Annotated in this window: 26 protein-coding genes and 2 tRNA genes (2 of these 28 cut by a window edge); 14 read left to right on the top strand and 14 right to left on the bottom strand. The window is 69.1% G+C overall.

Annotation, left to right across the window (positions count from 1 at the left end; genetic code table 11):
- The 6 genes from BKM74_RS18425 to BKM74_RS03510 all read left to right on the top strand — a co-directional run.
- On the top strand, positions 1–12572 hold the 3' portion of the coding sequence (locus BKM74_RS18425) for an SDR family NAD(P)-dependent oxidoreductase (RefSeq protein WP_099045569.1). It extends 7588 nt beyond the left edge of the window; 12572 of the gene's 20160 nt are visible here — the last part of the coding sequence; its start codon lies beyond the left edge, outside the window; its stop codon occupies positions 12570–12572.
- Complete coding sequence (locus BKM74_RS03405) at positions 12569–13906, top strand: flavin-containing monooxygenase (protein WP_086464306.1); 1338 nt, start codon at positions 12569–12571, stop codon at positions 13904–13906. The genes BKM74_RS18425 and BKM74_RS03405 overlap by 4 nt, the downstream gene beginning before the upstream one ends.
- Positions 13903–33372, top strand: coding sequence for a non-ribosomal peptide synthetase (locus BKM74_RS18430; protein WP_099045570.1), 19470 nt, complete (start codon positions 13903–13905; stop codon positions 33370–33372). The genes BKM74_RS03405 and BKM74_RS18430 overlap by 4 nt, the downstream gene beginning before the upstream one ends.
- Positions 33373–33466: 94 nt before the next feature.
- Positions 33467–34324 (top strand): prohibitin family protein, encoded by an 858-nt coding sequence (locus BKM74_RS03500; protein WP_086464307.1) that lies wholly within the window; start codon positions 33467–33469, stop codon positions 34322–34324.
- Positions 34325–34359: 35 nt separating this feature from the next.
- The gene (locus BKM74_RS03505) at positions 34360–35658 is read left to right on the top strand and encodes an ABC transporter substrate-binding protein (RefSeq protein ID WP_217895435.1); all 1299 of its coding nucleotides are present in this window, start codon (positions 34360–34362) and stop codon (positions 35656–35658) included.
- Entirely contained in the window at positions 35655–35849 is a 195-nt protein-coding gene (locus BKM74_RS03510; RefSeq protein ID WP_086464309.1) for a hypothetical protein, read from the top strand. Before BKM74_RS03505 ends, BKM74_RS03510 begins: the two co-directional genes overlap by 4 nt.
- Positions 35850–35987: 138 nt before the next feature.
- On the opposite strand, the gene BKM74_RS03515 is transcribed toward BKM74_RS03510, so the two are convergent.
- Positions 35988–36566 carry a YcjF family protein gene (locus BKM74_RS03515; RefSeq protein WP_176342379.1) on the bottom strand — a complete coding sequence of 193 codons (579 nt, stop codon included), beginning with the start codon at positions 36564–36566 and terminating at the stop codon, positions 35988–35990.
- Between the two features lie 381 nt (positions 36567–36947).
- Here BKM74_RS03515 and BKM74_RS03520 point away from each other — a divergent pair, with 381 nt between their 5' ends.
- Complete coding sequence (locus BKM74_RS03520) at positions 36948–37925, top strand: acyltransferase domain-containing protein (protein WP_176342380.1); 978 nt, start codon at positions 36948–36950, stop codon at positions 37923–37925.
- Between the two features lie 64 nt (positions 37926–37989).
- Here the strand turns inward: BKM74_RS03520 and BKM74_RS03525 are convergent.
- Positions 37990–38064 (bottom strand) — tRNA-Val (locus BKM74_RS03525).
- 206 nt (positions 38065–38270) lie between these two features.
- Between BKM74_RS03525 and BKM74_RS03530 the strand changes: the two genes are divergently transcribed.
- The 3 genes from BKM74_RS03530 to BKM74_RS03540 all read left to right on the top strand — a co-directional run bounded on the left by BKM74_RS03530 (position 38271) and on the right by BKM74_RS03540 (position 41492).
- Complete coding sequence (locus BKM74_RS03530; RefSeq protein ID WP_086464312.1) at positions 38271–39233, top strand: N-formylglutamate amidohydrolase; 963 nt, start codon at positions 38271–38273, stop codon at positions 39231–39233.
- Complete coding sequence (locus tag BKM74_RS03535) at positions 39230–39769, top strand: GNAT family N-acetyltransferase (protein WP_086464313.1); 540 nt, start codon at positions 39230–39232, stop codon at positions 39767–39769. The genes BKM74_RS03530 and BKM74_RS03535 overlap by 4 nt, the downstream gene beginning before the upstream one ends.
- A 544-nt stretch (positions 39770–40313) precedes the next feature.
- Positions 40314–41492: a PAS domain-containing sensor histidine kinase gene (locus BKM74_RS03540; RefSeq protein WP_176342381.1), complete on the top strand. Its 1179-nt coding sequence runs from the start codon at positions 40314–40316 to the stop codon at positions 41490–41492.
- A 7-nt stretch (positions 41493–41499) separates the two neighbouring features.
- On the opposite strand, the gene BKM74_RS03545 is transcribed toward BKM74_RS03540, so the two are convergent.
- The 8 genes from BKM74_RS03545 to BKM74_RS03580 all read right to left on the bottom strand — a co-directional run bounded on the left by BKM74_RS03545 (position 41500) and on the right by BKM74_RS03580 (position 51223).
- Positions 41500–42354: an FAS1-like dehydratase domain-containing protein gene (locus tag BKM74_RS03545; protein WP_086464315.1), complete on the bottom strand. Its 855-nt coding sequence runs from the start codon at positions 42352–42354 to the stop codon at positions 41500–41502.
- Positions 42351–43469 carry a CaiB/BaiF CoA transferase family protein gene (locus BKM74_RS03550; protein ID WP_086464316.1) on the bottom strand — a complete coding sequence of 373 codons (1119 nt, stop codon included), beginning with the start codon at positions 43467–43469 and terminating at the stop codon, positions 42351–42353. Before BKM74_RS03550 ends, BKM74_RS03545 begins: the two co-directional genes overlap by 4 nt.
- An 11-nt stretch (positions 43470–43480) precedes the next feature.
- Positions 43481–44662 (bottom strand): acyl-CoA dehydrogenase family protein, encoded by a 1182-nt coding sequence (locus BKM74_RS03555; RefSeq protein ID WP_086464317.1) that lies wholly within the window; start codon positions 44660–44662, stop codon positions 43481–43483.
- A gap of 265 nt (positions 44663–44927) precedes the next feature.
- On the bottom strand, positions 44928–45512 hold the full coding sequence (locus BKM74_RS03560) for a DUF924 family protein (RefSeq protein WP_245825777.1): 585 nt from the start codon (positions 45510–45512) through the stop codon (positions 44928–44930).
- Positions 45500–47218, bottom strand: coding sequence for an O-linked N-acetylglucosamine transferase family protein (locus BKM74_RS03565; RefSeq protein ID WP_086464318.1), 1719 nt, complete (start codon positions 47216–47218; stop codon positions 45500–45502). Before BKM74_RS03565 ends, BKM74_RS03560 begins: the two co-directional genes overlap by 13 nt.
- Positions 47215–47994 (bottom strand): sulfotransferase, encoded by a 780-nt coding sequence (locus tag BKM74_RS03570; protein ID WP_086464319.1) that lies wholly within the window; start codon positions 47992–47994, stop codon positions 47215–47217. Before BKM74_RS03570 ends, BKM74_RS03565 begins: the two co-directional genes overlap by 4 nt.
- Positions 47991–50489 (bottom strand): O-linked N-acetylglucosamine transferase family protein, encoded by a 2499-nt coding sequence (locus tag BKM74_RS03575; RefSeq protein ID WP_086464320.1) that lies wholly within the window; start codon positions 50487–50489, stop codon positions 47991–47993. The genes BKM74_RS03570 and BKM74_RS03575 overlap by 4 nt, the downstream gene beginning before the upstream one ends.
- A complete protein-coding gene (locus BKM74_RS03580) occupies positions 50486–51223 on the bottom strand; it encodes a glycosyltransferase family 2 protein (RefSeq protein WP_086464321.1) in 738 nt (245 codons plus the stop codon). The genes BKM74_RS03575 and BKM74_RS03580 overlap by 4 nt, the downstream gene beginning before the upstream one ends.
- A gap of 47 nt (positions 51224–51270) precedes the next feature.
- Here BKM74_RS03580 and BKM74_RS03585 point away from each other — a divergent pair, with 47 nt between their 5' ends.
- Positions 51271–52185 carry a glycosyltransferase gene (locus BKM74_RS03585; protein WP_086464322.1) on the top strand — a complete coding sequence of 305 codons (915 nt, stop codon included), beginning with the start codon at positions 51271–51273 and terminating at the stop codon, positions 52183–52185.
- Here BKM74_RS03585 and BKM74_RS03590 read toward each other — a convergent pair.
- The 4 genes from BKM74_RS03590 to BKM74_RS03605 form a co-directional block, all read right to left on the bottom strand.
- Positions 52149–54014 carry a glycosyltransferase family 4 protein gene (locus BKM74_RS03590; RefSeq protein ID WP_086464323.1) on the bottom strand — a complete coding sequence of 622 codons (1866 nt, stop codon included), beginning with the start codon at positions 54012–54014 and terminating at the stop codon, positions 52149–52151. The genes BKM74_RS03585 and BKM74_RS03590 overlap by 37 nt on opposite strands.
- Positions 54011–54850: a calcium-binding protein gene (locus BKM74_RS03595; RefSeq protein ID WP_176342382.1), complete on the bottom strand. Its 840-nt coding sequence runs from the start codon at positions 54848–54850 to the stop codon at positions 54011–54013. Before BKM74_RS03595 ends, BKM74_RS03590 begins: the two co-directional genes overlap by 4 nt.
- Before the next feature lie 172 nt (positions 54851–55022).
- Positions 55023–55772 carry a tRNA1(Val) (adenine(37)-N6)-methyltransferase gene (locus tag BKM74_RS03600; protein WP_086464325.1) on the bottom strand — a complete coding sequence of 250 codons (750 nt, stop codon included), beginning with the start codon at positions 55770–55772 and terminating at the stop codon, positions 55023–55025.
- On the bottom strand, positions 55762–55980 hold the full coding sequence (locus BKM74_RS03605) for a putative signal transducing protein (protein ID WP_086464326.1): 219 nt from the start codon (positions 55978–55980) through the stop codon (positions 55762–55764). Before BKM74_RS03605 ends, BKM74_RS03600 begins: the two co-directional genes overlap by 11 nt.
- A gap of 162 nt (positions 55981–56142) precedes the next feature.
- Between BKM74_RS03605 and BKM74_RS03610 the strand changes: the two genes are divergently transcribed.
- The 3 genes from BKM74_RS03610 to BKM74_RS19205 form a co-directional block, all read left to right on the top strand.
- Positions 56143–57165 carry a polyprenyl synthetase family protein gene (locus BKM74_RS03610; protein WP_086464327.1) on the top strand — a complete coding sequence of 341 codons (1023 nt, stop codon included), beginning with the start codon at positions 56143–56145 and terminating at the stop codon, positions 57163–57165.
- A 67-nt stretch (positions 57166–57232) separates the two neighbouring features.
- Positions 57233–57309, top strand: a tRNA-Pro gene (locus BKM74_RS03615).
- A gap of 239 nt (positions 57310–57548) precedes the next feature.
- Positions 57549–57671 carry the 5' portion of a type II toxin-antitoxin system RelE/ParE family toxin gene (locus tag BKM74_RS19205; protein WP_322096614.1) on the top strand. 24 nt of this gene lie beyond the right edge of the window, so 123 of the gene's 147 nt are visible here — the first part of the coding sequence; the start codon lies at positions 57549–57551; the stop codon falls past the right edge of the window.

The raw sequence follows: 57671 nt of genomic DNA on the forward strand, positions 1-57671 counted from the left end.
CGGAGGAACTGCCGCGCGACACCGGCGTGTTCGTCGGGGTAACGGCGCAGGATTATGCCGCCCTGCTGCGCGACCATGGCGTGGCCAGCGACGGCTATGTCGCCACCGGCAATTCGCTGGCGATGGTGGCGAACCGGCTGTCGCATTTCTTCGATCTGAACGGGCCGAGCGAGGCGGTGGACACCGCCTGTTCCAGTTCGCTGGTGGCGCTGCTGCGCGCGGCGGATGCGGTGCGCAGCGGGCGCTGTGGCGCGGCGCTGGTCGGCGGGGTCAATCTGACGCTGGCGCTGGACGGCTTCGCGGGGCCGCATCAGGCCGGCATGCTGAGCCCGGAGGGGCGCTGCAAGAGCTTCGGCGCCGGGGCCGATGGCTATGCGCGCGGCGAGGGCGTGGTGGCGCTGCTGCTGAAGCCGCTGGCCGAAGCCGAGCGCGACGGCGACCGCATTCTCGGCCTGCTGATCGGCGGCGCGGAGAATCACGGCGGCCGTGCCGGCTCGCTGACCGCGCCGAACGCCAAGGCGCAGGCCGATCTGGTGGTCCGCGCCATGCGGGGTATTGATCCGGTGAGCATCGGCTATATCGAGGCGCACGGCACCGGCACGGCGCTGGGCGACCCGGTGGAGGCGAACGGGCTGCGGCTGGCCTATGACACGCTGACCGGGGGCAAGGCCACCAGCCTGCCGCCGATCCTGCTGGGGTCGGTGAAATCCAATATCGGCCATCTGGAGGCTGCCGCCGGTCTGGCCGGTGTCGTGAAGGTACTGCTGGCGATGCGCCAGGGCCGGCTGCCGGCCTCGCTGCATTGTGCCGAGGCCAATCCGCATCTGGATTTCGCCGGTTCGCCCTTCCGGCTGGCGACGCAGACGCAGGACTGGCCGCTGCGCCAGGACGCACAGGGCAACGCGCTGCCGCGTCGGGCCGGCGTCAGCTCCTTCGGGTTCGGCGGCAGCAACGCGCATGTCGTGCTGGAAGCCTATGAGCCGGTTTCCGAACCGCGCCGCCAGCCCCATCGCCAACCGCTGCCGCCGCACCGCTTCGCCGACACGCGCTACTGGATTCCGGGGGTGAAGCCGGAAGAGGTGACGGCGCTGGTGCCGCACTGGATCGAGGTGCCGCTGATACAGGCCGGCACCGCGCCCGCGCGGCATATCGTGCTGGCGGGCGGTCTCGATGTCGCGACAGTGCCGGGCGTCGAGTCGTTGGCCCCGTCCCTGCCGCCGGAGATTGGTGCCGCCTATGGCGCGCTGGCGGAAGCGCTGCTGCGCACGGTACAACAAGTGCTGAAACAGCCGGGCGAGGGCCGGGTGCTGGTGCAGCTTGCCGTGCCGGATGCGGGCGAATTGGCACTGCTCGCCGGTCTTGGCGCGATGCTGGACAGCATCGCCGCCGAACATCCGCGCCTGCTCGGCCAGACCGTTATTCTGCCTGCTGGGATTACACCTGCCGAGGCGGCGCGGCTGCTGGCGGCGGAGGCCACCGGCCCGGGCGACCGCCATGTCCGCTTCATCTCAGGTAAGCGCCATGTGCGACGCTGGCGTGATGCGGCGCTGCCCGCCGGGGGCGTGTCCTGGCAGGCCGGCGCCGTCACGCTGATTGCCGGCGGTATGGGCGGACTCGGCCGGCGGCTGGCCCGCGACATCGCCGAAGCCGCGCCCGGGAGCGTGCTGGTGCTGACCGGGCGCGCAGCGCTGGATGCGGAGCGCGAGGCGTTCCTTGCGGAACTGCGGCGGCTGGGGGCCAGCGCCGAATATCGGCAGATCGATATCACCGATGAGGGAGCCGTCGCCGCCCTGCTGCGCGACATCCTGACGGCGCATGGGCGTCTCGACCGGGTGGTGCAGGCCGCCGGCGTGCTGCGCGACGGCTATGCGCTGCGTAAATCGCCGGCTGACCTGGCCGCCGTGCTGGCGCCGAAGCTCAAGGGCACGCTGGCGCTGCTGCGCGCCTGTCGCGACCTGCCGGTAAAGCCGTCTTTCGTGCTGTTCTCCTCGCTGGCCGGGGCGGTCGGCAATCCGGGTCAGGCGGATTACGCCGCCGCCAACGGCTTTATGGGTGCGCTGGCCGAACGCGAGGGGGCGGAACGTGAAGGCGCGCCGCTGCTCGCCATCGACTGGCCGCTGTGGCGCGAGGGCGGCATGCGCGTCGATGAATCGGTCGAGCAGGAGTTGTTCTGCCGCATGGGCCAGCGCCCGCTGGAAACGGCGGACGGGCTTGCCCTGCTGCGCCGCGCGCTGGCATCCGGCCTGCCCCGCCTTGCTGTCATCGCTGGCGAGGGGCAGCGCATCCGCGCCTTCTTCGCCGGTGCCGACCGTCCGGAACTGCCGCAGGTCGTGGCCACCACTTCATCCGATACGGCGCTTCGCGACCGGGTGACAGATCGGCTGCGCCAGATCTTCGCGGAGGCCAGCGGCCTGCCGGCGGATGGCATCGATCCGTCCCGCCCGCTGGAGGAGTACGGCATCGACTCGCTGATGGTCACCCGGCTGAACGCCGCGCTGGAAGTGCCGTTTGGCGCGCTGCCGAAGACGCTGCTGTTCGAGCACCGCACACTGGCCGCGCTGGCCGGGCATCTGGCGGTGGCGCAGGGCGAGGCCTGCCGGCGCTGGACCGGGCTGGGCGCGGCTGCGACCATCGCATCTGTGCCGGCTGCCGCGCAGCCGGTGGCGCGCGCGACCGCCGCGCCGCTGTCTCAGGACGAGCCCATCGCCATCATCGGCCTCAGCGGGCGCTATCCGGGTGCGCCCGATCTCGATTCCTTCTGGGCCAATCTGGCGGCGGGCTGCGATGCCATCACCGAGATTCCGCCTGAGCGCTGGGACATGGACGGCTTCTTCCATGCGGACGCCGACGAGGCGGTGGCGAACGGGCGCAGCTACGCCAAATGGGGCGGCTTCCTTGATGGTTTCGCCGATTTCGATCCGTTCTTCTTCCGCATCTCGCCGCGCGACGCGGCGGCGATGGACCCGCAGGAGCGGCTGTTCCTGATGACCGCCTGGGCGGCGTTCGAGGATGCCGGCTATGGCCCCACAAGGCTGGCGCGCCAGCATGGCGGCCGGGTCGGCGTGTTCGCTGGCGTGACCAAGACCGGCTATGCGCTGCACGGGCCGTTCCGCAGCGAGGGCGGGGCGATGGTGCGGCCCAGCACCTCCTTCGCCTCGGTCGCCAACCGGGTGTCGCACGCGCTGGATTTGACCGGCCCCAGCCTGCCGGTCGATACCATGTGCTCCTCCTCGCTGACGGCGATCCATGAGGCCTGCGCCCATCTGCGCGCGGGCAGTTGCGAAATGGCGCTGGCCGGCGGCGTGAACCTCTATCTGCACCCCGCCAATTTCGTGGAGCTGAGTGCCGCCCGGATGCTGAGCGCCGAGGGCCGCTGCCGCAGCTTCGGCGAGGGCGGCGACGGCTTCGTGCCGGGCGAGGGCGTGGGCTGCGTCATCCTGAAGCCGCTGTCGCGCGCACTGGCCGATGGCGACCATATCCATGCGCTGATCCGCGCCACGGCGATCAATCATGGCGGCCACGCCAATGGCTATACCGTGCCCAGCCCGGCGGCGCAGCGTGACGTGATCCGCGCGGCGCTGGAGAAGGCCGGCCTGTCCGCCGATGAAGTCACCTGCATCGAGGCGCATGGCACCGGCACGGCGCTGGGCGACCCGATCGAGCTGGACGGGCTGAGCCAGGCCTTCCGTACGGAAACGGACGCGCGCGGCTACTGCGCGCTGGGCTCGGTGAAGTCCAATATCGGCCATCTGGAGGCGGCGGCGGGCATTGCCGGCCTGACCAAGATCGTTCTGCAGATGCGCCACGGCCAGCTGGCGCCGACGCTGCACGCCAATGTGCCGAATCCGAACCTGGCGCTGGCGGACTCGCCCTTCCGCCTGCAGCAGGAACGCGCACCGTGGCCGGGCCGTCCTCGCATTGCCGGCCTGTCCTCCTTCGGGGCCGGCGGGGCGAACGCCCATGCGATTATCGAGGAGTGGCCGACGCCCTCCTTCCCTGTTGCGGAACCGCGCGCGGCAGCGGCGGGCGGTACGCCGCTGCCTATCCTGCTGTCGGCGCGCGATCCCGAGCGGCTGCGCGAGATGGCCGAACGGCTTTTGGCCTGTATTGAGGGTGGGCCTGTCGAGGGGACCGGCGACGCTCTTCCCGTCTGGCGTTCGAGGCTGGCGGAATTGCTGGCGGTGGCCGAAGCCGAGATCGACGCGGATGACCCGCTCGACTCCTATGGCGTCGAACCGGCGCAGCTGCTGGCGCTGAAAGGCTGGGCCGAAGACCGCTTCGGACGGATTCTGGACGCGGCCCGCTTCACCCCGGCGGCGACGCTGCGCCTTCTTGCCGGCCCGATTGCGGCGGCGGGCGGTGGCGCTGCTCTGGCACTGGCCGATATTTCCCACACGCTGCAGATCGGCCGCGAGGCGCTGGACTGCCGCCTCGCCATCGAGGCCGGATCGCTGGCGGTGTTGGCCGCAGGGTTGCGCGCCTGGCTGGACGGGCGCAAGACACATCCCGGCCTGCATGAAGGCAATGCGAAGGCGGACCGTGCCGCACTGGCCGGGCTGCTGGATGCAACGGAGGCGCGGGAACTGGCGGCGCGCTGGCTGGCCGAGGGACGGATCGGCAAGGCGCTTGCGCTCTGGGCCAAGGGGCAGGATATCGACTGGCCGGGCGTGCCGGGCGGGCGCATCGTCTCGCTGCCGACCTATCCCTTCGCGCGCCAGCGCTTCTGGATACCCCGTCCGGCCCAGACGGTAGAGGCATCCGTCGCGGCGGCGCTGGCCGGCAGCCCGGCGGGCCGCGCAGCGCTGGAAAGCGGCAATGATCTGCTGGAACGGCAGATCGCGCCGGTGCTGCGGGAGGTGCTCGACCGGCTGCCGGAAACGGAAATGGTGCCGGAGCTGCGGCGCTGGCGACAGGCCGCCGCGGCGCTGCTGGCTTCGACTCCGGCGGGCGAGGCTGCGGACTGGGACAGCTTCGCGGCGGCACATCGGGAGGACAAGGCGCTGGCCGCCCGCATCGATCTGGCCGGGGCGACGCTGCGCGCCCTGCCGGACATTCTGGCCGGGCGGGTGAAGCCGACCGCCGTGATGTTCCCGGATGGCGGGATGGGGCTGGTCGAGGGCGTCTATAAGGATAATCCGGTGGCCGCACGCTTCAGCGACGGGCTGGCCGGGGCGGCGGCGGCCTTCGTCGCGGCGCGGCTGGCGGCGGCGCCGGATCGCCGCCTGCGCATTCTGGAAATTGGCGCCGGCACCGGCGGCACCAGCGTGTGCGTGTTCCGGGCGCTGGCCCCGCACCGCGCCGGCATCGCCGAATATCTCTATACCGATGTGTCGCGCGCCTTCCTGATCCATGCTGAGCGCTCTTACGCCGACAGCGCGCCCAATCTGGCGACCGCTTTGTTCGATGTCGAAAAGCCGCTGGCCGGGCAGGGGGTGACGCCGCATGGCTATGATCTGGTGATCGCCGCCAATGTGCTGCACGCGACAGCAGACATGCGCCGTACGCTGGCGACGGTGTGTGAGACGCTGGCGCCAGGCGGGCTGCTGCTGGCGAACGAGACCAGTGCGGCGACCCTGTTCACCCATGTCACCTTCGGCCTGCTGGAGGGCTGGTGGCGCTTCACCGACCCGGATGTGCGGATTCCGGGCACGCCCAGCCTGACGCCGGCTTCCTGGCGGAAGCTGCTGGAACAGTCCGGGCTGACCTGGGTCGCCGGCTCGCCGGAAGATGAGCTGGCGCTCGGTCAGCAGCTGGTCGCCGCGCGGATGCCGGAGGATGCCGTGGTGGCGCCGGCGGCGCCGGTTGCCGCCACGCTGAAAGCGCCGGAAAAGCCCGTCTCGGTGCAGCCCGCCGGCAGCCTGCGCGATGTGCTGCTGCGGCTGCTGGCGGAGACGCTGAACGTGACGCCGGGCAGCATCGACGTGACCCAGTCCTTCGCCGATTACGGGCTGGATTCGATCCTCGGCATGGAGTTGGTGCACCGGCTGCGGCGGGCGCTGGATATCGATTTCGAGCAGACACGGCTGTTCGACTTCGCCAGCGTGGCGCAGCTGGAGGGCTTCATTGCGGCGGACTATCCGGCGGCGGTCGCTGCCCTCGGCGCGGCCCCGAAGCCGGCATCCAGGGCGGCACCGGTTGCCGCCGCAAGCCCGGCGGTGCGGCGGGATTCCAAGCAGGAAAAGGGCCGCCAGCCCATCGCCATTATCGGCGCCAGCGGCCGCTTCGCGAAATCGCCGGACATGGACGCGCTGTGGGGCCATCTGCTGACCGGCCGCGATCTGGTGGAGCCGGTCAGCCGCTTCGACCTCGACAGCCTGTACAAGGACGCCGCGCCCGGAACCTATGGCCGGCATGGCAGCTTCATCGACGGGATCGACCAGTTCGACCCGGTGTTCTTCGGCATTTCCGGGCTGGAAGCCACCTATATGGACCCGCAGCAGCGGCTGTTCCTGGAGGAGGCGTGGAACACGCTGGAGAATGCCGGCCATGCCGGGGCGGATATCGCCGGGCGGCGCGTCGGCGTGTTCGTCGGCTGCAGCGCCGGCGACTATCATGACCTGTTCAAGGGCGATGAGGCGCCTGGCCAGGCATTCTGGGGCAACACCATCTCGCTGATTCCCGCGCGCATCGCCTATCTGCTGGATCTGAAGGGGCCGGCCATCGCCGTCGATACCGCCTGCTCCAGCGCGCTGGTGGCGCTGCATCTCGCCTGCCAGAGCCTGTGGAACGGCGAGGCGGAGATGGCGCTGGCCGGCGGCGTGTTCGTGCATGCGACGGCGCGCTTCTACCGCTCGGCCAACCAGGCAAAGATGCTGTCGCCGAGCGGACGCTGTGCCGCCTTCGGCGCCGGTGCCGATGGTATCGTGCCGGGCGAGGCGGTGGGTGCTGTGCTGCTGCGCCCGCTGTCCGACGCGATGGCCGATGGCGACACGATCCTGGGCGTCATCGCCGCCAGCGGCACCAATCAGGATGGGGCGACCAACGGCATCACCGCCCCCAGCGCCGCCTCGCAGGAACGGCTGATCCGCCAAGTCTATGACGGCTTCGGCATCGACCCCGAAAGCATCGGCATGGTGGAGGCGCACGGCACCGGCACGGTGCTGGGCGACCCCATCGAACATGCGGCGCTGACCCGCGCCTTCCGCCACTATACCGGCCGCACGGGCTTCTGCGCGCTGGGCTCGGTGAAGTCGAACATCGGCCATGCCACAACGGCGGCGGGCATCGCCGGGCTGGCGAAGCTGCTGCTGGCGCTGCGTCACCGCACCATCCCGCCGACCATCCATATCGGCAGCGGGAATCCGGCGATCCGCATGGCGGAGAGCCCGTTCTTCGCCAGCGAGACGCCGCTGGACTGGGCAGCACCGCAACCGGGCGCGCCGCGCCGGGCGGCGATCAGCTCCTTCGGCTTCAGCGGCACCAACGCGCATGCGGTGGTGGAGGAAGCGCCCACCCTGCCGCCGCGCGCCGGCTTGCCGAAGGGCGGGCTTATCGTGCTGTCGGCGCGCACGACCGAACAGCTGCGCCGGCAGGCGGAAAAGCTGCTGGACCATCTCGACACCCAGCCGGAACAGGAACTGGCCGATATCGGCTTCACCCTGCTGGCCGGCCGCCGGCATTTGCATCACCGGCTGGTGCTGGTCGCTACTGACCGGGCGGACCTCGCAGCACGGCTGCGCCTCTGGCTGGACGGATCGCCAGACTGCGGTGTCGAAACGGCGGAACTGGATGAAAAGGACCGCCGCGCCGATCCCGCCCGGCAGGCGGAGGGCGAGGCGTTGATTGCCGCGATCCGCGCCGCCGCCGACCCGATGGCGCTGCTGCCCGCACTGGCCCGGCATTATCTGGCCGGCGACGAACTGGAGTATGGCGCGGCATGCCCGGCCGGCGCGCGCCGGGTGCCGCTGCCGACCTATCCGTTCGAGCGCAAACGCTATTGGGTGAAGGCTGCGGAACAGCCGAAGCCGGCGCTGGTCGCAACTGCCGCATCGCAGCCCGTCGTTGTCTTGCCCAAGCCGGCAGCGATGCCGCAACCCGTATCTTCATCCGCCACGCCGCCGAAGATCCGGCTGGCACCGCTGACTGCCGCCCTGACTGCCGCCGCACCGGCGGCGGTATCGGCTGCGCCGGATGGCGCGCTGCGCCGCCTGCCGGATGCGGACGGGGTGCGCCGGCTGGAACTCTCCGGAAGCTGGAGCGATGCGCAGCAGGCGCGGCTGGCCGGCGAACTGGCGGCGGCCTCCAGCGACGACTCGGTGCGTGCGGTGCTGGTGATTGGCGATTGGGACGGCACCGCAACGACCGGTGCGGGGCTGAACGCCGCGCTCGATTGTGCCGTGCCGGTGGTGGCGGCGCTGGCTGCTTCGGCGCAAGGGGCCGGGCTGCTGGCGGCCCTGCAGGCGGATTTCCTGCTGCTGGCGGCGGATGGCGCCTATGCCGGCCAGCCGGGACTTGCGCCGCAAAGTGCACTCATGGATCAGCGGCTGGGCCGCGAAGCCGCCCGTCTGATGCTGGCCGAGGGCCGTGCGCTGACCGGTGCCGAGCTGAGGGCGCGCGGCGTCGGCCTGCAGGTGCTGCCTTCGGCTGATATCGCCCGAACCGCCTCGGCGCTGGCGGTGCAGATCGCCAAGGCGCCGCGCCTCAGCCTCGTTGAGCTGAAGCGCCATATGCGCCGAGCGCTGCCGCCGCGTGCCGACCTGCCGGCTGGCGATCATCCGCTGCTGGCCGCTGCCGGGGACGGTGCGGCGGCACCCACTGGCAATCCGCGCCGGGTGGCGCTGGCCAGCCCGGTGGTCGAGCTGGAGATCTGGCCCGATGGCGTGGCGCTGCTGCGGCTGTGCGAACGGCAGCACAAGAACACCTTCACCCCGGCCTTCATGGACGGCATCCAGGAGGCGTTCACGGCGATTGCCGGCCTGGCGGAGGCGAAGGTGGTGGTGCTGACCGGGCATGACGGCTATTTCGCCTGCGGCGGCACGCGCGACGGGCTGACCGAGCTGCAGAGCGGCGCCACCCGCTTCACCGACCTGAAGATCTACAGCCTGCCACTGGACTGCGAATTGCCGGTGATCACCGCGATGCAGGGCCACGGTATCGGGGCGGGCTGGTCGCTCGGCATGTATTGCGATCTGGCGCTGTTCGGGGCGGAGAGCGTCTATCACAGCAATTATCTCTGGTTCGGCTTCACGCCGGGTGCTGGCGCGACGCTGATCTTCCCGGAACGGCTGGGCGACGATCTGGGCCGCGAGGTCTTGTTCACCGCCCGCGAATACAAGGGCCGCGAGCTGGCCACCCGCCGCCCTGGCCTGATGGCGCTGCCGGCGGCCGAGGTGCTGCCGCGCGCGCTGTCCATGGCGCATGCGCTGGCCGCCCGCCCGCGTGGCTGGCTGGTGGAGGCGAAGGCCGCGCTGGCGAAACCGCTGACCGACCGGCTGGGGGATGTGCTGGCCCGCGAGGTGGCGATGCATGAGACGACCTTCATCGGCAATGCCCGCGTGGCCGAACGCATCGCCGAGGCCTTCCCGCAGGCGCCAGCCGCCGAAGCCCCGGAACCGGCGAAGCCTGCCGCTGCCGATGGTGCGGCAAGGCTGGCGCGGGCGCGCGGCGAGATCGTCGCCACCCTGGCCGAGGAGCTGATGATCGAGGCCTCGGACATCCGCGATTCCTCCGGTTTCCTCGATCTCGGCCTCGATTCGATCCTCGCCGTCACCTGGCTGCGCCGGCTGAACGGGCTGTTCGGCATCGATCTGCCGGCAACCAGCGTCTATGCCCATCCGACGGTCGGTGATCTGGCCGCGCATGTCGCGAAGCTGCTGCCGGAGGACGCGCTGGCCCAGCCGGAATCCCCGGCGCAACCCGAGCCGGCACCCGTTGCGGCAGCACCTGTTGTGGCGGCCCCTGTCATCGCGGAACCTGTGGTCGCCGCGCCGGCAATCCGGCCAACCCCGGAACCGCGCCAGACCCCAGAGGCTCGGGGCGCGGTGGCGGTGATCGGCGCGTCCGGGCAGTTCCCCAAGGCCGATGATCTGGAAGCCTTCTGGGAGAATATCCGCAGCGGGCGCGACTGCATTGAGGAGGTGCCGGCCGACCGCTGGGACATCGCGCGGCATTACCATCCCGATCCCCACCATCCCGACGCGACCTATTGCAAATGGATGGGCGCGCTGTCGGATATCGACCGCTTTGATGCCGGCTTCTTCACCATGACGCCGCGCGAGGCGGAGCTGACGGACCCGCAGCAGCGGCTGTTCCTGCAGCATGCCTGGCACGCCATCGAGGATGCGGCACTCGACCCGCTGAAGCTGGGCGGGGCGCAGTGCGGCGTGTTCGTCAGTTCCGGCCCCAGCGGCTATGCCGATCTGATCGCAGAACGCAACGCCTACAGCCTGCTCGGCAGTTCCGGCTCCATCCTGGCGGCGCGTATCGCCCATCTGCTGGATCTGCGCGGCCCCAGCCTGTCGATCGATACCGCCTGTTCCAGCTCGCTGGTGGCGATTGCCGAGGCCTGCAACAGCCTGCTGCTGGGCGACAGCGACCTGGCGCTGGCCGGGGGCGCCTGCGTGCTGATCGGCCCGTCCATGTTCATCGACACCGCCAAGGTGGGCATGCTGTCGAAGGACGGGCGCTGCTTCACCTTCGATGCGCGCGCCAACGGTTTCGTGCCGGGCGAGGGCGTCGGCGTGCTGCTGCTGAAGCGGCTGGAAGATGCGCTGGCCGATGGCGACCCTGTGCGCGCGGTGATCCGCGGCTGGGGCACCAATCAGGACGGAAGGACCAACGGCATCACCGCGCCGAACCCGCAGGCGCAGACAAGGCTGATGCAGTCCGTCCACCGCAAATTCGGCATCGACCCGGCGAGCATCGGGCTGATCGAATGCCACGGCACCGGCACGGCGCTGGGCGACCCCATCGAGATCGAGGGGCTGTGCGACGCCTTCGCCGGCAGCGGCCTGAAGGAAGGGGCCTGCGTCATCGGTTCGGTGAAGTCGAATGTTGGGCATCTGCTGGCCGCCGCCGGTGTGGCCGGCGCGATGAAGGCGATGCTGGCGCTGGAACATGCCGAGCTGCCGCCAGCCGTGAATTTCCAGACTCTGAACCCGCATATCCGCCTCACCGGCGCACCGTTCCGGGTGAACAATGCGCTGCGCAACTGGCAGCCCGGCACCGGCCCGCGCCGCGTGGCCGTCAGCTCCTATGGCTTCAGCGGCACCAACGCGCATCTGGTGATGGAAGAAGCCCCGCCGGCTGAAGCGGGAACGGGCGCGCCCGGCCCCCATCTGTTCGTGCTGTCGGCACGCGACCGCGAGCGGCTGACCGACTATGCCGCCGTGATGGAGCGCTTCATCGCCGCTGATCCGGCGCTCGATCTCGGCGGTCTGGCGCACACGCTGCGGGTCGCGCGCAGCGCCTTCGCCACCCGGCTGGCCTTCACCTTCCGTGACCGGGCGGAGCTGCTGCGGGCACTGTCCTCCATCGCTGCCGGTCAGCCGGCGGAGGGTGTCTGGTTCGACCGCCGCGATGCCGATACGGCGGATGCCGGCACGCTCGACGGTCTGGCACGGCTATGGGTCGCCGGCCGCGATGTCGATTTCTCAGGATTGCCGCAGGGCCGCCTGCCGGAGGGCCGCCGCATCCGGCTGCCGGGCTATCCCTTCGCACGCGACCGGCACTGGGTTGCCCCGGCAAAGCTCGTGGCTCCCGCTGTGGCTCCCGCCGGGCATCCGCTGCTGGAGGAGGTGATTGTGACGGCCGAGGGGCTGCGCGCCGGCCTTACGCTGCGCGCGGAGGAGCCCTGGCTGACCCACCACGCGACCGGCGAGACGCGGCTGTCGCTCGGCCTGTTCCTGCCGGAACTGGCGCGTGCCTCGCTTGCGCGGCAGACCGGCGGACCTGTGGCCGGGCTGCGCCATCTGGTCTGGGGCCGTCCGGTCGCGGTGAACGGGCATCCGCGCCGTGTGCGCCTTGCCGTCCGGCAGGATTCGGCCGGGCTGTTCTATCAGGTCACGGCGGACGGGGAGGAAGCGGCCCCCTGCCATCTGGGCGAGTTGCTGCCACAGGATGCCGAAGCGTTCCGCGCGCCGACCCTCGATGCCGCCACATTCGCTGCCGGCGCGGATGTGCTGTCCGCCTTCCGGACCTTCGCCGCGCGCTGCGCCGCCCATTCCGGCCCGCCGGCACCGGAGGCCGCCAATGTACAGGAGGTGCGCCGTGACGCGGGCGGGCTGACCGCCCGTCTGACGCGGCCCGCCGGTGCGGTGCATGGCATGGTCATCGATCCGCTCTATCTCGATGCCGTCTGGCGGGTGCTGGCTTTTGCTGAGGGCGGGGAGTCGGGCACCGGCTCGGGCGCGCTGCCCTTCCCCTATGCGATGGAAAGCGTCACGCTGGAACCGGTGGCGCAGGCCGGCCTGCCCGAGGCGCTGTGGCTGCGGCTGTGGCGGCGTGCGGACGATACCGGCTGGACGCTGTCGCTGCACGATGCCGGGGGGCAGACGCTGCTGACGCTGGATGGCGTGCTGACCGCGCCGCACGATGCGCTGGCGGAAATCCGGTTCGAGGAGGAAGCCCTATGACGGCGGTGACGAGAAACGCCAAGGTTGCGATCATCGGCGGCGGGCCAACCGGAATCGGCGTGGCGCGCGAGCTGGTGGCCGGCGGCGTGGAGGTCGAACTCTACGAGGCGGAATCGGATTTCGGCGGTGTGTGGAATGCCGAAGCGGCGTGCGGCCGCGCCTATGACTCGCTGCATCTGATCTCGCCGAAATTCAACACCCAGGCGCCCGACTTCCCGATGCCGGAGGACTACCCGCCCTATCCGAACCACCGGCTGATGCTGCGCTACATCCGCGATTTCGCGCGCGCCTCCGGCCTGTATGAACGCACCCGCTTCGAAGCGCCGGTCTCGCGGCTGGAGCCGGTCGGCGACCAGTGGCGGCTGGTGACGGCGGCGGGGCATGACGCGCTCTATCCGCTGGTCATCGTGTGCAACGGGCTGCAGCGCGTGCCGCACCTGCCGGACCCGGCCTATCCCGGCCGCTTCGGGGGCGAGGTGCTGCACACCATGGACTACAAGTCCGGGCGGCAGCTGGCCGGCAAGCGGGTGCTGGTGATCGGCGGCGGCAATTCCGGCTGCGATGTCGCGGTGGATGCGGTGCATCACGCCGCCTCGGTGCATCACAGCACGCGGCGCGGCTATTACTACCAGCCGAAATTCATCGACGGGAAGCCGACCCCGCAATGGATGATGGAGCTGGGCAACCGCTTCCCGCGCAAGGAGGACACGCTGGCCTATATCGCGGAAGTGTTCCGCATGGCCGGCTATGACGGCGCGGCCTACGGGCTGCCGGCGCCGGATTATCCGCTGGATGCCGCGCATCCGGTGATGAATTCGCAGATCCTCTATCATATCGGCCATGGCGATGTGGTGCCGAAGGGCGATGTCGCGGCGTTCGAGGGGCGCACTGTGCGCTTTGCCGATGGCAGCACGGCGGAATTCGACGTGATCCTCTACGCCACCGGCTATGAGCGCGATTTCCCGTTCCTCGACAAGGGGCTGCTGGAATGGAAGTCGGGCATCCCCGACCTGTTCCTGCATTCGACGCCGCGCAACCACGACAATCTGCTGTTCATGGGCTTCATCAACGCCGCCGGCGGGCTGGGCGACGGGCTGAAGACTCAAGGCCTGTACGCGCTGACCTATGCCCGCGCGCTGTTCGGCCGGACGCCGGGGCTGGAAGCCTTCCTGAAGGCGAAACAGACCGACAATCCCGATATCGGCCAGGGCTATTTCGTGCCGTCCTACCGGCATCTGTGGGAAGCCGATCTGTGGAAGCTGCTGGCGCAGATGCGGCGCTACCGCGACATGCTGGCCGGTGAGGGTGCCACGCGGGAGGCGCTGGCGTCATGACCGACCGCCCCGACATGCGCAAACAGCTGGAAGAGGAGCTGATGCGCCGCGCCGGCATCGCGCCCGTCACGCATGAGGCTGCGCCGGAAGCGGCGGCGTCTGGCGGTGGCCTCGGCCGGCTGGCCGGTGACGTGCTGGCCATCGCGGCGGCGGCGCTGCGCATTCCGGAAGAGAAGCTGGACCCGACCGAAAACCTGGCCAATTACGGCATCGATTCCATCGCCATCACCGAGGTGATGGTGCAGATCTCGCGGCGCTTCGGCATCTCGGTGGCGCCGACCACCTTCTTCGAGGCGAAGAACCTCAACGATCTCGCGCGCATCCTGGCGGAGCGCAACGGCAAGGCCATCGCCGCGCATTACGCGCCGAAGGCCGGGCCCGTGGTGACGCCCGTGCCAGCACCCGCGCCTGTATCCGCGCCGTCACCGGAAACGAAGCCAGCGGTGCCAGAGGCGAAGCCAGCGGTGAAAGTGGCCGGCTGGATGGCGCGGCACCGCGCGGTGGCGAAGGCGCCCCTCTCCACGTCGGCACCCGCCGCCATTCCCGCCCAGCCAAAACCGGCGGTGCCGGATGCCGCCGCGCCCATCGCCATCATCTCGATGGAGGGCATGTTCCCGAAGAGCCCGGACCTCGACCGTTTCGCGGATCATCTGCGCCGCGGCGAGGATTGCATCGAGGAAGTGCCGGCCGACCGCTGGGACTGGCGCGCCGTCCATGGCGACCCGCGCAAGGGGCCGTTCACCGACGTGAAATATGGCGGCTTCGTCCCGGGGCACGATCTGTTCGATGCCGGTTTCTTCAGCATCTCGCCGAAAGAAGCCGAGCTGATGGACCCGCAGCACCGGCTGTTCATGGAATGCGTGTGGAAGCTGATCGAGGGTGCCGGCCATGCCCCCGGATCGCTGGCCGGGCGCAAGGTGGGGCTGTTCCTCGGCATCAATTTGCTGGACTACACCGAGATGGCGAACCGCGCCGGGGTGATGGAGGCGCAGCAGCTCACCGGCCTCGGCCATGCCTTCTGTCCGAACCGGCTGTCCTTCCTGCTGGACATTCACGGCCCGAGCCAGGTGATCGACACCGCCTGTTCCAGCTCGCTGGTGGCGGTGCATCGCGCGGTCATGAGCATCCGCCATGAAGGCTGCGAGATGGCGATTGCCGGCGGCTCTAACCTGATGCTGTCGCCGATGCAGCACATCATGTTCTCGCAGGTCGGGATGATCTGCCAAGACGGTCGCTGCAAGAGCTTCTCCGCCGCCGCCAATGGCTATGCCCGCGCCGATGGCGTGGGCGCGGTGCTGCTGAAGCGGCTGGACGCGGCGGAGCGCGACGGCGACCCGATCCTCGGCGTGATCCTGGCCTCGGCGGAACATCATGGCGGCGGGGCGACCTCGCTGACCGCGCCGAACCCGCAAGCGCAGGCAAGGCTGATCGTGGAGACGCACCGCGCCGCCGGCATCGATCCGCGCAGCGTCGGCCTGATCGAATGCCACGGCACCGGCACCAAGCTGGGCGACCCGATTGAGATCGAGGGGCTGAAGCTGGCCTTCGCCGAACTGTACCGCGACCACGACCTGCCGATGCCAGCGCTGCCGCATTGTGGCCTCGGCTCGGTGAAATCCAATATCGGCCATGCCGAGACGGCGGCGGGCGTCGCCGGCCTCATCAAGCTCTTGCTGGCGCTGCGCGACGGCACGCGCTACCGCAGCCTGCATTGCGAAACACCGAATCCGCTGATCGACCTCACCGGCACGCCGTTCCACCTGCTGGACAAGGAAAGCCCGTGGCAGCGCGCCGTGATCGACGGGGTGGAGCAGCCGCGCCGTGCCGGTCTCAGCTCCTTCGGGGCGGGTGGCGCCAACGCGCATCTGGTGATCGAGGAATATATCCCCGCCGTTTCGCCGGCCCGTGAGGAGAGGGCGGGTCCGTTCCTGCTGCCGGTCTCGGCCAGGACGGCGAGTGCGTTGCGGGTGGCGGTGGAGCGGCTGCGCCCGTTCGTCGAGAGCGCCGATCTTGCCGATCTCGTCTATACGCTGCAAATCGGCCGCGATTCGATGCGCGAGCGGGTGGCCTTCGTCGCGACCGACCGCGCGGAGCTGCTGCGCCAGATCGATGGGTTTCTGACGGACGGGCAGGTGGCCCATCGTGGGACCGCGCCGCGCGCTGGCAAGGGAGAAGCACTCGATCCTGCAGGGCTGTCGCTGCAAGAGATCGCGGCGCGCTGGGCGGCAGGGGCGACCATCGGCTGGGCGGCGCTGCATGAGGGCCAAGGGGGAGGCCAGCGGCAGCGGCTCGCGCTGCCGACCTACCCGTTCGAGCGCAAGCGCTACTGGCTGCCAGTCGCGGAGGCAAAACCGGCAGAGGCGGGTTTCGCGCTGACCGAGGCCGGGCCGGACCGTTTCACCGTGCGCTTCACCGGCGCGGAATTCTTCCTCGCCGATCATCGGGTGCAGGGCAGTCCGGTGCTGCCCGGCGTCGCCTATCTGGAACTGGCGCGGGCTGCCGCCGAAAAGGCCGGCCTGCCCGCCGCGCGGTTGCGCAAGATCGTTTGGCTGAAGCCGCTGATCGTCACCGAACCGGTCACGGTGGAAGTGACGGTAAAGCGCGAGGCGGGCGGCACCCGCATCGAGATCGCCAGCCTGGGGGCGGATGGCACGCGCGACCTGCACGCACAGATGCTGCTGGCGGAGAATGAAGGCGGCGTTGCACAGCCTGCCGATCTGGCGTCGCTGCGGGCGGCGCATCCGCACAGCTATGACGCGCAGCGCATCTATGAAGCTTTCGCGGCGCTGGGGCTGGACTATGGGCCAGGGCACCGGGCGCTGGTCTCGCTGGCCACGGGCGAAGCGGGCGTGCTGGCGCGGCTCCGCCTGCCGGACTCGCTGGCGGGGGCCGGCTTCGCGCTGCATCCCAGCCTGCTGGACGGCGCCTTCCAGGCGGCCATCGGCATGGCGCTGAATCCCGACGGTACGCCTACCGAAGGCGGCGCGGCGCTGCCCTTCGCGTTGGAGTCGGTGGAGTTGCTGCGCCCGCTGCCTGCCGAGTGCTGGGTCGCCATCCGCCCCGCCGCCGTAGGACAGGGCGAGCGCGTGCGCACCCTCGATCTCGATCTGCTGGATGAAGACGGCGCGGTCTGCGTGCGGCTGCGCGGCTTCGCCACGCGGCTGTTGCAGGTCGCACAATCCAATGCCGTGCTGCATTTCGCGCCGGACTGGCTGACGTTGCCGGCGGACTCCGTCGATCCCGCCGGCTTCGCCGCGCGCCATGCGCTGCTGATCGGCCTCGATGCGCCTTCACTGCCGGGCTGGGAGTGCCAGACACTCTCCGGTGACGGTCTGTCGGCGTACAGCCGGCAGCTTCTCGGCTTCCTGCAATCGCTGCTGCCGGTGAAATCCCCGGTGCTGGTGCAGATCGCGCTGCCCGACGGGCCGGACGCGCCGATGCTGGCCGCGCTGTCCGGCATGCTGCGCAGCGCGCATCTGGAACATGGCAATCTCTGGGGGCAGATCGTCCGCGTCGAGCCGGGGCTGAGCCCATCGGCTCTGGCGGAGCGGCTGGCGCAGGCCGCGCACACGCCGCAGCATGCGTTGCTGCGCTTCCAGGATGGCGTGCCCTCCGTGCAGGGCTGGCGCGAGACCGCCGCGGCTGAGGCACCGGCGCCGTGGCGCGATGAGGGCGTCTATCTGATCGCTGGCGGCGCTGGCGCGCTGGGCCGGCTGCTGGCCGACGACATCCGCGCGCATGCGCCATCCGCCCGCATCGTGCTGGCGGGCCGGCGTGCGCCCGGCGCGGCTTTGCCGGAGAATGTCACCTTCCGGCCGGTCGATCTGACCGATGCAGCGTCGGTGGAGGCGCTGGTCGCCGCCATCCGCCACGAACATGGCCGACTGGATGGGGTGATCCAGGCTGCCGGGCTGCTGCGCGACAAGGCCCTGACCGGCAAGACGCCGGGGGATCTGGCCGAGGTGCTGGCGCCGAAGCTGGCGGGCACGCTGAATCTCGACCGCGCCATCGGCACGGAACCGCTCGATTTCTTCCTGCTGTTCTCCTCCCTGTCCGGCGCGCTCGGCAATCCGGGGCAGGCCGATTACGCCACCGCCAACGCCTTCCTCGACGGGTTCGCGGAGGCGCGCGAGGCGCGCCGCGCCGCCGGGGCCTGCCAGGGCCGCACCATCGCCGTCGCCTGGCCGCTCTGGCGCGCGGGCGGCATGCAGATGGACGCGGCCAGCGAACGGCTGATGACCCGCACCACCGGGCTGGTGCCGTTGGAAACGGCGGACGGGCTGGCGGCAATCCATGCCGCGCTGGCCGGGAATGAGGCGCGGCTGCTGGTGGCGCCCGGCGATTTGGCGCGGCTGCGCCGCCGCCTGCTGGACGCACCGGAGGCGCCCGTCTTCCAGAAGCCGGCAGCGGCGTCGGTCGATAGTGGCGCCCTGCGCGCGGCGGTGCTGGACGCGCTGATGCGGATGGTCTCAGTTCAGTTGAAGGTCGGGCTGGACGATCTCGCCCCGGATATCGAGCTGACGGAATATGGCTTCGATTCGATCAGCTTCACCCAGTTCGCCAATGCGCTGAACGACCGCTTCGCGCTGGAGCTGACGCCGACCCTGTTCTTCGAGCATCCGACGCTGGACGGGCTGGCCGGGCATCTGGCGGCGGCCGAATCGGCCGGCATGGCGGCGGCGCTGGGCGTGGCCGCGACTGTGGCAGAACCGCCCGCCGCGAAACCCGCGCCGCAACCCGCTCCCCAACCCATGGCGAAACCGGCGATGGCGTCCGACACGCCGCGCGACGCCATCGCCATCATCGGCATGAGCGGCGTGCTGCCGGGCGCCGGCGATGTCGATGAATTCTGGCGCAACCTCGTGGAAGGGCGTGACTGCATCGGCGAAATCCCGCCGGAGCGCTGGGACTGGCGCACGCTCTGGGGCGATCCGGTGAAGGAGCCGGGCCGCACCAATGTGAAATGGGGCGGCTTCATCGACGGTATCGGTGCGTTCGACGCCGGCTTCTTCGGCCTGTCGGCGCCGGAGGCGCGGGCGATGGACCCGCAGCAGCGGCTGCTGCTGACCCAGGCCTGGCGCGTCATCGAGGATGCGGGCTATGCCCCGCGCAGCCTGTCGGGCAGCCGCACCGGCGTGTTCGTCGGCATCGCCGACACCGGCTATGGCAGGCTGGCGGCGGCCTCCGGCGCGGCGGTCGAGGGTTATGCGATGACCGGGCTGGCGCCGTCGCTGGGGCCGAACCGCATCAGCTATTTCCTGAACCTGCACGGGCCGAGCGTGGCGGTGGAAACCGCCTGTTCCAGCGCGCTGGTGGCGATCCACCGCGCCGTCGAGGCGATCCGTTCCGGCGGCTGCGATACCGCCATCGCCGGCGGGGTGAATACGCTGCTGCTGCCGGATTCCTTCATCGGCTTCAGCCGCGCCGGCATGCTGTCGCCGGACGGGCGCTCCAAGCCGTTCTCGGACGCGGCCAATGGCTATGCGCGCGGCGAGGGGCTGGGGCTTGTGTTCCTGAAGCGGCTGGCCGATGCGGAGCGCGACGGCGACCGCATCCTCGCCGTGGTGCGCGCCTCGGCGGAAAATCACGGCGGCCGCGCCGGCTCGCTGACCGCGCCGAACCCGAAGGCGCAGGCCGAGCTGCTGCGTACCGCCTACCGGCAAGCGGGCTTCGATCCGCGCACGGTTTCCTATATCGAGGCGCACGGCACCGGCACGAAGCTGGGCGACCCGATCGAGGTGGAGGGGCTGCGCGCCGCCTTCGCCGACCTGACGAAGGAGGCGGAGGCCGAGTACGGGCCGGGTGTGGCGATGGCCTGCGGTATCGGTTCTGTGAAGTCGAATATCGGCCATCTGGAGCTGGCCGCCGGGGCGGCGGGCGTGCTGAAGCTGTTGCTGCAGATGCGCCATGGCGAGATCGTGAAGACGCTGCATTGCGACGCGCTGAACCCCTATCTGAAGCTGCAGGGTAGCCCGTTCGAGGTGGTGCGCGAGAACCGGCCCTGGCCGCGCACGCTCGATGCCACGGGCCGCGAGATTCCGCGCCGCGCCGGGGTCAGCTCCTTCGGCTTCGGCGGTTCGAACGCGCATCTGGTGCTGGAGGAATATGTCGCGCCCGCCGAGCCGTCGGTAGAACGGGAGAGCGGACCGGCGCTGATCGTACTGTCGGCGCGCACGCCGGAGCAGCTGCGCGAGAGCGCCCGCCTGTTGCGCGACGCGGTGGTGGCGATGGGTGCAAACGCGGACCTGTCCGCCATCGCCTGGACGCTGCAGGTGGCGCGCGACGCGATGGAGCACCGGCTGGCCTTCCAGGCGGCGGATGTCCCGGCGCTGCTCGACCGGCTGACCGCTTTTCTCGACGGACGCGCGGAAGAAGCCGGCCTGCATGTCGGGCAGGCCAAGGCAAACCGGGCGATGATGGCGGTGCTGGAAAGCGATGCGGCGCTGAACGCTGCCGTCGCCGGGCTGGCGGATCGCGGCCGCGCGGACACGCTGCTGCAGCTCTGGGCCGGCGGGCTGGCCGTCGATTGGCGGGCCCTGCGCAAGGGCCAGCCGCCGCGCCGGGTGACACTGCCGGGCTATCCGTTCGACCGCACGCATTATTGGGTTGGCGACAAGGCCGCGCCGACCCCACAGGCGATACCGATGCCTGCCGCTCCCGTGATGCAACCGGCGCCGGTCGTGCCACCCGCCCCCGCCCCCACCCCCGCCCCTGCCCCCACTCCTGCCGCCGAGAGTGAGGATGAGCGTCTGGCGCGCGCGCTGGCAGCGGTGACGGCGGTGGCCGCGCGGGTGCTGGAGGTCGAAGCATCGGTGCTCGATCCCGATACCGAGCTGGGCGAGTTCGGCTTCGATTCGATCACCATGACGGTGTTCGCCTCGGCGGTGAACGAGGCGCTGAACCTGTCGCTGACGCCGGCCGATTTCTTCGAGTTCGCCACCCTGTCGCGGCTGGCGGCGCATGTCGCCGGGCAGATGCCGGCGGTCGAGCCAAAGGTTCAGCCGGTTGCCGATCCCGCGCCGGCCCCGGCTGTTGTCCAGCCTGTGGCCCAATCCTTTGGCGGGGATGATGACCCCATCGCCATCGTCGGCTTAAGCTGCCGCTTCCCCAGGGCGGCGGATGCCGGTGAATTCTGGGCCAACCTGCTGGCCGGGCGCGATTGCATGGAGCGTATCCCGGCGGATCGCTGGGACTGGCGCGCCTATGACGGCGATCCGAAGCGCGAGCCGAACCGCACTAACATCCATTGGGGCGGCTTCATTGACGGGGTGTTCGCATTCGACCCGCTGTTCTTCGGCATCTCGCCGCGCGAGGCGAAGCTGATGGACCCGCAGCAGCGGCTGATGCTGATGCATGCCTGGAAGGCCATCGAGGATGCCGGCCATGCGCCGCGCAGCCTGGCCGGCCGGTCGGTCGGCGTGTTCGTCGGCACCTCCTCCAGCGGCTACCGAGAGATCATCGGTGAGGATACCGGCGGCGAGGGCTATGTGGCGACCGGCGCGGTACCCTCGGTCGGGCCGAACCGGATCAGCTATTTCTTCGACTGGCACGGCCCCAGCGAGCCGGTGGAAACCGCCTGCTCCAGCTCGCTGGTTGCCCTGCACCGGGCGCTGGAGGCGATGCGCAACGGCGATTGTGAGATGGCGCTGGTCGGCGGGGTGAACAGCATCGTCACGCCGGAGGCGCACATCAATTTTGCCAAGGCCGGCATGCTGGCGCCGGACGGACGCTGCAAGACCTTCTCGAAGGATGCCGACGGCTATGGCAGGGGCGAGGGCGTCGGGATGATTTTCCTGAAGCGCCTGTCCGAGGCACGGCGCGACGGTGATCCGGTCTATGCCATTGTGCGCGGTTCGGCGGTCAATCATGGCGGCCGCGCCAACTCCCTGACCGCGCCGAACACGGCGGCGCAGAAGGCGCTGCTGGTGCAGGCCTATCGCCGCGCCGGCATCGACCCGCGCACCGTGACCCATATCGAGACGCATGGCACCGGCACCGCGCTGGGCGACCCGGTGGAGGTGAACGCGCTGAAAGCGGCGTTCCGCGAGCTCTATGCCGAAACCCCGGATGCTTCTTACGAGAATGAAGGCTGCTGGCTGGGCGCGGTGAAGAGCAATATCGGCCATCTGGAACTGGCCGCCGGCATCGCCGGGCTTGCCAAGCTGCTGCTGGAACTGCGCCACGGCACGCTGGCCGCCAGCCTGCATTGCGCCGAGCAGAACCCCTATATCGACCTCACGGACAGCCCGTTCCGCATCCTGCGCGAAGCCCGGCCCTGGGCACGGTTGCGCGATGCGCAGGGGCGCGAGGTGCCACGCCGCGCCGGCATCAGCTCCTTCGGTTTCGGCGGGGTAAACGCGCATGTGGTGCTGGAGGAAGATGTGCCGCCCGCACCAGCCGCAGCCATGGCGGGGCCAGTGCTGATCGTGCTGTCGGCGCGCGACGAGGCGCGGCTGCGCGATCAGGCATCGCAGCTTCTGGCGGCGCTGGAGGATGACCGTTTCTCCGATGCCGACCTCGCCGATATCGCCCATACGCTGCAGGTCGGGCGTGAAGCGATGCGGCAGCGTCTTGCCTTCATTGCCGGCACGCTGGCGGAAGTCCGGGAGCGGCTGGCCGGCTGGCTCGCTGGTTCTGAAAGCGGCGTCTTTGCCGGCAGGCTTGCCGCCGGGGACGCTGCACCCGCCGGGACGCCTGCCGCTGGCACGGCGCTCGCGGACATCGCCCGGCATTGGGTCGCAGGCGGCACAGTCGCCTGGGACAGCCTCAGCGACGGGCCGCGCCGGCGGCTGCATCTGCCGACCTACCCCTTCGCGCGGGAGATCTACAACGTTGCCGGGGCGGTTGCGCCGTCCGCTGCTGCTGACGCGCCCTACACGCTGACCTTAAGGCCGGAGTCCTTCTATCTGCGCGATCACCGCTTCCGGGGGAGCTGTGTGTTGCCCGGCGCGATGAGCCTGGAACTGGCGCGCCGCGCCTATGCCGGCGATGACACGGGGCGGCCGGTGCTGCTGCGCCAGGTCGTGTGGCAGCAGCCGGTCATGGTCACGGCGGCGCTTCCCGTCACCGTGGCACTTGTACCGGCAGAGGGCGGCGACAGCGCCTTCCGCCTGACCAGTAACGTTCCGGGCGGCCCTGATGAGATTCTGCATGTGCGCGGCATGGTCGGGCCGCTGGCCGAGAGTGTTGCGCCGGTGCTCGACCTGCCCGGCTTGCACGCCCGCTGCCCGGACGAACTGTCGCCGCGCTGGCTCTATGACAGCTACACGGCGCTGGGGCTGGAGTACGGGCCGAGCTTCCAGCCGGTGCGGGAACTCCGCAGGGGCGAGGCCGAGGCGCTGGCGCATCTGGTGCTGCCGGAAGGCGCGCAGGAGCCGGGCGAGGTATTCGGCCTGCATCCGTCGCTGCTGGACGGCGCGTTCCAGGCCTGCATCGCGCTGGCCAGTGGGGAGGGGGGCGAGGCCAAGGCGGCGCTGCCTTTCGTACTCGACCGGCTGGAACTGCTGCGGCCGCTGCCCGTGGCGGCGGGCGACGGCATCTGGGCGCATCTGCGCCTGCGGCCCGGCACCGGCGGCGTGCTGAAATTCGACATCGATCTGGCCGATGGTGAGGGCCGGCTTTATGCAAGGCTGCGCGGCTTCACGGTGCGCGTCGCGGGCCGCCCTGTGACGGAGGAAGCGCCGCCTGCGTCGCCGGAAAGCCCCACCCGGCTGCGCGCGGCGACCGAGGCACATCTGGCCGGCGTGCTGGCCCGCGAGACCGGCATCGATGCGGCACAGATCGAGCCCGAGGCCGCGTTCGAGGCCTATGGCATCGATTCCATGCTGATCGTGCGGCTGACCGATCTGCTGGAGGCGGATTTCGGACCGCTGCCGAAGACCCTGTTCTTCGAGCATCAGAATCTTGCGGCGCTGGCCAACTATTTCCTGCAGCACCATGCGGCGCGGCTGGCGGAACTCGCGGGCGTCGCGCCCGCCGAAGCACGGCATCAGGCGCTTCAGGCCGGACCGGCGGTGCGGCGTAGCGCTCCAATGGCGCAAGGGGCGGGCGACCAGCCCATCGCCATCATCGGCATGGCCGGGCGCTATCCCGGTGCGCGCGACCTCGACGAATTCTGGGCCAATCTGGCGGCCGGGCGCGACGGCATCACCGAGGTGCCGGCGGAGCGCTGGGACCACAGAAGCTTCTACGATCCGGCACCGGGCAAGGCTGGCAAGACCAACAGCAAATGGGGCGGCTTCCTCACCGATTTCGACCGGTTCGACCCGCTGTTCTTCAACATCTCCCCGCGCGAGGCGGAATTCATGGACCCGCAGGAACGGCTGTTCCTGCAATGCGCCTGGGAGACCCTCGAGGATGCCGGCCATACCCGCGCCAGCCTGGGCGGGCAGGATGTCGGTGTCTTCGTCGGCGTGATGTATGAGGAATATCAGCTCTACGGCGCGGAGAAGAGTCAGGCAGGGCAGCCCATGGCGCTGGGCGGGTCCGCCGCCTCCATCGCCAACCGGGTCTCCTATTTCTGCGATTTCCACGGCCCCAGCCTGGCGCTGGACAGCATGTGCTCCTCCTCGCTGACGGCGATCCATCTCGCCATCGACAGCCTGCGCGGCGGCGGCTGTTCGGTGGCGCTGGCCGGCGGGGTGAACCTGACCCTGCATCCGAACAAATATCTGGCGCTGTCGCAGGGCCGCTTCATGTCCAGCAAGGGGCGCTGCGAATCCTTTGGGGCGGGCGGCGACGGCTATGTGCCGGGCGAGGGCGTCGGCGCGGTGCTGCTGAAGCCGCTGGACCGCGCGCTAGCCGATGGCGACCGCATCCATGGCGTGATCCGCGGCTCGATGCTGAACCATGGCGGCAAGACCAACGGCTATACAGTGCCCAACCCCAATGCGCAGGCGGAGGTCATCGGCCGGGCGCTGGACCGGGCCGGGGTCTCGCCGCGCGCGATCTCCTATATCGAGGCGCATGGCACCGGCACCAGCCTGGGCGACCCGATCGAGATCGCCGCGCTGACCAAGGCCTATCGCGCGGAGACGGACGAGAGCGGCTTCTGCGCCATCGGTTCGGTGAAATCCAATATCGGCCATTGCGAGAGTGCCGCCGGTGTCGCCGGCCTCGCCAAGCTGCTGCTGCAGATGCGCCACGGGCGGCTAGTGCCGTCGCTGCATTCGACGACCCTCAATCCCGGCATCGATTTCGCCGCGACGCCGTTCCGCGTACAGCGCGATCTCGCCCCTTGGCGCCGTCCGGTGCGGGACGGGCGGGAAATGCCGCGCATCGCCGGCCTGTCCTCCTTCGGGGCGGGCGGATCGAACGCGCATCTGGTGATCGAGGAATTTCCGCAGGAGCCAGCCAGCGTGCCGCTGGATGGGCCAACCGTATTCCCCTTCTCGGCGCGCGATCCGGAACGACTGGCCGAACTGCTGGCGCGCCACCGCGCGGCGCTGGAGCGGCTTGGTGAGGGTGACATGGCGGCCGCCGCCTGCACGCTGCAGGAAGGCCGCGAGGCGTTCGAGGAACGGCTGGCGGTGGTGGCGGACAGCCGCGCCGCGCTGCTGGCGGCGCTCGACCGCGTGCTGGCCGGCGAGCGTAATGTGCTCGGCATGTACCGGGGCCGGGCGTCGGGCTTTGGTGCTGCGGTGACCGGGTTTGCCGATCCGCAGGATCTGGCCCGCGCCTGGGCCAGCGGCGGGCGCGTCGATTGGCGTGGCCTGCGGGGTGGTAAAGCGGCCCGGCGCATCGGCCTGCCGTCCTATCCCTTCGCGCGGGACCGCTATTGGGTGCCCGGCGGTACAGCTGAACGGACGATTACGGACACCGCGCAGCCAGCCACGCTGCCATTGCTGTTCGCGCCGGACTGGCGGGCGAAACCGGCGGGCGGCAATCTCGTATCTGACCGGATCGTGACACTGCTGTGCGGCTTCGCGCCGGACCGCATGGAGCGCGCTGCCGCCGCACTCGGCCCGGACCGGGCTGTGGTGCTGGCCAGCGATGGTGCGGCGCTGGCGCAGCGCTATGAAGATCACGCGGCGGATATATTGGCACGGCTGCAGGCGCTGTTCCGCGACCGTCCGGCGCAACCGCTGGTGCAGCTTCTCGTACCGCTCGACGGCGCGGAGGCGTTGCTGGAAGGGCTGGGTGGGCTGTTGCGCAGTGCCGTGCAGGAACGCCCCGGCCTGCGCTGCCAGACCATCGCTGTGGCCGATCCGGCCACCGACCTTGCCGCGCTGGCACGGGCCGAACAGGCCAGCGAAGATGCCGATATCCGCCACACCGCACAGGGCCGGCAGGTGCGGCACTGGCGCGAGATCGCCGCGCCCGCGCAACCGGCGGCACCGGCCTGGAAACCGGGCGGACTCTATCTGGTGACCGGCGGTGCCGGCGGGCTGGGCCTGCTGCTGTGCCGCGAGATCGCGAATGATGGGCGAAAGCCGGTGCTATGGCTGACCGGGCGGTCGGCGCTGTCCGAGGAGCGCCACGCGGCGCTGGCGGCGCTGCCGGCGACGGTGAATTATCGCCAGGTCGATATGACGGACGCGGCCTCTGTGCGGGCGCTGGCCGACGAAATCTATGCGGCGCACGGCCATCTGGATGGCGTCATCCATGCCGCCGGCATCACCCGCGACAAGCTGCTGGTGCGCAAGGAGGCGGCGGAGCTGCGCGCCGTGCTGGCGCCGAAGGTCGCCGGCCTCGTCAATCTCGATGCGGCGCTGGGCGGACGTCCGCTCGGCTTCCTGCTGCTGTTCGCCTCGGCGGCGGGCGCGCTGGGCAATGCGGGGCAGGCGGATTATGCCGCCGGCAACGCCTTCCTCGATGGCTTCGCTGCCCATCGCGACCTTCTGGCGGCGCGCGGCGAACGGCAGGGCCGCACGCTTTCCATCGACTGGCCCTATTGGCGCGCCGGTGGCATGGACATGGCGGAAACGGCTGTGGCGGCGGCGGAACAGGCGGTTGGCGTGCGGCCGCTGGAAAGTGATGCCGCCTTCGCCGCGCTGAACGCCGCGCTGGCTTTGGACGAACAGCAGATCCTCGTGCTGGATGGCGACCATCAAAGGCTGCGCGCGGCGCTGATGCCGGACGGTGCGAAGCCGATGCCGGAAGCCATGCCGGAACGCGCCGCGCCACCGGCGCGCATCGCTTCCGCGCCTTTGCGGGAACGGGCGCTGGGTTTCGTGTCCCGCCATGTCGGGGCGGCGCTGAATATCCCGGCGGAGAAGCTGGACCCGGACTCGACGCTGGACCGCTATGGCATCGATTCAGTTAGCGCCTTGCAGATCGTCGAGGCGATGGAGCGCGAGCTGGGCCCGCTGCCGGCCACGCTGCTGCTGGAATATCCGAAGCTCTCCGCGCTGGCCGGGGCGCTGGCGGAAAGCCATGGTGACGCCTTTGGCGCGGCGCTGGGTGAGCCTGAACCCGCAACCGCCCCACAACCTGCCTCCCAGCCGCAGTCGGCCGCCGGGGACATCGCCATTATCGCGGTGGCCGGGCGCTATCCCGGCGCCGATACGCCGGAGGAATTCTGGCAGGCGCTGCGCGACGGCCGCGATCTGGTGACCGAGGTGCCGGCCGAACGCTGGGACCATGCCGCGCTCTACGCGCCGGAGAAGGGCAGGCCCGGCACGGCGCATTGCAAGTGGGGCGGGTTCCTGACCGATATCGACAAATTCGATGCCGGTTTCTTCGGCTATACCCCGCGCGAGGCGGCGCTGGCCGACCCGCAGGAACGGCTGTTCCTGCAGACCGCCTGGCATCTGCTGGAACGTGCCGGGCACACGCGCGACCGGCTGGCCGGGCAGTACGGCTCACGCGTCGGCGTGTTCGTCGGCGCGATGTACCAGCAATACCGCGCGCTGGAGATGGATGCCGACAGCAAGGCGCTGCTGAACCTGTCCTCCTATGCCGCCATCGCCAACCGGCTGTCCTATTTCCTCGATTTGCAAGGCCCCAGCGTCGCGGTGGACAGCATGTGCTCCTCCGGGCTGCAGGCGGTGCATCAGGCCTGCCAGAGCCTGCGGCTGGGCGAATGCCGGTTGGCCATCGCTGGCGGGGTGAATCTCTCGATCATCCCCGACAAATATCTGGCGCTGAGCCGCGCCGGGCTGATCGGCAGCCATGCCGGCAGCCGCAGCTTCGCCGATGGCGACGGCTATCTGCCGGCGGAGGGCGTGGGGGCGGTGCTGCTGAAGCCGCTGGCCGATGCCTTGCGCGATGGCGATGCGGTGCTGGCCGTCGTGAAGGCGAGTGCGGCCAACCATGCCGGCCATTCCGCCGGCTATGCGGTGCCCGGCGCCGAGGCGCAGGCGCGGCTGATCGAGGAGAATCTGCGCGCCGCCGGGGTGGATGCGCGCACCATCTCCTATGTCGAGGCGGCCGCCAACGGCTCCGCCATCGGCGACGCCATCGAGTTGCGCGCGCTGACCCGCGCCTTTCGCGCCTTCACGGCGGAGACGGGGTTCTGCGCCATCGGCTCGGTGAAGGCCAATATGGGCCATGCCGAGGCGGCGTCAGGCATGGCGCAGCTGACCAAGGTGCTGCTGCAGCTTCAGCACCGCGAGCTGGCGCCCTCGATCCAGCCGGGCGCGCCGAACCCGAAGGCCGATTTCGCCGGCACGCCCTTCGTGCCGCAGGCAGCGCTGGCGCCCTGGCCGGCGCCGGTGATCGACGGTGTCGCGCAGCCGCGCCGGGCGACCGTCAGCTCCTTCGGGGCCGGCGGCTCCAACGTGCATCTGGTGCTGGAGGAAGCGCCGGTGCAGCCGATACCCGTTGCGGATACGCCGCGCCGGCGGCTGTTCCCGGTCTCCGCCCGCACACCGGAACAGCTGACGCAAATGCTGGCGGACCTTACGGCATATGTGCGGGCCAACCCGGATATCTCGCTCGCCCGCCTGTCGCACACGCTGCGCCATGGCCGGGAGGCGATGGAATACCGGGCGGAGATTGTCGCCACGACCCATGCGGAATTGCTGGCGGGGCTGGAAAATGCGCGGCCCGGCCAGCAGGCACATGAAATCGTGCCGGAAGAACAGGTCGAGGGACCACCGCTGGTGCTGCCCGCCTATCCTTTCGCGCGGGAACGGCACTGGATCGGCGCGGCGGCGATTGCGCCGGCAGCGCAGCCGGTTTCCGTTACGGATGATGTGCTTGGCCTCATTGCCGGGGTGCTGGCGGCGGAACTCGGGGTCGTCGCCACCGAGATTCGCGCCGATGCCGAATTCCGCGCGCAGGGCGCCGATTCCATGGCGTCGTTGCGGCTGATCCATAGTCTGCGCGAGGCGACCGGCGTCGAGATCGGCCATGCCGATCTGGAACGGCTGGGCACGCCCGCGGCCCTTGCCGGCTGGGTCGAGGCGCGGCGCGGTGTGACGGTTCGGGCACCAGAAGAAACCGCAGCAATCCTGCCGCCGGAACAGTGGCAATCGCCGCTCAGCGAGGGGCAGCGCGCGCTGTGGGTCTGGCAGGCGCTGTATCCGGACAGCGCCGCCTACAACGTGCCGATGGGTTTTAGCCTGTCCGGCATCGACCGCACCGCGCTGGCGCGTGCCTGTAGCTGGCTGCTGTCGCGCTTCCCGATGCTGACCGCCCGCCTTCTCGACGATGGGAACGAGGTACGCCTGGCCGGCCAGAAACCCGGCACAATTCTGCGCGAGATCGCTGTGCCGGCTGGGGTCGATCCGCTGGCAGAGGCGAAGCGTCGGGCCGCGCTGCCCTTCGATCTGCGCGAGGAGCCGCCGATCCGCTTCGAGCTGCTGCGCCCTGCGGTTGCGCCTGAAGGCGACGGGCTGCTGCTGATCGTCGCCCATCACATCGCCTTCGACGGCATGTCGGCGCTGGTTCTCTCCGGGCTACTGGGCGAGGCCTATGACCGGTTCCGGGCGGGCGGTGCCCTTGCAAACCCAACAGCGGCGGATTATGCCGATTTCGTCGGTTGGGAACGGGGTTTCATGGCCTCGCCGAAGGGGCAGGCGCAGCTTGCTTACTGGCGCGAGCGGCTGGCCGGCGACTTGCCGGTGCTGACGCTGCCCGAGGAAAAAGCCCCGGCCCTGACGGGTGGTGTCGCCGAACCGGCGCATCTGGAGCGCCTGCTGCCGCCCGAATTGGTGGCCCGCGCCCGTGCCGTGGCGGCGCGGCTGGGCGTCACCCCATCAGCCTTCTTCCTAGGTGTGTTCGCGATGCTGCTGCACCGGCTCACCGGGGAGACGGATATCGTCATCGGCATGCCGGTGCTGCGCCGGCCCGAGGCCCGTTTCGCGCGTTCCATCGGCTTCTTCGCCAACATGGTCGCGGTGCGTGCCACCGTGGCGGGTGGCGCATCGGCGGCCGAGCTGCTGCGCGATGTGCAGGCGCAGGTGACCGGGGCGCTGGACAATGCCGATTACCCGCATGCCGCCGTGGCGCGCGCGGTGAAGGGGCGCGCTGATGGCCAGCCGCTCTATCGCGTCAGCTACGCCTATCAGAATTTTCTCGGCAGGCCGGTGGAAGCCGAAGGCGCCGCCCTGACCCCGCTCGACGGGCTGCGGCAGCAGCCGGACGGGTCGCTCGGACTGGAACTCTACGAAATGGCGGACGGGCTGCGGCTGGTCGCCGGCTATGATGCGGCGCGGTTCGATGGTTCTGCCATTGCCCGGCTGCTGGAACGCTTCGCCCTGCTGGCGGACGCGCTCTGCGCCGATGCCGATCTACCGGTGGCGTCCCTCGACATGCTGCGACCGGGCGAGCGGACGCGGCTGCTGAAGCGCTGGGCGCGCGGCGAAAAGCTGGAACGGCGCAAGGGGAGTGTGGCGCAGTGGATCGCCGACACCGCTGCACGGCAGCCGAAGGCTGTGGCGCTGCAGATGGCGGAGGACGGCACCAATCTCACCTATCGCCGGCTGTGGCGCCGCGCGATGCGGCTGGCAGCAAGCTTGCGCGCCCGCGGTGTCGGGCGCGGCGACCGGGTCGCGGTGCTGCTGCCGCGCGGGCCGGAGTGCGTCGCCTCGCTGCTGGCCTGCCTCGCCTGCGGCGCAATCTGGGTGCCGCTGGATGTCGAGCAGCCCGAGGCGCGGCTGGCGCTGGTGCTGGCGGATGCCGATCCGGCGCTGCTGGTGACCGATGCGTCGGGCGCGGCCCGGATGCGCAGCCTTGCCGAGGACGTGCCGCCGATCCTCGATCTGGAGGGCGAGCGGCGGGCGGTCAAGGCGATGAAGCCGCTGGCGAAGCCGATGCGGCTGCGCCGGAAGGACCCGGCCTACATGATCTATACCTCCGGCTCCACCGGGCAGCCGAAGGGCGTTCTGGTGTCGCACGGCGCGCTGGCCGAGCATTGCGCGGCGGCGATCCAGTGCCTCGGCCTCAGCCGCAAGGATGCGGTGCTGCACTTCTCCCCGCCGACCTTCGATCCGGCGCTGGAGCAGATTCTGACCGCGCTGACAATTGGCGGCAGGCTGGTGATCCGGGGCGACGATCTCTGGTCACCCGCCGAGCTGATGCAGGTTCTGCGTGAGCATAAGGTAACCGTCGCCGATCTGCCGCCGGCCTATCTGCGCGAGGCGCTGCTGGCCTGGTCGGAAGCTGGAGAAACAGTTGAACCATCGGCGCTGCGGCTGCTGGTCGTCGGCGGCGAGGCGGCGCCGCCGGACCTGCCGGACCTCTGGCGTAGCGGGCCGCTGCACGGCGCGCGCCTGCTGAACGCCTATGGCCCGACCGAGACCACCGTGACCTGCACGCTGCACGAGGTTGAGCGGGAAGGACCGGTGGAGGGAGGGGCGGAAGAGGCGCTGCCCATCGGCCGCCCGCTGCCGGGTACCGAGGCCTATATCCTCGACCCGGCAGGGAATCCGGTGCCGGAAGGGGTGGCGGGCGAGCTGCATATCGGCGGGCGTCGTCTGGCGCTTGGCTATTTCCGCCAGCCCGGCCTTACCGAATCGCGGTTCGTGACGCAGCGTCTGCCAGGACGGCGCCGGGCGGTGCGGCTGTACCGCACCGGCGACCGCACCAGCTTCATCCCCGGCAGCGACGGGTTGATCGGCTTCCACGGCCGCATCGACCAGCAGGTGAAGCTGCGCGGCTTCCGCATCGAGCCGGGCGAGATCGAGGCGGCGCTGCGGGCCGGCGGGATGCGCGATGCCGCCGTGGTCGTACAGGGCACGGGTGCTGCCCAGCGGCTGGTCGCCTATGTCGTCACTGGTGCGGACGGGCTGCGCGAGGACGATCTGCGCCGCTGGCTGGCCGGGCGGCTGCCGTCTTACATGGTGCCCGCCGCCTTCATGGCGCTGCCCGCCTTGCCGGTGATGCCGAGCGGCAAGCTGGACCGCGCCGCGCTGCCGGTCTTGCCGGATGGCGAGACGCCGGAAATGGACACCAACCCGCTCGACCCGGTGGCGGCTGAACTGGCCGGCCTGTGGCGGGCCGTGCTGGATTTGCCGGAGACGACCGCCATCGGTGCTGCCAGCGACTTCTTCGCGCTGGGCGGCCATTCGCTGCTGGCGCTGCGGCTGCAGACGCGGGTCCGCCAGCATTTCGGGCGCGACCTGCCGATTGCAGCGCTGATCGCGGCGCCGATCCTGTCACACCAGGCCGAGATGCTGCGCGTGCCGACGCCGGCAGTACGAGTGTCAGAGGCAGAGACAAGGGACGGGCCAGCGCTGGCGCCGCTGCGGGCCGAAGGCGACCGGCCGCCGCTGTTCCTCCTCCATCCGGTCGGCGGGACGGTCGCCTGCTATCGCGATCTCGCCCGGCGGCTGCGCCCGGGGCGACCGGTGATCGGGGTGCAGGCCGCCGGCATCGATCCGGGCGAGCGGGTTTTCGCGGGTGATCTGCCGGAGATGGCTGCTGCCTATCTCGCGGCGTTGCGGTGCCACCAGCCTGACGGTCCCTATCATCTGGCGGGCTGGTCGATGGGCGGGGTGCTGGCCTTCGAGATGGCGCGCCAGCTGGCAGAGGCGGGCCAGCCTGTGGGCGCCGTGGCACTGATCGAGAGCTATACGCCGGCGCTGCTGCACAGCCTTGAGGGACCGCCGGATGAGCCGCAGGAGGTGCGGGAGGTCCGCGCCTTCGCCAGCGACCTTCTGGGTCTGTCCGAGATTCCGCCGCTGCAGGTGGCCGAAGGGCGCGATCCGTTCGCGGCGCTGCTGCTGTCGCCCTGGCTGACCGAGGCGCTGCCCGGCATGGATAGCGGCCAACTGCGCCGGCTGTTCGCGGTGTTCCGCGCCCATGGCCAGGCGCTGGCAGGCTATGTGCCACGGCCCTGCGCGGCTTCTGTTACCCTGCTGGCGGGCGAGGCGGTGCCGGTTACCGACCGGTCGCGCGGCTGGGCGGCGTTTGCCGGCGGCGGTCTCGATGTCCATGCGGTGCCGGGCGATCATCATTCCATCCTGCAGCCGCCGGGGCTGGATCTCTGTGCGGCGATTCTGGATGCCGCCCTGTCGCGTGCCGAGACGCGTGCCGAGACGGGCCGGCGCCGGGCGCGGCGCAAGGCCCAGAACGGTTAGGGGCGATTGATGGTTCAGGATCGAGGCTGGCGTCAAAGGGAGGGGCAACGCATAATGCCGGACACCAAGCGCCGAATGGGAGCAGTCGAGCTATATGTCTGACGATATTGAAGAAGACTATCTCGAAGAGGCAGACAGCGGCCGCTTCCATCGTCGGACAATCGCGGCGTTGCTGCTCATTGCGCTGCTGATCGCCAGTGTGTTGCTGTGGAACCGGATGGTGGTGTCGATCCGGTCCGGCGAATCCGGCGTGCTCTATCGCTTCTTCAGCGGTACCGAGATGGAGCAGATCTACGAGGAAGGCGTGCATCTGCTGTGGCCGTGGGACCGGATGTTCATATACGACATGCGCCTGCAGACCCGGGAGCGGGAATATTCCCTGCTGACCAGCAGCGGCCTGCCGGTGCATCTGAATGTCGCGGTGCGCTATCGCCCGGATATCCGGATGCTGCCGCTGCTGCATGTCGCCGTCGGCCCGGATTATCTGGAAAAGGTGGTGTTTCCCGAAACCGAGGCGGTACTGCGCCGCGCGGTCGGCCAGTACGGGCCGGAAGAGGTCTATACCAGCAAGCGCGGTTTCCTCGAATCCATCGTCGTCAGCAGCCTGTCGAAGGTCGAGAGCCGCTATATCCTGATCGACGATGTGCTGGTGAAGTCGGTCGATCTGCCAGTGCCAGTGCGCGACGCCATCGAACAGAAGCTGGTGCTGGGCGAGCAGGAAAAAGCCTATGAATACCGGCTGGCCATCGAGCGCAAGGAGGCCGAGCGCAAGAAGATCGAGGCCGGCGGTATCCAGGAATATCAGCGCCGGGTGGGCGAGACCCTGACCCAGGATCTGCTGCGCTGGCAGGGCATTCAGGCGACGCGCGAGCTGGCGACCTCCAACAATGCCAAGACGGTGGTTATTGGTGCTGGCAAGGATGGCCTGCCGCTCATCCTCGGCGACCGGTAGCGGCAATGCGGCGTATTCGTGCAATAGCCTCCCGCGTGGCTGGCGACTGGACCCTCGCGTCCTGGCTGCTGTCCGGGCTGGTCGTGGCGGCGGTGGCCGGCATGGCGGCTTTTCTGTATCTCGGCCCGCAGCGCCCACAGCCCGCCCTGGCCGGCGAGCGCTTCAAGATCGTCGTGGTCTATCCCGACGACCCCAGCAGCCGGCAGTTTCTGGAGGGAGTCCGGCTGGCGGTTGACGAGGTGAATGCCGGGAACGGTATGGCCGGCGCCTATCTCGAAGCGGTCTATGCGCCGGAGGAACGCTTCACCGACAAGATGAAGCTGAGCGATGTGGTGGAGCGGACGATGGCGCTGGCGGGGCGCATCGCGCGCGACCCGGACGTCATGGCGGTCGTCGGCCATGGCTATTCCGCAACGGCGGTGCCGGCCAGCGCCATCTATAATCGCGAGAACAAGCTGTTTTTTGCCACCCATGCCACGGCGACCTCGCTCAGCAATCTGCAGTTCAGCAATCTGTTCGCCTTGCAGCCCAACAATGCCGACATTGCGCGCGTGATGGCGCATTTCGCCATGTCGCAGGGCATGCGGCGCTTTGTCGTGCTGTCCGACAGCAGCGGATACGGCACGGAGACGACGAATCAGTTCCGCAGTTTCATCGCCCAGGAGGGCGGCGAGATCCTGTATCGCGGCGCTCTGTCGGCCGAAGGGCGCTCCGTCGATGACCTGCTGCTGTTCATTCTGGAAAACAGCCTGTTCACGGCCAACGAGATCGATGCGTTTTTCATCACCACCAATTCGATCGAGGATGCCGGCGAATTCATCAGGCGCGCCCGCATGCTGGGCCTCAGCATGCCGATATTGGGGTCGGAGAATCTGTTCGCCCGCGCGCTTGAAGACTCGGTGGGGCTGGAGAACATGCATGATGTCGCGGCGGTGTCGCTCTATGACGATAATAGCGACAGCGCGATCGCACGGCGTTTCTCAGTGGATTATGAGGTCCGCTATGGCGAGCGGCCGGACCTGTTTGCCGCCACTGGCTATGATGCGATCAAGCTACTGGATTATGTTGTCGATCTAACCGGCTCGCGCGATGTCGATACGCTGGAGGACAAGCTGCGGGTGATGCGCTACGAGGTTCCCTTCGAGGGCGCAACCGGCCGAATCTCCTTCGACAGCACCGGTCTGATTACCGACACCGAAACCTTTATCGTTTATCATAATGGAAAGAGTTTCGGGACGGTGGCAAAGTACCAAAAGCCTTTCGTGTGGCACGGCTCAAGCGCGCCGTCTCATAGCGGACCGCCATCGGCAATCGTCAAGGATTACATGCGATGACCTTTTTCTTGCATCCCGCAGTGCTTGTAACCTGGATCGGCGCGAGCTGGCTGATCGGCATTCTCGGCCGCAACAAGCGGTTCGGCTTTCTGGGGAATTTCCTGATCGCGTTCCTGTTCAGCCCGGTGGTCGGCGTGATCGTGCTGCTGGCCTCCGACGACAGGGTCGGTAAACGGGCAAAGCTGCTCTAGCCTCGCAGCCAGGAGCATTAAGACCGGGGGCGTTAAGCCTTGGAACAACGCTAAGCCTGGGAACGCAAAAACGCCGCCGTCCCTTGCCGGGGCGGCGGCGTTTGCCGTTTGGCTGATCGCTGGAAGGCGCGGCCGAAATCAGGCGGCGGGCGCTTCCTCGAAATCGGCTTCGGCGGAGCGCTTGCGGGCTTCGGCCTTGACCTTGGCGGCCAGCTTCTTGCCCTTCTCGAACTGCTCCTCGTAATAGCCGCGCATGCTCTCGACATCGAAGTCGAAGACCGTGCCGCCCTCCTCGAAATGCTTCAGATAGGCGCGGCCAACGGCGTAGGTCGAGCCGCCGGCGATAGCCGGCATCGAGACCATGCCCAGCATCCAGCCGATGCCCGGGATCGCCTTGGTCATGCTGATCGCGACAGCGGCGCCGACACCATAGCCGAGCACGCCGCCGGCCAGCGCGGTGATGACGTTGCGCACGGCGCGTTCGGAGAACGGCGTTCCGTAAAGCTGCGAAAGCTTCTGGATCATGCGCAGCTGGATCGCCGTAACGGCGGCGATGTCGAACAGCGGAACCGGCACGATGGCCGCCGCGACCGAGGCGATCACGTAGCTCTTGATCTTGCTCTCGCCGCTCAGCGCGCGCGCCACGTCGTCGGAGCCGGCAACAGCGGCTGTCTTGGTATCGGCGTTGGTGCCGCTTTCGGTGGATTTCGTGGCCATCAGCTCTCTCCCGTTGTTCCCCCGCCCGCCCGAGACGGGCCGGAGGCTGGTTCCAAGATCGGGGCGGACGGCACAATGCCGGGCAACCCTGTGGGCAACCCCGCCTGGCCAGCGCATCCCGCCCCTTGCCGCCAGCCCGCCTAATTCTTTCCGGCCGCCAAATATTAGCGGACAGATACAGCGGACGGTACCGCTTCGGCGCCGCGATGGAAAGAGGGTAAATGTCCTGATGGCTCTGTTTCATCAATCCTTTACATGCCGTTTGAGCGATCGCTGGCGGCGGCTTGCCGATCCGTGCCCGCCGTGCGATCCCTGTGGGACGGCCCTGTGCGCGGGCCAAGAGGGCAGACGACAATACGGAAAAAAGGAATGAGTGCCGGCATGACAGACGCCAATTCCAGACGCCCGGTGGTGTTCTGCTTCGCCGGCCAGGGCGCGCAATATTTTCGCATGGCGGCGGATCTGTACGAGCAGGAGCCGGTGTTCCGCGACTGGATGCGGATCGGAGACGCGCTGCTGCGGGAGCGGTTCGGCTATTCGCTGATTACGGAAATCTACGGGCCGGACCGCCGCATCGGCGATCCGTTCGACCGGCTGGCGGTCAGCCATCCGGCGCTGTTCCTGGTGCAGTATGCGGCGGCGCGGGCGGTGATGCAGCGCGGGCTGCGGCCCGACCTGCTGCTGGGTGTCAGCCTGGGTGAATTCGTCGCCATGTGTGTCGCCGGCATGATGCCGTTCGAGGAGGCGCTGCTGCATGTCGCCGACCAGCCGGCCCGGTTCGAGGCCAGCTGTCCGCCCGGCGGCATGATCGCGGTGCTGGCGCCGCCTGCGCTGCAGCAGGAGACGCCGGTGCTGGCGCAGAACAGCGAGATCGCGGGCATCAGTTCCGACGGGCATTTCGTGCTGTCGGCGCCGGCCGCGGCGCTGGCACCGATCGAGGCGGAACTGCGCGCCCGGGCGGTCGCCTTCCAGCGCCTGCCGGTGGGCTTCGCCTTTCATTCGCACTGGATCGATCCGGCGGCGGAGTCCTGCCGCGCCGCCTCTGCCGGGCTGCGCTTCGATCCGCCGTTCTGGCCGTGCTGGTCGAGCTGCCTGGGCGGCCCGCTGGACCCTGCCGCGCTGCCGCCCGACTTCCTGTGGCGCATCGTGCGCGCGCCGATGGATCTGAGCGGGTGCTTCACAGCCTTGGAAGAAACGGGCGGGGCGCGCTATGTCGATCTCAGCCCGTCGGGCACGCTGGCCGCGCTGGCACGGCAGAACATGGCGGCTACATCCGCGTCTCAAACCCTGCCGCTGCTGTCGCCGTTCGGCGGTAATATGAAGCGGCTGGCGGGGCTGGCGGAGATCGCGCAGCTGTGACTGCTCCCGCTGAACGGGAGGCTTGCGGTCTCGGTGCTGTGTGGGGCTGTGCCGTCTGGTGGAATGGTGGGCGCGACAGGGATTGAACCTGTGACCCCTACGATGTCAACGTAGTGCTCTCCCGCTGAGCTACGCGCCCATTCCATGCGGCGTTCGGGTCCAAAACGGGCTGGTCCCTGAACGGAGCGAAGCGTTTAGCACCGCCGCGCCGCCAAGGCAAGCCCGACGAGCGCCCTGCCGCACGGTTTTTCGCAGCATCGTGCCGCGCCCCAGGAACCATTGCCAGAACCGCCCTCCGAAGCTGGCTGATGACAGACTCTCACCGTCGCCTTATCATCTTTCGCAATGGCACAAGACACGGCTTTTCCTGATCTTCCCGGCAGCGAATGGGGGCTGGGCGATGACAGCCTCGCGGCGGAGATCGCGCCGGCGTTCGAGGTCTTGCGCCCGGAGTGCCAGCGCCTGCCGCTGGTCTTCGCCTCGCCGCACAGCGGCAGCGTCTATCCGGAATCGCTGAAGGCCGCCTCCCGGCTCACCGATCACGCCCTGCGCAAGTCGGAGGATTGCTTCGTCGACGAGATTGTCGCCGCCGCACCCGGTCTCGGCGCGCCGCTGATCCGCGCGCTGTTCCCGCGCGTCTATGTCGATCCCAACCGCGAGCCGTTCGAGCTGGACCCGGCGATGTTCGACGGCCAGCTACCGGACTACGCCAATGTGCGTTCGCCGCGGGTGTCGGCGGGGCTTGGGACCATCGCGCGCATCGTCGCCGATGGCGAGCCGATCTACCGGGAAAAGCTGCCGGTGGCGGAGGCGATGCGCCGCATCTCCACCTGCTACCGCCCCTATCATGCGGCGCTGGCCGGGCTGATCGCGGAGACGCGGCAGCGTTTCGGCTTCGCGATCCTGGTCGATTGCCATTCCATGCCCTCCACCGGCCTGTCGCCGATCGGCAGCGGCCCCTACGAGCGCAAGGGCGGTTTACAGAAGGGCGGGCGTATCGACACGGTGCTGGGCGATTGCTTCGGCACCGCCTGCTCGCCGGCGGTGAGCGAGCGCTGCGAGGCGCTGCTGCGCGGGCTGGGCTATTCCGTGGTGCGCAACCACCCTTATGCCGGCGGCTACACCACCCGGCATTACGGCCGCCCGCGCGAGGGCGTGCATGCGATCCAGATCGAGATCAACCGGTCGCTCTACATGGATGAGCGGCAATTGCTCCGCAAGCCGCACCTCACGGTGCTGGCGGATGAGATGCGCACCCTGATCGAGGGGCTGGGCGAGATCAACCTGAACCTGCTGGCTGCCGAATGAATCTCGATACCGTTGTCGTCCGCGACGCCCTCGACTCCGACATCCCGACGATCCGCGCCATCTATGCCCATCATGTGCTGCACGGTCTGGCCAGCTTCGAGGAGGAGGCGCCCGACGAGGCCGAGATGCGGCGCCGCTTCCACAGTTACAGGGATGCCGGCTTTCCCTATCTCGCCGCCAAGCTGGGGGGAGATCTGGTCGGCTATGCCTATGCCGGCCAGTACCGGCCGCGCCCCGGCTACCGCTATTCGGCGGAGGATTCGGTCTATGTGCGCGAGGGGATGGCCGGCAAGGGCATCGGCCGTGCCCTGCTGTCGGCGCTGCTGACGCGCTGTACCGAGGCCGGGTTCCGGCAGATGATCGCGATCATCGGCGACAGTGCCAATCATGGCTCCATCGGGCTGCACAAGGCGCTGGGCTTCGAGAGGGTGGGCACCATCCGATCGGTCGGCTTCAAGCATGGCCGCTGGGTGGATAGCGTGCTGATGCAGCGCGCGCTGGGCGAGGGCGATTCCACCCTGCCGCCGCCGCGCTGACAGCGGCTTCTTCGCACATGCAAAAAAATGGGCCGTGCGGTTGCACGGCCCAAGTTTAGGGAGGAAACGCCCAAAAGTGCGTACGACAGAGGACAAGGTCATGTCGCACTGCAAAATATGATCCTCGTCTTTCGGCTTGTCAACGCATTCTCTTGTGAAAAAAGATAAGAAAATCATGGAATCCATAGCGCGTAATCCTGTGAAAGAATTAACTTTGCATTGCAGCATAATCGGTCGCGTGGTGCGGGGGACTCGGTAATCATCATTCGCATTCGCCCCGCCGCCATGATCGGCAGAACGCGTTCCGGCAGAATCCAGGTGGTTGCCTTCGGGCTGCATATGTTATTTTACTGAAGTGCCGGGCTTGCCTGGCACAGGCCAGAAATAACCAAGAAAACGGGCCCGCAAAATCGACGGCGTCCGCTCCCGCGAAAAGAACGGTTTCATAGGGTATTGCGACCCCGCTCAGCCGCGTGGGGTTGCCTTGATGTGGGGTTCGGCGGTGACAGAAAATGGCAAGCAGGCACCTGCGGCGGGGGCAGCCATGCAGGGGGACGTGCATGGGGACATGCAGGGAGAGCTGATCGGGCGGGCGCTCGACGCTTCGGATGTCGGGGTGGTGATCTATGATGCGGCGGACCGGCTGGCTTGCTGCAATTCCGCTTTCCGGCAGTTTTTCCCCGACTGGTCGCCGCATTTCCGGATCGGCCGGTTCCGGCGCGATATCCTGCACGATTGTCTTGCCTCCGGGATGCTGCCGCCGAAGGGCGTCGAATCGGGCGAGGACTGGATCGACCGGCTGGTGTCCGAACGGCGCCCGCCCTGGACCAATCCGGAGCAGCAGCTGGCCGACGGGCGCTGGCTGCGCGGCGAACTGAAGCTGCTGGAGGATGGCAGCATCCTCGTCACCCAGGTGGACATCACGGTCGAGAAACAGCGCGAGATGACTCTGCTGCTGCAGCGCAGCGAGGCGGAGCGGTCCGAGCGCAGCAAGACCGAATTCCTGTCGAACATGACGCATGAGCTGCGCACGCCGCTGAACGCGATCCTGGGCTTTTCCGAACTGATCATGAGCGAGGTGAACGGGCCGCTGGGCGATCCGCGCTATCGCGCCTATGCCGCCAGCATCCGCGAGAGCGGGGATTATCTGCTGTCGATCATCAACGATCTGCTCGACATAGCGAAATTCAATGCCGGCCGTACCCAGCTGGCCGAGGCGCGGGTCGATCTCGCCGGCATCGTCGCGGCGGTGGCGCGTATGATCGAGGGGCGGGCCCAGCATGGCGCGATCGATTTCCACGTCGCGCTGGAGCCGCCGACCCCGGACCTGCTGGCCGACGAAAGACAGCTGAAACAGATGCTGCTGAACCTGGCCTCGAATGCGGTGAAGTTCACGCCACCCGGCGGCGAGGTCCATATCGCCGGCGTGATGACGGAGGAGGGCGGCTACGCGCTGACGGTCCGCGATACCGGCATTGGCATGGCGGAGGCGGATATCCCGGTGGCGCTGGCGCCGTTCGGGCAGATCGATTCCTCGCTGGCGCGCGGCCATCACGGCACCGGGCTTGGCCTGCCGCTGGTGAAATCGATGATCGAAGCGCATGGCGGCCGGCTGCTGCTGGTCAGCCGCCCCGGCACGGGCACCACTGCGACCCTGCTGTTCCCGGCCCGCCGCGTGCTGACCGACCGCGCCGCCCCCGCCGGCGAACAGACGGCGAAGTAGGGGGCTCCTACCCGAACGTCGCCTGCGCCTGCATGCCGAGATAATTGCCCGGCCCGGCGATCCACAGATCGGCGCCGCCGTCCTTCGGCGTGCCGTTCACATGGAAGGGCGCGGTATCGAACACCGGACTCATGCCACGGAAAGAGAAGCCGGTCAGGAGCTTCTCCGGTGCCTCGCGGCGCACCAGGTCGAGCAGCAGCGTCGCCATCAGCGGCCCATGCACGATCAGGCCGGGATAGCCTTCCACCTGCGTGACATAGGGGTGGTCGTAATGGATGCGGTGGCCATTGAAGGTCAGCGCGGAATAGCGGAACAGCAGCGGCGGCGTCGGCACCAGCTCGCGTGACCACACGGCCTCCGTGACCGGGGGGGCGGCGGGCGGCTGCTTCGCCTTCTCCGCCTCGCTGGGCCAGCCGCGATAGACGATATCGTGCTCCTCGACGATGGCGACACCCTCGGCACCGGCGATCTCGTGCTTCACCGTTACGAACACCAGCGGCCCGGTGCGGCCTTCCTTCACGGCAACCGACATCACCTCGGAGGTGCGTGTGGCACGCTCGCCGATGGCCAGTTTCTTCAGGAACTGCAGCCTGCCGCCGGCCCACATGCGGCGCGGCAGCTCGACCGGCGGCAGGAAGCCGCCGCGCTGCGGATGGCCGTCCTCGCCGAGCTGGCTGGTGCGCGCCGCCTCGTGGAAGAAGATCCAGTGCGCGCCCGGCGGCAGCGGGTCGCCTTCCTTCGGCTTCGCGTCGTCACGGTCCAGCGTGGCGTTCCAGGCATGGACGGCCCAGGCGGCGAGGCGCTCGTTCACCTCCTGGCGCTTGCCGATCCAGCCCTGCAGCTTCTCTGCGTCGATGCTCATGCGGTGAACTCCTTGCGGATGGCCTCGCTGTGCTGGCCGATGGCGGGCACCGGTTTCAGGCCGGGTGTCATGCCATCGGTGATGGCGGCAGGGGCGACGATCTCGACCGGCCCTTCCGGCGTCTCCACCGGCACCAGGCGCAGCGCCGGATGGCCCACCAGGTCGGCCACGCTGTTGACCGAGGCGAAGGCGATCTTCGCCGCTTTCAGCTTCTCCACCACGGTCGCGCGCGGCAGCGCCTTGAACACGCCTTCGATGGCGGCGCTCAGCGCCGGCCGGTTGGCGCAGCGCGCGACATTGCTCGAAAAGCGCTCGTCCGTGGCGAGGCCGGGCTGGCCCAGCACCTCGGCGCACAGCCTTGCCCATTCGCGCTCGTTCTGGATCGCCAGCATCACCTGCCCATCGGCGCAGGCATAGGCGCCATAGGGCTGGATGGTGGCATGGCCGAGGCCGATGCGGGCCGGCGCCGTGCCGCCATAGGCATATTGCAGATAGGGCACGTTCATCCAGTCGGCGAGGCCATCGAACAGCGACACCTTGATGGCGCTGCCCTTACCCGTCGTGCCGCGCCGAATGAGCGCCTCCAGCACGGCGGCATAGGCGTTCATGCCGGCGCCGATATCGCCGACCGACACGCCGACGCGGGCCATGCCCTCGGCCGTGCCGGTGACCGAGCACAACCCGCTTTCCGCCTGCACCAGCAGATCATAGGCCTTCATCTCGGCCAGCGGGCCGTCCTCGCCATAGCCGCTGATATCGACGGTGATCAGCGACGGGTGGCGTTTGCGCAATTCCTCCGCGCCGATGCCGGCGCGCGTCGTGGCGCCGGGGGCGAGGTTCTGCACGAACACATCGGCCTTCGCGATCAGCCGTTCCAGCAACGCCTTGTCGTCCGGGTTCTTGATGTCGAGCGTCAGCGATTCCTTGCCCCGGTTCAGCCAGACGAAATAGCTGGCCTGGCCTTTCACCGCCGCGTCATAGCCGCGCGCGAAATCGCCCTCGGCGCGTTCGATCTTGATGACCCGCGCCCCGGCATCGGCCAGCTTCGCGGTGCAGAGCGGGGCGGCGACGGCCTGTTCCAGCGCCACCACCAGCAATCCGTCCAATGCGCCCATCGACCCGCCCATCAGTAGGAACGCGGCAGGCCGAGCACATGCTCGGACAGGTAGGCATAGATCAGATTGGTGGAGATCGGCGCGATCTGATACAGCCGCGTCTCGCGGAACTTGCGCTCGATATCGTACTCCTCGGCGAAACCGAAGCCGCCATGCGTCTGCAGGCACATATCGGCGGCGGCCCAGGAGGCATCGGCGGCCAGCAGCTTCGCCATGTTGGCTTCCTTGCCGCAGGGAATCTTGCCGTCATACATCTGCGCCGCGCGCTCGACCATCAGCGCCGCTGCTTCCGACTGCGCATAGGCCTTGGCGATCGGGAACTGGATGCCCTGATTCTGCCCGATCGGGCGGTTGAACACCTTGCGCTCATTGGCGTAGTCGGTGGCCTTGGCGATGAACCAGCGGGCATCGCCGATACATTCCGAGGCGATCAGGATACGCTCCGCATTCATTCCATCCAGGATGTAGCGGAAGCCCTTGCCCTCCTCGCCGATCAGGTTCTCGGCGGGGACTTCCAGATCGTCGAGGAAGATTTCCGTGGTGGCGTGGTTCAGCATGGTGCGGATCGGACGGATGGTCAGCCCCTTGCCCAGCGCCTTCTTCATATCCACCAGGAAGACCGACAGGCCTTCGGTCTTCTTCGTCACCTGATCCTTCGGGGTGGTGCGGGCCAGCAGGATCATCAGGTCGGAATGTTCGGCCCGGCTGGTCCAGACCTTCTGGCCGTTCACGATGTATTTGTCGCCCTCGCGCACCGCCACGGTGCGGATCGAGGTGGTGTCGGTGCCCGCCGTCGGCTCGGTCACGCCGAAAGCCTGCAGGCGCAACTCGCCGGTGGCGATCTTCGGCAGGTACTGCTGCTTCTGCGCTTCATTGCCGTGCCGCAGCAGCGTGCCCATCGTGTACATCTGCGCGTGGCAGGCGGCGCCATTGCAGCCGGCCTTGTGGATTTCCTCCAGGATCGCCGCCGCTGCCTCGATGCCAAGGCCGCTGCCGCCAAACTCCTCCGGGATCAGCACGGAGAGGTAGCCGGCTTCGGTCAGCGCCTGCACGAACTCGGTCGGATAGGCGCGCTCGCGGTCCTTCTCGCGCCAGTATTCGCCGGGAAAACCGGCGCAGAGCTGGCGCACGGCCTCGCGGATTTCGGGGAAGCTCTCTTGCGTGGTGGCGTTGGCGGCTGAGCTGGTGGACATGGGGGGCGTTTCCTCTTTATCGGGCTTTGTCGGACAAATAGGCCGCCCGCACGATAAAGAAACGCTGTTGCCATGCAATATGAAACCGCCTTCCGCGCCAATCCGGGGGCGGGCCATGCGCGCAAGGCATGGCGGGGGGCATACCCCCCTCACCCGGTTCGCTTTGCTCACCACCCTCTCCCGCGAAGGGAGAGGGTTAAGTAAGCCACCTCAATATTTCCCTCTCCCCTGCGAGGCGGAGCTGGGTGAGGGGGATTTGTAGCCCTCAGAACGCGGAATTCGGCTGGGTGAGGAAGGTCTTTTCCTCCTCCGTCATCTCGCGGCCCAGCGCCGTGTTGCGGTGGGGGAAGCGTCCGAAGCAGGCGATGATGTCGCGGTGCAGGACGGCGTAATGGTGCCAGCTGGGATCGTCGGTCTCCTGGCTCAGCTTCTCGAACAGCGCGACGGAGCGGTCCTGGTCGGCCAGATCCTCGCTGTGTTCGAGGGGCAGGTAGAGGAACAGCCGCTGCAGGGGCAGCAGCTTGCGGTCATAGCCTTCGGCCAGCGCCATTTTCGCCAGTTCCAGCGCGCGCATGTCGCCATCGAAGGCGCGCGCCGTGCCCCGGAACAGATTGCGCGGGAACTGGTCGAGCAGGATGATGAGGGCGAGGCAGCCCTCCGGCTCGCCCTCCCAGGTGGAGAGGCCGCCTTCCAGCGCATCCTCCACCAGCGGCAGGAAGCGCTCGCGGATTTCCTCGTCAAAATCCTCGTTCTTCTCGAACCAGATTTGCCGTTTCTCGCTATAGGACGGTGCGTCCGGCTTGCCGAACCAGAAATCCAGAATGTCGCGCGGGGTCATCAGGGTCTCCATCGATTTTCCGCGATCATAGCCGACAGCGCGGCGTCGAGCGAGCGGGCGAAACCGGCCCCGTCCAGAAACGGGGCACCGGGCAGCGCCTGGCGGATCGTCGTACCGATAGTCCGCCTTTCCGCAGGATCGCCGATCAGCCGCAAGGCGATGCGCCGATACTCTCCGGTGTTTTTGGCGACAAGAGGGCCGAGTCCCAGCGGGTCCAGCCCAAGTGGGTCCAGCATTGCCGCCGCTTGGTTGCCGCGCTGGCTCACCCCCCGCATCGTGACGATGGGCAGGCCGGCGGCCAGCGGGTCCAGCAGGCTGGTGCAGCCGGCATAGGGGAAGGCATCGAGACAGAGGTCGGCCAGCCCGGCCAGTGCCGCGAGACTGCCGGCATCGGCGAACGGGCCGGCCAGCCGCACCCGCCAGCGTGCGACGCCATGCGCCAGTGCGCGGTCCTCGACATGCTGGCGGAAGCGCGCGACGGGCGGGTCGCCGCCGGCCCAGAACGGGTTAAAGGGGCTGAGCAGCAGCACACTGTTTTCCGTCTCCGCCAGCAGGCTAAGCCAGCATTCGAGCGCTTCATCCGTCAGCTTCATCAGATTGGCGGTGGAGAGCAGGAGGATCGCCTCCGCCGGGATGCCGAGATCGGCCCGGTTCAGCGCTGGCGCCTCCTGCGCCAGTCCGGGGGCGAAGCAGCAGAAGGGCCGGCCGAGCCGGGCTGGCTGTTCGGTGTACTGGTCATCGGCCTGCGGCGGTGTCTCGCTGCCGATCAACACATGCGTCATGCCGGGCAGGCCGGTGGTGACCGGGCTGGATGCCAGCGCGACCTGCACGGGGGCCAGGCGGTGTGCCGCCAGCCGGGCCAGCGGGTCCATCGCCGCCGCCACATTGCCGCCGATCAGCAGCACATCCAGCCGGTCGTTACGGAGCGCGGCCACCCGCGCCGCCAGGCTCAACCCGTCCAGCCGTTTCACTTGTCCTATTCTGAGCCGCGCCAGCGCCGCCATGTCGTCCTCATCGCCCGCCAGCGCATAGCCGGTGACGGCAAAACGATCGCGGTCCAGCCCGGCGACATGCGGCAGCAGGAAGCGCGTGTTCGGCCTGTCGTCCAGCCGCATCGCCAGCAGGCCGAGGCGGATCGGCCCGTTGCCGCGCCTCGGCGGTGTCCATTCTTCCGCCCTGGCAAAGCGCGCGATCAGCTTTCCGCGCCGCTGCATCAGGGGCTTGAGGTCGCCGGTCCCGGCGAAAGCGGCATGCAGGCGGAGATCGTCCAGCAGCGCGAAACCATCATCCTGCCGCTCCGGCGGTGCGGTCTCGATGGCCTGCAGCAGAGTTTCCGCCCAGCGTGCCCAGCGGTCCGGGTCGCCCGGTTCGCGGAAGAAATCCGGCCCGCGTGCCAGCGTGCGGAACAGCGCCGGCCCCAGCCAGTAGGGCAGGTCGGATATCGGATCGAGCGGCGGCAGGCGGTACGGCTCGGTCAGCAGCAGCCCTGCCAGCAGGGGCGCGGGGTGGTCGGCGGGGCTTGCGGCATGGCGCAGCCTCGCAACAGCCTCGTCCAGCAGATCCGGCGCTTCCGGCCAGCGCAGCGGCGGGGTGTCCAGCGCGGCGAGCAGCGGCTTTCCTTCCGGTCCAAGGAACGCCGCCTCCGCCTCGGAAGGGCTGCGGGCCAGCCAGCGCCTTGCCAGCGCGATGCGGCGGAAAGCGGGCAGGGTCGCGCTCATTCTCGCACCTCATAGCCCAACAGGTCGAGCGCCTGCCGGTAACGCCGGTCGCGGTTCAGCCGGTGCAGGATATGCGGCGGTGCCGGGCGCGGCTCCAGCCGCTCTATTTCCGCCGAGGATGCCGCCCGCCCCGGCACGCCGCCGGTGCTGAACTGCGTAGTCTCGCGCCAGCCCTCCAGCCGCGCGGGATCGAAGGCAAGGTCCAGTTTCCGGCACAGCTCTTCCATGCCGCCGGCCGGATCGGCGGCAATATCCTCATAGCGCACGAAGCCGATTGCCGCCGCCATCACCGCGAAACCTTCGATGCCGTCCAGCCAGGCTTCCAGCTCGGCCTGACGGGGCGGGCGGCCCTCGGCGGCCAGCATGGCGGCGAGGCTCAGCCACTGGTCGAGCGGATGGCGGACGGTGGCGGTGCGGATCAGCGTGAACCGTCCGGCCAGCGCCTCCACCTGTGCCGACGTCAGCGCCGGTTTCAGCCCCAGGCCCAGCGGCATGAAGTCGAGATGGCTCCAGTCACGGATCAGCAGGGGCCGTCTTTTGCGCCGGGCGTTGGCGGCGGTCAGCGCGAGGGCGTCGGTGTAGGGCAGCGCGTCACGTCCCAACAGATCGTCCGCGCCGATCAGGCCGAACCAGTCGCGCGCCTGTGCCAGCGGGTCGAGAGTGGCCCAGCCCAGCGGATGCACTTCGCTCAGCACCGCCACGCCCTGCGCCAGCATCAGCCGGTTGACCAGCGTGCCGCCGCTGCGCGCCAGTTGGTGCAGGAGCCGCAGTTTCATAGAATCACCGGCGACAGGGTGAAGCCGGCCAGTGACAGGCCGCTGTCGGCGGTCAGCGCGATGCGGTCGCAGGGCGGCAGATAGGCAATGCCGTCGCGCAACGCGATATCCTGTCCGCCGGCGATGAGGCGCGGCGGTGCCTCCGCCTGCATGCCGTCCAGAACCAGCAGATGCCGGCCCGCCAGCGGCTGGCGCAGGAAGATCGTCCCGGCCCGGCGCGGCGTCAGGCGGAACAACCCGTCTGCGATCTCCCAGCCGGTTGCCAGCAGCGGCGACGCGGCGTCGATACGGATCGTGCCCGCCGCCGGATGCAGGGCGAAGCGCGACAGCGCCACGCCCAGCGGGCGCGGATCGCCGGGGGCCATGTGCGGCGGCGCATACAGGGCGATATCGGCAAGGCCGCCGGCCAGCAAAGCCTCCGGGACCGCCGCGCGCAGCAGCGCGGCCTCGGCCGGATCGGGCGCCAGCAACAGACGGTGCGGGACGGGCCTGCCGCCGATCTCAAGGCGCAGCCCCTCCCGCGTGCCGGGCGGCAGATGGCGCAGCGCCAGCTCCAGCACCCCCGGCCCGGCGAAGGGTACGGGCAGGGCAAGCCGCGCCGCTTCCCCGCCCACCGACCAGCGCCAACCGGCCGCCTCCGTCGCGTGCCAGCCTTCGCCGAAGCCCTCCGACCGGGCATCGCCGCGCAGTGCCTCCGCCGCCAGCGGATCGGCCTGCGCCTCCTCCTCCATGATCTCGCGGAACAGCATGTCCCAGCAGGCGGCGGCGCGCCGTCCGAAATCCGCCGGATCGAGGAAGGGGGCCGCCTCGATGCGCGCCAGGATGCGGCTGCGCCAGCGTTCCCGCGCCCCGGAATCGCCCGCCAGCGCCACTGCGATATCGGCGTAAGCTGCCGGATCGCTTGCCACCAGCTCGTCAAGCCCGCCCAGCCCTAAGGGCCGCAGCAGCGCCGCCCCCTGCTTTTCCTTCTGTGCCGCGCCGTCCAGCGCCACCACCGGCGTGCCGGCGCGCAGCGGGTCGATCAGGCTGGCGCAGCCGGCATAGGGGAAGGAATCGAGGAAGATATCGGCCCGCCGCGCCAGATGGGCGAGTGCCGCCCGCTCGCGGAACGGCCCGGCCACGGCAATGCGGCGCGGGTCGAGGCCGTGCGCCACCGCCGCGTCGCGCATCCAGTGCAGCATCGCGCGGCCCGCCACCGGCACCGACCAGCCGGGATTGCCGGGCAGCAGCATCAGTATCGTGCCGGGCGCGCGCTCCAGGATCGACAGCCAGCACTCGCGCAAGACGGGGTTCAGCTTGGCCGCATGCGCCGCCGCCAGCAGCAGGGTCGCGGAGCCGGCAACTGCCCGGCGCAGGTCGGCCACCTGCCGGTCGATCAGATCGGCCTCGGGCGGGCGGTTGACGGGCAAAGGCGGTTCGACGAAACAGACCGGCAGCCCTTCCATTAGCAGCGGTTTTTCGCTGTAGCGCCCGGCGATATCGCCCGCCTCCGCTTCCGCCGAGGTCAGGAACCGGTCGATCCCCGGCAGGCCGGTGCTGGCCGGGCTGGCGATGGTGGCCACCTGCCGCCGGGCGAGGCGCTGGCAGGCCAGACGCGGATAGGTGCCGGCGCGGCCCAGCAGATTGTTGGCGAAGACCAGAATATCGAGGTCGAAACCGCGAATGTAGTCCGCTCGTTCCGGCTCCGGAACGCCCGACAGGTCGAGGATGCGCTCCGCCATGCCGGCATGGGCGCGCGCCGCGTCTGAGCGGATGCCATGCAGCAGGATCAGGAAGCTTTCCGTGCGGGTGCGGTCCAGCCCGGCGAGGAAGGGCAGCAGCGCCCGGGTCTCGGTACGGTCCCCGGCATCCAGCGCGATGAAGCCCAGCCGCATCCGCCCCGGCTTTCGCGGGTGTAGCGTTGGCCCGGCGATGCCAGCCGCCAGCGCCAGCAACCGGCCGCGTCGCGTCAGGGTCTCCCGGTCGGTACGGCTGCGGAAATGGGCGAGGAAGTTGCTGCCCTCCAGAAAGGCGCGCAGCAGCGCGCGGGCCTCGGGATGCTGTGGGTTGTCCAGCACGCGCGTCTCTATCCAGCGGATCAGATCGACGAACCAGGCCTCGCGCCGCGCGGTTTCGGCCTCGTCTTCGTCCAGCGGCAGGCCGGTATCGAGCAGGGCGCGGGTGACCGGCTCCAGCAAGGGCGGCGGGCAGGCCTCCAGCGCAGCCAAATCGGGCAGGCAGCGATGCGGCCAGTCATAGAGCAGCCGGGCCAGCAGGCCGGGCCAGAAGCGCGCATCGGCGGGCATCGGGAGATCGGGCGGCGGATCGTCCTCCCCCGGCAGGGCACGCAGATTCTGCGCGGCCACCTGCCGGTACAGCGCCCCCAGCTCGCCGCGCAATGCGGTCGCCAGCCCGAGGGGCGGGATGTCGGGCAGGATGAGCGCCAGCCGCCGCCGTGCCTCTTGCCAGGCGGCTTCGGTCACGTCGTCGGGCAGAGGCCGCAGCGCCGGGATCATGCCGGCACCTCCGCCCCGAAAAGCGCGCGGTTGCGTGCCCGCACTTCCGCCTGCCAGCGTTCATGCACGCCCGGCGGCGCATCGGACAGGCCGCCGCCCTGCCGGCGGTAGCGCGTGCCGATCATCCCGGAATGCCGCCACACGGCGGCAAGGGCGGATAGCCGCAGCTTGAAATCCCAATCCTCATAGAGCGGCAGATCGTGGGCGAAGCCGCCAGCCTCCAGATAGAGTGCCTTCGGCAGCAGCAGGTCGCGCGGGATCGGCGCGGTGCGGCGGGCGAACCAGCCGCTGCGCTCCGCCCTGTCCAGCGCGCCATAGAGCGACAGCGACCAGCGCCCGGTTTCGGCTCCCCAGGCATCGGTCAGTGCCACGTCGGAAAAGCCGATGGCGGGCGCCCGGCCCGCGAAGGGCGCCACCGCCGCCCATTCCGCCGCATGCTTGCCTGCTGGCATGACATCGTCGCCATCCAGCGTGACGATCCAGTCCGATTTGGTGTCACGGATGGCAAGGTCGCGGTTCGCGCCCGGCCCCAGCCGGCGCTCGCGCAAGATCGGGCGGATGCGCTTGTCTTCCGCCGCGCGGCTGCGGATCAGATCGCGCGAGCCATCGGTAGAGGCGTCGTCGGCGACCACGATCACCTCGAAGGGCAGGCTCTGCGCCTGCGCCGAGGCGATGGCCTGCGCCAGATAGGGGGCGTTGTCGCAGGAGGCCAGGATGCAGGCGCGGATGCTCATGCGCGCCTCCCCGTTTCTTGCGATTTGGTTCCGTGCGATCCTGAATCATGCGGATCAGCCTCGTCATGCCCTCCTTCAATCAGGGCCGTTTCATCGGTCAGGCGCTCGCCAGTGTGCTGCCCGGGCTGGGGGACCAGCCGAACGCGGCCGATGAGCTGATCGTCCTCGACAATCTCTCGACCGACGGCACGGCGGATGTGCTGACCGGCCTCAATGCCCGCTATCCGGACCGGCTGACCGTATTGCGCACGGCCGATGGCGGGCAGGCCGAGGCGCTGAACCGGGGTTTCGCGCTCACCAGCGGCGATCTTGTGGGCTGGCTGAATGCCGATGATGCGCTGGCCGATGGCGCGCTCGCCCGCATGCGTGCGCTGTTTGCTGCCCGGCCCGATCTCGCGCTGGCGCATGGGGCGGCGCGCTGGATCGACGCGGAAGGTCGCGATCTCGGCGCCTATCCGGTGCGGCCGGACGGGCAGACATACGATTTCCGCGAAGGCTGCTTCGTCTGCCAGCCGAGTGTGCTGCTGCGCCGCGCCGCCTTGCAGGCGCTGGGGCCGCCAGCGGGGATACTCGATGAGGGGCTGGAAACCGCGATGGACCTCGATCTCTGGTTGCGGGCGTGGGCGCGCTATCCGGGGAAGATCGGCTTCGTGCCAGAGGTGCAGGCCCTGCAACGCCTGCATGGCGGGGCCAAGACCGAGCGGCTGCGCGCTCTCGTTTTTGTGGAATCGATGCAAGTGCTGCACCGGCACGGGCTGGGCGTGCCGGAACGCTGGCCGCTCTCCTATGCCGAGGAGGTGGCGGCGGGCACCGCGCCGGCAGACGGCTGGTCCGCGGTGCGCGCGGCCTATGGCGCCGCCGCCGGCCCGGATGCGTTGGCGGCACTCGATTCGCGGATCACTGCCAATCCGGCGTTCGCGGCGCTTTACAGCCATCCCAGCTCCTCCAGCCTGGCGCGATAGCGGCGGCCGGCGGCTTCGGGGCTGTAATCCCGCCGGATCCGCGCCTGCCCGCGCGCGGCGACGGCACGCGCTGTAACCGGATCGTCCGCCACCTGCCGCATCAGGCAGGCGGCATGGGCGATATCCGGTTCCGCCCAGTGCTGGCCCTCGGCAAAGGGATAGGCGCCGGGCGGCACGGGAATGAGGGTGTATTCGACGGGAAAGCCGGTCTCCGTCGTCAGGTAATCCGCCGTGCCGGACCAGTCGGTGGCGATGACCGGCAGGCCCAGCGCGAGGGCTTCCGCCGGGATACGCCCGAACCCCTCGGCCCGGTGCAGCGAGAGATGCGCGTCGCAACAGGCCAGTAGCGCCTCGGTGTGCGCGCGGGGCAGGCGGCGGTCCATCAGCCGGATACGTGGATCGCCGGCGATGGCGTCATGCAGTTCCGACTCAGGAGGTAAATTCATCGCCTTCAACACCAGGCCGACATCCGGTCGCGTCGCAGGAAAGGCGGCCTGAAACGCCGCGATGGCGCCCAGCGGATTCTTGCGCGCCAGCGTGGAATTTCCGTCGAAGCCGGCATGGAACAGGAAGGTATCTTCCGGCAGGCCGAAATCGGCGCGGGAGAGATTGGCAGGGGAAACCGATACGGCAGGCGGCAGATGCCGCACCGGCACCGGCGCATCGTTATAGGAGTCGGCGGTGAAGGCGCTGGCGGCCCAGAGTTCCCCGACCAGATCGGCGGCGGCGGCGAACCGGTCTGGCCAGCGCGGCAGCTCCCATGGCCACAAACCAATGACATTACGCCCCTCCCAGAGAGCCGCGCCTTCGCGGGCGAACAGCTCCAGGCTGGCAAAGCCGGTCAGGCACAGCAGGGTCGCCGCATAGGGCGGGGCGTCGCTCAGCAGGCCGCGCAGGCTGTCATCCGCCGCATCGCCTGGCACCGGCACGTCCAGCACCGCGACCGGCACCCCGGCGGTCTGCAGCGCGCGGACCGCCATCCGGCAATCCTCACCGATGCCGAGCGCGCCGCGCGCATGGCCGACGATGGTGACGCCGCCCTTGCGCAGGCGGAAAGGTGCGCGCCGGACGGACGGCGCCGCCAGCGCCGGCACCTCGTCCGCGCCGTGGGTGCGGCACCAATTCTCGAACGCTGCGCCATCGGGATCGGCGAAGGCGGCCTGCAAATCGGGCCGCGCTGCATGCACCGCCCGGCGCAGCGCCGGCCCGTGCCAGTCCGGGTTTCCGCGCAGGGCGGCATAGTCGCGGCTTCCGTCCAGCAGGCACCAGGCCAGGAAGTCGCTGGCAGCCGGATGGCGGGCCGTCACATCGGGACGCAGTTGCCGCAGCGCTGTCATCAGCCGGGTGAGGGGCAGGACGGTATCTTGCGGCTGGTCCGGTTCCGGGTCGTGCAGCCTGTGCCAGCGGGGTGGCGCTTCGCCGCGCAGCAGGTCGGCCAGCGCTTGCTCCGCTGACAGGAAGCGAGTCACCAGCGGTAGCCATTCTGCCGGCAGATGCCGGCCCAGCTCGGATAGCGGGTGCAGGGCGGAGGGGGCGATGTCGGTCACGTTCTCATCGCGTGCCGTCAGACGGAGGAGCGTGGCCGCTTCGCCAGTTTCCAGCAGCACCACCCAGCAAGGCAGGCCGGCGGCACGGGCCGCCACATCCAGATGGTTGCGCAGCCGCCAGGACCGCGCCGGGCTGCCATCCAGCAGCGGCGGCTGGCGCGTCTCCATCGGCCGGTCGCTTTTGAAACAATGCAGAATGCCGCCGCCGGCCAGCGCGAAGCCGGTGCAGGGCAGCGCAGAGGCTTGTGCTTCCGGCTTGCGCAGCGGCAGCGCGCTGCTCATCCCAGAACCAGAAAATGATCGAGGGTCAGCGCGGCGGGATCGATTCCGGCCAGGGTGATCTGGGTGTCGTGGCCGAGGTCGATAACGGCATTGCCGTCGCTGTCTGTGCCGATCCGCGCCAGTGCCATGGCGGCATCCAGCCCCAGATCGCCGGCCAGCAGGATCACATCCTCGGCGAGGTCGAAATCGAGGACCAGAGTCTCCTCATCCCCGGCCTTGAAGTGGAAGCTGTCGGCGCCGTCGCCGCCGGCCAGCGTGTCGCTGCCCTTGCCGGCATGGATGGTGTCGTCGCCGATGCCGCCGCGGATCGAATCGCTGTCCTTGCCGCCGCGCAGCAGATCGCCGTCCGCGCCACCGAGAATGGTGTCGCCACCGCGATTGCCCTGCAATTCGTTGCGGCCAATGCTGGTGATCAGCAGATCGTCGCCCAGCCCGCCGAACAGCGTGTCGTCGCCGGCACCGCCTTCCAGCCGGTCATTGCCTTTGCCGCCGCCCAGCAGGTCGCTGCCGGTGCCGCCCAGCAGCGTATCGTCGCCCTGTTGGCCCAGCACCGTGTCCGCACCCAGCCCGCCAACGACGAGATTGCCGAGGGCGTTGGCGGCCAGCGAGACGCCATCGGTACCGGTGATCTCCACCGCCTCCACCGCATCGGGCAGGGCCGCGATGGTGAAATCCAGCAGCAGCAGATCGTATCCGTCGCTGCCGGCGCTTATCAGATCGGCGGGATGGGCAGGGCGGGCGACCGTATCGAAGCTGGGCAGCCCGTCCAGCGCAGCCAGCTCGGAGGGGGACAGCGCCGGATTCTCCGCGAAATGCACCGAGGGCACCGTCGCCATCCGCCGCTCCGATGATGGTGTGGTTTCGTAAATTTCACCATCTTTGCGCGTGCCATACAATGGCATGCTGGAACGTTCGGGAAGAAAAATGCGGCGACGGATGAATTTTATAGGGGATTCAAATGCTTACTCCGTCACCCGGTTTTCCGGGTTTGCATCTTGTCCGCCCCCTTCACCCCAGCGAAAGCATCTCCGCGTCGCGCAGGATCGCCTCGGCGTTTGCTGTGAAGCCGCCTTGCCTGGCGTGCAGCAGCAGACCGGGTGACAGCACCAGCGGTGCCCGGCCACCCTGCGCGGCGCGCACCAGCACGCGCTTCGCCGGTGTCTCCAGGCGGGGCCAGAGCGGAAAGATCACAACGCTGCCGAACCGGGCGCTGTCCAGTGCCGCCAGCAATTCCGTCAACCGGTCGGCGCGGTGGATCAGCGTCAGCGTGCCGCGATGCGGCAGCGATTTTGCGGCGAACCGCGTCCAGGCGGGCAGGTCGGCCTCGCCCTCGACATGGGCCAGCGCCCTGGAGGCGTCGGGCGGTGCGTTGCCGCGCGTGGCCGGCAGGAAGGGCGGGTTGCTCATTGCCATGTCGAAGCGCGCGTCCGGTTGCAGAGTGGCGATGTCGCCCTCGATCACCCGGAAGCGGTCGGAAACACCGTTCAGCGCCGCATTCTCGCGGGCAAGGGCGGCGAGGCCGGGCTGGATCTCGATGCCGGTGACGGCAAGGTCCGGCCGCCGTGCCAGCAGGCACAGCGCCGCAGCTCCAACGCCGCAGCCGATATCCAGCACATGCTGGCCCGGTTTCGGGTCGAGGGCGGCGGCCAGCAGCACCGGGTCGATGGCGGCGCGGTAGCCGACCTTCGGCTGGCGCAGGAGAACGCGCCCGCCCAGCAGCCGGTCTTCCGTTACACTGGGGGTAACGTCAGGGCTCATACGGCTCCTCGCCGGCGTCGCGCAGCAACCGGCAGGCCGATTCATAGCTGTCGTCGGTCACCATCAGCCGGCGCGGCAGCACGCCGAGGCTGCCTTCCAGGATGCTGGTATGGGTGTCGAACACCAGCGCGTCGATGCCGGAATCGGCCAGCAGCGAGACCAGCCAGGACAGTTTCACCGTGTCGTTGGTGCGCATCAGCTCGCGCAATGGCTTCTCCTTGCTTGCGGCATTCGGTTGCACTTGACCGATGGTGCGCCGGTCTTATGCTCGCTGTCGTTGCGGGCAGGCGTCAAGCCGGGCCGCTGAAGCCAATAGAGCCCAACCGACCATAGCCAACCGACCATAGTCAACCGACCATAGGGTGTATCCGTGGCTACAGCCACCAGCGTATCAGAGGACAGCAAGCGCGCGAACCGCAGCGCGCTCGACCGGCTGAGCGGCTTCGTCGCCGCCGATATGGAGCAGGTGAACCGGCTGATCGTCGAGCGCATGGCCAGCCCGGTGGCGCTGATCCCGCAGCTTGCCAGCCATATCGTCGCCGCCGGTGGCAAGCGCATGCGCCCGATGATGACGCTGGCCGCCGCCCAGTTGCTGGGCTATCGCGGCATCGAGCATGTGAAGCTGGCGACGGCGGTGGAGTTCATCCATACCGCGACCCTGCTGCATGACGATGTGGTGGACGAAAGCGATCTGCGCCGCGGCGTGGACAGCGCCAACGCGATCTGGGGCAACAAGCCCTCCGTGCTGGTCGGGGATTTCCTGTTCAGCCGCGCCTTCCAGCTGATGGTCGATGCCGGCTCGCTGAAGGTGCTGGGCATCCTGTCCAACGCCTCGGCCGTCATCGCCGAGGGCGAGGTGCAGCAGCTCATCACCGCCAACGACATCTCGACCGACGAGACCGCCTATCTGCAGGTGATCCAGGCCAAGACGGCGCAGCTGTTCGCCGCCGCCGCGCAGGTCGGTGCGGTGGTCGCCGGCGCCACGCCGGAGCAGGAAGCGGCGCTGGCCTCCTACGGGCTTAATCTCGGCATCGCCTTCCAGCTGACCGACGATGTGCTGGATTATTCAGCGAAGCAGGCGGAACTCGGCAAGACGGTCGGCGACGATTTCCGCGACGGCAAGATCACCCTGCCGATCATCCTGGCGGTCGCGCGCGGCGATGCGGAGGAACGCGGCTTCTGGCAGCGCACGCTGGAAGAGCAGGATATCCGCGACGGCGACCTCGAGCAGGCCATGGCGCTGATGGTGAAGCACGGCACGCTGACGGATGCGCTGGAGCGCGCGCGCGACTACGGCAAGGCGGCGCGCGAGGCGCTGCATGTGACGCCGGCCTCACCGCTGCGCGACGCGCTGGAAGAGCTCATCGACTTCACTGTCGAACGCGCCTTCTGATTCTGGTTGAACGCGCGCCTTTACCCTTGCGGGCGGGGAGTTGGGGCGCTATAAGCACGCCCTCGGTCGGAGCATAGCTCAGCCTGGTAGAGCACTGTCTTCGGGAGGCAGGGGTCGCAGGTTCAAATCCTGCTGCTCCGACCAAAGAATTTCAAAAAGCCCAGCCCTCACCGGCTGGGTTTTTTGTTTTGGTGGGTCTCTTGAAGAATTGTAGCTCACAGGCTACATTTCGGTATGATCGAACTCCGCCAGACAGAAGCTTTCGCAAGCTGGTTCGAACGTCTGAAGGACCGCGATGCGAAGGCGCGGATCGCGATCCGGTTGCGGCGCCTCTCGCTGGGTAATCCGGGTGACGTGAAGCCTGCGGTGGCGGCGTCAGCGAATTGCGGGTCGATCACGGACCGGGCTATCGCGTGTATTTCTGCCAGCGTGGCCCCGTTCTCGTGATTCTGCTGTGCGGCGGCGACAAGCGCACGCAGCGCCGCGATATCGAGCAGGCGAGGGCG

This window comes from Oceanibaculum nanhaiense, from assembly GCF_002148795.1.
Classification (GTDB): Bacteria; Pseudomonadota; Alphaproteobacteria; order Oceanibaculales; family Oceanibaculaceae; genus Oceanibaculum; species Oceanibaculum nanhaiense.

Excerpts from the sequence above, each read along its gene's own strand:
- BKM74_RS03540 (WP_176342381.1), top strand. The coding sequence starts at position 40,314 with ATGCAGGGGGACGTGCATGGGGACATGCAGGGAGAGCTGATCGGGCGG.
- BKM74_RS03510 (WP_086464309.1), top strand. The coding sequence starts at position 35,655 with ATGACCTTTTTCTTGCATCCCGCAGTGCTTGTAACCTGGATCGGCGCG.
- BKM74_RS03570 (WP_086464319.1), bottom strand. The coding sequence starts at position 47,994 with ATGAAACTGCGGCTCCTGCACCAACTGGCGCGCAGCGGCGGCACGCTG.
- BKM74_RS03555 (WP_086464317.1), bottom strand. The coding sequence starts at position 44,662 with ATGTCCACCAGCTCAGCCGCCAACGCCACCACGCAAGAGAGCTTCCCC.
- BKM74_RS03550 (WP_086464316.1), bottom strand. The coding sequence starts at position 43,469 with ATGGGCGCATTGGACGGATTGCTGGTGGTGGCGCTGGAACAGGCCGTC.
- BKM74_RS03600 (WP_086464325.1), bottom strand. The coding sequence starts at position 55,772 with ATGAGCCCTGACGTTACCCCCAGTGTAACGGAAGACCGGCTGCTGGGC.
- BKM74_RS03575 (WP_086464320.1), bottom strand. The coding sequence starts at position 50,489 with ATGATCCCGGCGCTGCGGCCTCTGCCCGACGACGTGACCGAAGCCGCC.
- BKM74_RS03530 (WP_086464312.1), top strand. The coding sequence starts at position 38,271 with ATGGCACAAGACACGGCTTTTCCTGATCTTCCCGGCAGCGAATGGGGG.
- BKM74_RS03580 (WP_086464321.1), bottom strand. The coding sequence starts at position 51,223 with ATGAGCATCCGCGCCTGCATCCTGGCCTCCTGCGACAACGCCCCCTAT.
- BKM74_RS03500 (WP_086464307.1), top strand. The coding sequence starts at position 33,467 with ATGTCTGACGATATTGAAGAAGACTATCTCGAAGAGGCAGACAGCGGC.
- BKM74_RS03535 (WP_086464313.1), top strand. The coding sequence starts at position 39,230 with ATGAATCTCGATACCGTTGTCGTCCGCGACGCCCTCGACTCCGACATC.
- BKM74_RS03590 (WP_086464323.1), bottom strand. The coding sequence starts at position 54,014 with ATGAGCAGCGCGCTGCCGCTGCGCAAGCCGGAAGCACAAGCCTCTGCG.
- BKM74_RS03545 (WP_086464315.1), bottom strand. The coding sequence starts at position 42,354 with ATGAGCATCGACGCAGAGAAGCTGCAGGGCTGGATCGGCAAGCGCCAG.
- BKM74_RS18430 (WP_099045570.1), top strand. The coding sequence starts at position 13,903 with ATGACCGACCGCCCCGACATGCGCAAACAGCTGGAAGAGGAGCTGATG.
- BKM74_RS03585 (WP_086464322.1), top strand. The coding sequence starts at position 51,271 with ATGCGGATCAGCCTCGTCATGCCCTCCTTCAATCAGGGCCGTTTCATC.
- BKM74_RS03565 (WP_086464318.1), bottom strand. The coding sequence starts at position 47,218 with ATGAGCGCGACCCTGCCCGCTTTCCGCCGCATCGCGCTGGCAAGGCGC.
- BKM74_RS03520 (WP_176342380.1), top strand. The coding sequence starts at position 36,948 with ATGACAGACGCCAATTCCAGACGCCCGGTGGTGTTCTGCTTCGCCGGC.
- BKM74_RS03560 (WP_245825777.1), bottom strand. The coding sequence starts at position 45,512 with ATGGAGACCCTGATGACCCCGCGCGACATTCTGGATTTCTGGTTCGGC.
- BKM74_RS03405 (WP_086464306.1), top strand. The coding sequence starts at position 12,569 with ATGACGGCGGTGACGAGAAACGCCAAGGTTGCGATCATCGGCGGCGGG.
- BKM74_RS03515 (WP_176342379.1), bottom strand. The coding sequence starts at position 36,566 with ATGGCCACGAAATCCACCGAAAGCGGCACCAACGCCGATACCAAGACA.
- BKM74_RS03595 (WP_176342382.1), bottom strand. The coding sequence starts at position 54,850 with ATGGCGACGGTGCCCTCGGTGCATTTCGCGGAGAATCCGGCGCTGTCC.